The organism is Pseudomonadota bacterium, from assembly GCA_039196715.1.
Lineage (GTDB): Bacteria > Pseudomonadota > Gammaproteobacteria > CALCKW01 > CALCKW01 > CALCKW01.
This window is the reverse complement of the sequence record JBCCUP010000034.1, coordinates 1-44,007: the sequence shown is the minus strand read 5'-3', so window position 1 is coordinate 44,007 and position 44,007 is coordinate 1. Positions and strand designations below refer to the sequence as shown.

Below are 44,007 nucleotides of genomic sequence, written 5' to 3'. Positions count from 1 at the left end.
CGAACCTCCTCAGGTTCGATCAACTGGCAACGCCAGTTGAGACGGCCAAAGGCCGCCCGCAGGGTGAGCAAACGCCCTAGCGTTTGCAAATCTATTCTTCCGGGCAGAGGGTGCACCAGACAAGACGACCCGCCACCCAACGGGTGGCTTTTCCAATGGCACACCCGGTCGGTCCAGAACCTCCTCAGGTTCGATCAACTGGCAACGCCAGTTGAGACGGCCGCAGGCCGCCCGAAGGGTGAGCAAACGCCTTAGCGTTTGCGAATCCATCCTTCCGGGTCCTCACAATCTCGAAGTCCAATCAAGCTACCTCCAGAACCCCCCGGCTCCGATCAACCGGCAACGCAGGCTGACGCACCTGCAGGGGTGATCGCACGTCGGATCGGGGTTTCGGCCCAGCACCGCGAGGGAGGGGGGTTGTCGCCGCGTCAGCCTGCCAGGGGCGCCCGGCCAGGGGTGCTCGGCTCAGCTGAAACAGCCCGGACCGTTACCGGGGGGTGTCCTCAGCCACGGTGCGCGTTGACGCAATGCTGAACCCCACACCGGTGAAGATGATGCCGGCGCCGAGCCAGGTGAGCGGCGCGTAGCGTTCGCCGAGCACGAAGGTGCCGATCAGCAACGCGACCGCCGCGGCGACGTAGCCGATCTGGCTGAGGTAGGTTGGTCCGCCGGCGAGCTGCAGACGGAAAAAGGTTGTGAACATCGCCGTGGACGCGGCAACCTGGGCAAGTGCGAGCCAGGGCAGATCGAACACCCGTGTGAATGCGCCGAGACCGTCGACGGTCACTGCCGCGAGCACCAGCATCACGGCGGCCGCTGCGTTACTGCCGGCAGCGAGCTCGAGTGGCTCACCGCCGGCCGGCCAGGCGACGGTGCGGTAGACGTTGCCAACTGCTAGCGACACCGGGATGCACAGACCGGCAAACACCCACAGCCAGGCCGCGGGCTGCGCAGCTTCACCCCGCGTCCACGCCACCACGATGGCGCCGAGAAAGCCGGTGATCACACCGGCGATGCCCAGGGCATTGGGCACCCTGACCTGGACGATCGAGGACAGGATCAAGGTGAAAATCGGTGAGAGGGTGAAAAAGATGCTGGTGAAGCCTGCTCCCAGTTTGTCGACCACGATGAAGATCAGCGTGTTTGGCAGCACAAGTGACACAACCGCACTGAGCAGGTAATAGCGAGCGAACGGTGGCTGCACACGCACCCGCTTGCGCGCAAAACCGCGGATCGCGACAAGACACAGCGCGCTGCCGCCGGACAGCCAGCAGGCCCAGACAAGTGGGGGTACCGACGCCGCGGTCGCGAGCTTGCCGAGCGGAAACGTCAGGCCGAGAAAAAAGCCGGTGACAACAAGCAGCAGAGCAGGTGAGTGCATGGAGCCAGTGTAGCCGCTGTTGTGCAACCCAACTGCGCTTTGCGGCCCGGTGTTTGACCGGCAGGGTGTTGTGCTCGCACGAACTGTCGCCTAGGGTCTCAGGCTTCCATCGCACCGGTTGGCTCGCCGGGCGGATGCCCTCGGGTAACTTGCGTGATTGACCTTTTCCCACTGCTCCTCTTTGCCGTGAACATCACGGCGCCGATCCTGCTCATCATGCTGGTTGGCACCGGGCTGCGGCGGTTTGGCCGCATCGATGAGGCCTTTCTCGGCCAGGCAACCTGGGTGGTGTTCAACGTCGCCATGCCCGCCATGCTGTTCGTCAAGATGGTCAGCTCGCCGAGCGGCTCGGGCAGCAGCGTCAACATGCTCTGGGTCGGCGTGATCGGCACGACCCTGGTGTGCGGGTTGATGATCCTGATCGTGCGCGTGGTCGTCGAGGACGTGTCGGACCGCGGCGTGGTGGTGCAGGGCGCCTACCGCGCCAACATGGGCGTGGTCGGGCTCGCCTACTGTTTCAACGCCTTCGGTGATGCCGGCTTGGCAGCCGTGGTTGTCTACCTCGGTGTGGTGACGGTGCTGTATAACGTGATCGCCGTGGTGTTGTTGAACCACTACCTGCACGGCCGCAGTGACGTGCGCTCTGCGCTCTTCGGCGTGCTGAAGAACCCGTTGATACTCGCGATCGTCGCCGGCGGGGTGGTGCGGGTGACTGGCGCGCCTGTGCCGACGGCGGTGATCAGCACGCTCGACTACCTCGGCCAGATGGTGCTGCCGTTGGCGTTGCTCTGCACCGGGGCGGCGCTCAACTTCGGCGCACTGCACGCCGCACCGCGGAGCGCCGTGGTCGGGTCGCTCGGCAAGGGCATTCTGTCGCCGGCGTTGGTGGTGGGGCTGGCGGTGCTCGCCGACCTCGACGCGATGGAGACCGTGCTGGTCTTTCTCATGGCGTCGGCGCCCACGGCCAGCGCGAGCTACGTCATGGTGCGGAGTTTTGGCGGCAACGACGCGCTCGCGTCCAACATCATCGTGGTGACGACGGTCGCGTCGATCGTGTTTACAAGCCTCGGCCTGATGGCCTTCCGCCTCGCGGGCATGGTCTGAGCCCGCCAAGCCGACCTCAGCCGCCCGGCACGATCGCGACTTTGCCGCGCACCTGCCGGCCCATCACGTGCTCGAGTGCGGCCACTGTCTGATCGAGCGGGTACGTCTTCTCCACCTGCACCTTGACGGCGCCTTGGAGGTACCAACCGATCAGTTCGGCGAAGTTGTCGGCGGCGAGCGCAGGCTCGTGCCGCACGAAGCTGCCCCAGAACGCACCGACCACGCTGAACTCCTTGACCAGCGCGAGGTTCACCGGAAACTGCGGGATGCGCCCGCTGGCAAAGCCAATCACCAGCAACCGTCCACCGCGTGCCATGAGGCGGCAGCTGGTGTCGAAGGCGTCGCCACCCACCGGGTCGTACACCACATCCACACCGCGGTTGTCGGTGAGCGCGCGCACGGCCGTCTTGAGGTCGTCGGTTGCGTAGTTGACCGTGTGGTCGGCGCCGTTCTCGCGTGCCAGCGCGAGTTTGTCCTCGGTCGAGGCGGCTGCGATCACGGTCGCGCCCATCGCCTTGGCGACCTGCACAGCTGCAAGCCCGGTACCACCCGCCGCACCGAGCACCAGCACGTGTTCGCCCGACGCGAGCGCCGCACGCTGGTTCAGGGCGTGGTGCGCTGTGCCGTGGGCACACAGGAGGTTCGCGGCCTCGGCGTCGGGGATGGCCTCCGGCACCGGCACCAGCGCGCGCGCGTCGGCGCAGAGGCTCTCGGCGAAGGCGCCGAAGCCCGCGCTGCTGCCCATCACGCGCTGGCCGACCGAGACGGTTGACACACTGTCGCCAACGGCGACAACGTCGCCGCAGAACTCCATGCCCGGGATGAAGGGCAACGGCGGCTTGGCCTGGTACAGGCCCTGCACCAGCAAGCCGTCCGGAAAATTCACCCCGGCCGCCCGCACACGGATCAGCGCCTCGTGTTCGCCCGGTGTGGGTGTGTCGGCCTCACCGAGGCGCAGGGTGTCGATCGGGCCGTGTTGGTCGCAGAAGATGGCGTGCATGGCGTAAGGTTGGGGCGAGTGAACCGGCATGGTATCGCACCGTGCAAACCCGGGAGCAACCGTGCGCGAGCTGTGTACCGATTTCGAGGCCGAGTGCGATGACGTCGCGCGTCTGCTCGCCGAGTTGCCGAACGCGCGTTGGGCGGAGGCCACGCAGTTCGAGGGGTGGTCGGTTCGCGACACGGTCGCGCACCTGCATTTCTGGAACCGTATGGCCCTGTTGGCCGTGCGCGACCCGGCGGAGCTCGCGCGCTGTGTCGGCGCCGTGCAAGCGGGGTTGGCGCGCGGTGAGGCGTTCCGGGCGATCGAAAGCGGCCTCGACGAGCCGCCGGCCGACCGTCTGTTTTCTCTCTGGCGCAGCGGTTGCGCCGACATCGTCTCCACCTTTGGCGCGCTGGACCCTGCGCACCGGGTGCAGTGGGCCGGGCCCGACATGTCGGTGCGTTCGGCGGTCTCGGCACGGCTGATGGAAACCTGGGCGCACGCCCAGGCGGTCTACGACCTCTGCGGCCGTGAGCGGGTGCACACCGACCGCGTGCGCCACGTCGTCGTGCTGGGTGTGAACACCTTCGACTGGAGTTTTCGTGTGCGGGGCCGGACGGCGCCGGGCGCACTGCCGACGCTGCGGCTGCGCGCGCCCTCCGGGGGCACCTGGGCCTTTGGCGAGGGCCCGGACAGCATCACAGGCGATGCCGTGGGCTTTGCCCAGGTGGTGACCCAGACCCGGCACGTCGATGACACCGGCCTGGAGGTGCGGGGCCCGACGGCGACGGCGTGGATGGGTGCCGCGCAGTGTTTTGCCGGGCCACCGGTCGAGCCGCCGGCACCGGGATCGCGTTTTTGCGCGGCCCCCTAGGTGCCCGTCTTCGAGCGGCCGTTGGTGTTGTAGTGCCGGTAGGGCGACCGCGAGCGGATGCGCACGCCCTTGCTCGGTTTGTGGTGGCCGCCCTGACGTCCGGAGCTGTTCGCGAGTTCCCGCCAGGCGTCGACGGCCACAGGCTCGAGGCCAATGGGTTGGGCGATCAAGGACACCAGAGGCGATCCCAGCGTGACGCCCGGGTTGTCGCCATCGGCCGAGAGCCACGATTCGACGTAGCGCATGATCGGGTCTTCGCCGAACACGGCACTGAGGTGGGCAGCCACGGTGCGCGCGTCGCAGGTGGCGGCGTGCTTGCGTGCCGCACCGAAGGCGTCGCTGGCCTCGAGTCTGCGGTGCAGGGCCTGTGAATCGATGAACGACTGCGCGAGGTCGGGGCTGTTGAGCTGGGCGCGGCCGGTTGCCTGCAGTTGCACCAGCGCGGGCAGCAGGACCTGCAGGGTCGCCTGTTGCATCACGCGGTCGATCAGCGGTGGCACTGCAACGGCGGCCTGGTCGCGCGCGGTGAACTGCTGCGGTGCGGGCACCGTGTAGCGCAGGCCCTCAAGCGCTGCGAAGTGCTCGCGCAAGGTCGCAACCGGGTCGGGCAGGGGGTCTTCGGGCAAGGCCGGTGACAAGTCGCCCGCCCGTCCGAGCTGTTCCTGTTCGAACAGGCAGTGGTAGTAGGCCGTCAGCAGGTTCTTGTCGCCGACGATCTGGCGAATCGGGCTGGTGCTCTGCACTGTGTCGTCGCGCTCGGCCCAGTCCGCGCCAGGCGGGCCGAGCCGGAAGCGGCCCCAGCCCTGCGAGGTGCGTTGGCCGATGCCGGTGAACTGACCGAGGGCCAGCAACTGCCACCAGTCGGACGACAGCTGTTCGGTTTGCTTGAGCGTCAGTTGGCCGCACAGCCCGCCCATGCCGCGGTCGCGCGAGCCCGGGTCGCTGTAGATGCCGTCGAGCCAGAACACGTCGGTCTGGCCGTAGCCCACTTCCGGCGCAGCGGTGCGGGGCGGCAGGTAGCTCGCGCCGCGGCGGCGCAGCAAATCGGCGAAACTGTCGCGCACGCGGTTGATCAAGAGCGCCGGGTCGAGGTCTTCGGCGGTGTGGCAGTAGCGGGATTCGCCGCGCGCGTTCAGGCGCTTGCCCTTGTCCTTGAGCAAGCGCACCGGTGCGTCAAAGCGCACTTGCAGTGCGTCGGCGTTCTGTTCGGCGAGCTGCGCGGCCATCGCCGTCAGGCCGTCCGCGTCCAGCGTGGACAGAGCCTGCACCGAATCGACCGGCTGGCCCGTGAGTTCGTCACGCAACGCGACGAAGCGGAGGTTGTCGCGAAAGCAGATGCGGCGTTCGCGGCGAAGGGCCGAGTCGGGCAGCATTTGCAGGCTCTGCACGAGCTCGTCCAGCAACTGTTCGCCGCCGGCCAGGGAGATCACGGAGAAGCTGTAGTGGTCGCCCGGTGCAAAGTGTGTACGGCCGGTTTCGAGGCAGTGGATGCGAAGCAGCGTGTCGAACTCGGGCGGTTCGCGCAGCAGGTGGCGGACAAAGGCGGCGAGGCTCGCCTGGTGAAAGAACTTGGGTTGTGAAGCGCCTGTGAACTGCAGCGTGATCGTCACAGCACGCACGGGCAGGAGCTGCGCTATCGGCAACGCGGGTTCGTCGGTCCGGAAATCATCGTCCATGAGAGTCCCTTGTGTGTGGAGGCAACCGCGCCGCACCTGGGTCAATCCGGGCCCGTTGGTGGTGTGGTGGCTGCATGTGCCTACCTCGATCAGCTCGGGTCATTGTTAATTTTAGAATGACTGATCAAGAATGAAGCTATGTCAACGTCAGATCTTTGTCAAGTGCCTCTTTCCGCAGGAAAATTTGGTGTCATTCAACGGTGTCTTCTCGCTTTACCGGGCTGATCAAGCAAAACCCAAGCCGCGCCGCAGCGTCCTCGTCGAGCTGGGGGTGGGGCTCGGCGCAAAGCGTCTGGATCTGATGTGACTGTAGCAATGCGGTCAGGCGCTGCACGTTGTCGGTCGAGAAGCGCCCGGCCGCCCACGCGGTCAGTACCCCGCTGTGCAGACAGACGTCGTGGGGGCGCAGTGCACGCAGGTCGGTCAGGTCGCCGGCGTTCTGAAACGCGTCGGTCAGACACAGGCGCATGCCAACGGCTTCGAGCGTCAGGCGAAAGCGCGCCGTGTCCTCCGGTGCACGCCGTGCCGCCGGCAGTGGTAGCCAGATGGTATGACGCAGTCCCGGGTACTGACCCGAGAGCTGCTTGAGCCAATCGCCGAGCGTTTCGTCTTGCAGCGCGCTGTCGCACAGGGTGACGTGCAAACGGACCCGCGCGGCGCCGAGGCGCGGCGCTTTCCGTGCGGCGAGCCGGCTCGCGACGAACAAGTGCCAGCGGTCGAGGGCCGCTGCGAGTCCGACCCGCGTGGCGACACGACGCACGGCGTCACCGTCGGCGAGCGGGTGCAGCAGTTCGCCTGGCAGCAACGACACGTTCAGGTGGTGCTCGACCGAGCTGGCGCCCACGGTGTGCAGTGACGCGGTGCGCACCACCAGCGTGTTCTGCCGAATCGACTGGCGCAGCCGTTCACGCAGGGCACCCGCAGTCGCAACCGGGGCGTCTTTGCTGTCGGTGTCGGCGGCGCTCGGCGCGGGTGCCGCGGGCGTGTCGGTGGGCGGTGCGCTGGCCGTTGCCTCCGGCAGCTGCGTGTCGTCGAGCTCGGCGGCGAGTCCGCCGACGCTGCTCGGCACGCGCGATCGGGTCGGGCGGTCGGTTGCCGGCGCCGCCGGTTCGGTCGCCAGCCCGGCAGTGAGCCCGGCGGCGAGCCCGCCCGTCGCGTCGGGCTGAGACGGCACCTCGGCGGTGGGCTGAGGCTCGACCACCGGCATGAGGGTGTCGGTGTCCGCCGTTGCCGTCGCGCGTCCAGTGGCACCGGCTGCCGCAGCGCCGGCTGCCGCAGTATCGGCTGCCGCAGCACCGGCTGCCGCAACCGGTATCGGTCGCGGGGTGCCGGTTGTCTCGGGCCCCGTCGGCGCGCCCCGGGTCAGGGCATCGCCGCGCTGACGCACGGGTCGGACAAGGCTGACCAGCACGCCGCGCTCGCCGTCGCCGACCCAGGCGGCGTAACGCGTCTCGAGTGCGCGCGTCCGGCCGTCCGGCAGCACGAAGGTCTGAGCGCGTCGCGTGTCCTGGGCCTCGCCCCGGCCGAAGGCGCGCAACAGCGCGCGGGCGTCGTCACGTTCGGCCTCGACCACGCAGTCGAGGAACGGCGTGGCCGTCGCCCGGGCCGGGTCGAGCTGCAGTGCGCGCAAGTAGGGGTTGTTGGCGTTGGCGTGCACACCGTCGATCACCACCGCGTGGGCGTCGCGGGTGTTGTGCATGATGACTTCGAGGCGTCGCTCGCTGTCGATCAGCGCGTCGCGCAGTTGCCGTGTCTGCAGACGCGCGCTGGCGGCGTCGAGTTCGCGACGGGCGGCTTCACGCAGGTGCAGGGGGTCGTCGGTGCCGACCCAGTCGGCGAAACCGTGCGCGAGGATTGCGCCGAGCGCGCACTCGAAATCCGGCTGGCCGAGCGCGAGCACCGGCCCATGCTGTCCCTGCTCACGGAGCCCGGGCAGGTCGGCTGCGGCGAGGCTGGCACCGCCGTCAAGTGCAACGACACAGAGGTCGAAGACCGGGGCGTCGGTCGGCAGGGTGCCGACGTGGTCGATGCGGGTCGTGCGCACGGCGCTGCCGAGGTGGCGCAGGTGGCCCTCGACCTCGGCCGCGCGCTCGGTGTCGGTGTCGACGATCAACAGGTGCATCCGAATACCGGGCTTCATCTCAGTGTCTGTGCTGACCGGGGGTTCTCAACGCACCACATTATCCCGGTTTGTCGCGCCGGGTCGATAGCGGGTTGTGGTCGGCGGACCGCCGGACGAGAGTGGCGTATAATGCGCGGCTGCTCCCCACTCCCAGTAGAGGCATCGCGGTGGCCAACTACAGCACCAACGAATTTCGCAGCGGCTTGCGTATCATGCTCGACAACGACCCGCACGTCATCGTCGAGAATGAATTTGTCAAGCCCGGCAAGGGCCAGGCGTTCAACCGCGCGCGCGTGCGCAACCTCAAGACCGGACGGGTGGTCGAAAAGACCTTCAAGTCGGGCGAGTCGGTGGAGGCCGCCGACGTGGTCGATGTCGAATTGCAATACCTCTACACCGATGGCGAGTTCTGGCACTTCATGGACACCTCCAGCTACGAGCAGCTCGGCGCCGACGCCTCGGCCGTGGCCGACGCCAAACTGTGGCTCAAGGAAGAGGACATGTGCCAGGTCACGCTCTGGAACGGCTCGCCCCTGAACGTGCAGCCGCCGAACTTCGTCGAGCTGGAAATCGTCGAGACCGACCCGGGCGTGCGCGGCGACACCGCCAACGGCGGCACCAAGCCCGCACACCTCGAAACCGGTGCGACCGTGAAGGTGCCGCTGTTCATCGAGCAGGGTGAAAAAGTCCGCTGCGACACCCGAACGGGCGAGTACGTCTCACGCGTCAAGTGATCGGTCGGTGAGCGCGTGGCGACCCACTGCGGGCGAGGCGGCCCGCCGGGCGCGTTCGGCCATGCTCGCCCGCGTGCGTGCCCACTTCGCCGAGGCCGGGGTGCTCGAGGTCGAGACGCCCGCGCTCAGCTGCGCGGGCACCACCGACCCGAACATCGACAGCGCCGCGGTCGTCGGGGCACTGTCGGGCCATCTGCACACCTCGCCCGAATTCGCGATGAAACGGCTGCTTGCGGCCGGCTGCGGTGACTGTTTCCAAGTGGCGCGCGTGTTCCGCGTGGGTGAACAAGGCGCCCGCCACAACCCCGAGTTCACGCTGCTGGAGTGGTACCGCCTCGGCCACACGCTCGCCGACATCACCGCCGACACGCTCGCCGTGCTCGACGCGGCCTGGGGGCGGCCGCTCGAAGCCACGCAGATGAGCTTGCGCGAGGCCTGCACCACGCTCGGTGGCTTCGACCCGTTCGCGCCCGACCTGTCGCTGTTGCGGGGCCTGCTCGCGGCAGCCGGGCACGGCGCGCCCATCGGGCTCGCCGAGGACGCAGTCGACGCGTGGCTCGACTTCGCCTTCAGCACCCTGGTGGCACCGCGCTTCGAACCGGACCGCCTCACGGTTGTCAGCGGGTACCCAGCGAGTCAGGCGTCGCTGGCGCGGGTCGAGCAGTCGGCGTCCGGCCCGGTCGCTCTGCGCGTCGAGGTGTTCTTCGGCGATCTCGAACTCGGCAACGGGTTCGAGGAGTTGCTCGATGCGGACGAGCAGCGCACGCGGTTCGAGCGCGAGCGTGCGCAGCGGCTCGCCAGCGGCCGTGACTCGCCCGCGGTGGACGCGCACCTCATCGACGCGATGCGGCACGGCTTGCCCGCCTGCGCCGGCATGGCGATCGGCGTCGACCGCGTGCTCATGGCCGCCCTCGGCGCCGACCACATCCAGGACGTCCTGAATTTTCCGTGGGGTCGGGCATGACCGCGTCGGACAGCGTCCCGGGCGTGCTGCTGCTGCAGGAGATCGATGCCGACGCGCTCGAGGCCTGGTTTGCGTCGCACGGGCTGCGGGTCGTATGGCACCCGGTCGGCGCGCCGATCCCGGGCAGCTTCTGGGGCGAGCCTGAGGCCGGGCTGATCGCCGATGCGCTGCACGTCAGGCCCGACACGCCCGTCCAATCCGCGCTGCACGAGGGTTGTCACTGGGTGTGCCTGCCGCCAGCGCGGCGTGAACACGTGCACACCAATGTCGGCGGCAGCGCGCTGGAGGAGTGCGCCACCTGCTACCTGCAGATCACCGTCGCGGCGCAGCTCGAGGGGGTTGGCCAGGCGCGCATGCTCGCTGACATGGACCGATGGGGTTACAGCTTTCGGCTTGGCAGTGCGCGGGCGTGGTTCGAGTCGGACGCCGAGGATGCCCGTGCCTGGTTGCGCGAACGCGCGCTGCTCAGCGCGGAAAACGTCCCAGCCACTGGCCCATGCGAAGCGGTACGCGGGGCGCGAGGCCGGCGCGCCAGGTGAGACCCGGTGGCAACAGCAGGATCACGGTCGAGCCCATGTTGAAGCGGCCCATCTCGTCGCCGCGCTCGAAACGGTGCTCGCCAACCGCGTAGTCGGTCGTCGTAACCGTCTTGCCGGCCGGCGGGGTGACCAGCCCGGCCCAGGTCGTTTCGATCGCGGCGACGTTGATCGCGCCGACCAGCACCAGCGCGAGCGGCCCGTGCTCGGTGTCGAATTCGCAGACCACACGCTCGTTGCGGGCGAACAGGCCCGGCACGTGGTCGACGGTGTGGGGGGAGACGCTGAACAGCCGCCCGGGGATGTGGCGCATGCGCGCCAGGCTGCCCGCCATCGGCATGTGCACGCGGTGGTAGTCGCGTGGGCTGAGGTACACGGTGATGAAGGCGCCGTCGCGGTAGCGTGCTGCGCTCTCGGCGTCGCCGAGCAAGGCGGCTGCGCTGTAGGACTGGCCCTTGGCCTGGAACACCGTGTCGCCATCGAGGTGCCCGACTGCGGACACCCGGCCGTCTGCAGGGCAGTTCAGGCTGAGCGCGTCGCCTTCGATCGGGCGCGCGTGCTCGTGTAGCGCACGGGTGAAAAAGGCGTTGAAGCTCGCGTACTGATCGAGTGCGGGGTTGGCCGCATCGGCCAGCGCGACCTGGTAGGTGCGACAGAACCAGCGCATCACCGGCTGTGCCAGGCGGGTCTCCCGCCGCGTCAGCCAGAACACCAACCGCGACAGGGCGTGGTGCGGGAGGATCATCTGCAGTTGGGCAAACAGGCGTGGGCGCACAGCGGTTCCGTCGTGTGGGGGTTGGGTCAGTGTCGGCGAATCAGGCGCAGGTCGGCGACAAGGTCGTCCGCGCGCACCGGTGGGTCAAAGCGGGCACGCACCGCGCCGCCCGGCGCCAGCACGAAGACCTGGCCGGGCACCGGTGTCTGACCGGCTGTCAGGCCCGCGACGAGGTCGGTCATTGCACCGACGTCGCCGGTCAGGCCGGTCAACGCCTCGTTGAACCCGCCGAGGTAGTGTGCCCAGCGCGACGGGGTGTCGGCCTCCGGGTCGAGCGACGCGACCAGCCACTGGCCACTCGCGACGGCCGGGTCGATGTCGAGCAGTCTGGCGTGCGCGCTGCTGAGCGCCGCCAGGGTCTCCGGGCACGGCGCCTCGCACCCGCGGTAGGCCAGGGCAAGCACGGACCAGCCACGGTGCAAGTCGCGCTCATCGAATCGTGCACCGCGGTGGTCGAGCAGCGCGAAGGCGGGTGCCGCGGGCGTTTCGCTGTCGAGCAGCGCAGCGCTGCGGATGTGGGTCGGCACCGGGTGTTCCGGGCCGATCGGCGCGCGCACAAGCAGGTACCATGCGACGATGGCGCTGACGATCGCCAGGTACCGCACCGATTGGCAAAAGCGGCACGGCGGCCTGGTTGGCTTGTCTGCATCGGGTGTGGCCAAGGGGTGCTATCCTGCGCGCAACGGTTTCGAGTATAGCGGCGCGTGACTCAACGCCTGACACTGGAGAGCCTGATTCGTGCCAGCGCGAGGCGGCTCGACGACGCCGGCGTCTGGTGTGGCCACGGCACAGACAACGTGCTCGACGAGGCCACGTGGTTGGCTCTGCACGCACTCGGCTTGCCACCGGATCAACCGCCCGACTACGCCCGGGTGCGGTCTGAAGCCGACGCGGCGGCGGTGCGGTCGCTGGTGACCGCGCGCATCACGCGGCGCGTGCCGGCCGCCTACCTCACCGGGACCGCCTGGTTTGCCGGGCACGCGTTCAAGTCGGACGCCCGCGCCCTGGTGCCGCGTTCACCGATCGCCGAACTCATCCAGGCGCGCTACCGGCCCTGGATTGTGCCGGAGCGTGTCCACCGCGTGCTCGACCTCTGCACGGGTGGCGGCTGCATCGCCATCGCGACGGCGCACGCGCTGCCCGAGGCGACCGTGCACGGCACCGACCTCAGTGCGGACGCGCTCGCGCTCGCGGCCGAGAACGTCGCCCTGCACGGCCTGGATGCGCGGGTGCGCCTGTTCGAGGGCGACGTGTTCGCACCGGTTGCGGGCGAGCGCTACGACCTGATTGTCAGCAACCCGCCGTACGTCGACGCGCGGGAGATCGCCGAGATGCCCGCGGAGTACCACGCGGAACCGGCGCTCGGGCTTGCGTCCGGGGCCGACGGACTGGATCTCACGCGCCGCATCCTGCGCGAGGCCGGCGCGCACCTCAGCGATGCCGGGGTGCTGATTGTCGAGGTCGGGGCGAGCATGCCTGCGGCCACCGCGGCCTTCGCCCACCTGCCGCTGCAGTGGGTGGCCTTCGAGCACGGCGGCGACGGGGTCTTTGCCGTGACGGCCAGCGAATTGCGCGCCGCGTCAGGGGGCTGAGGTCAGTCCGCGCTGATCCGCGCGGTGCTCTCGCGCAAGCGCCAGATCAGACCGAGCCAGGTGTTGACGCTGCTGTCGGTTTCGAACAGCGGGCTGTCTTCGTTGGCGGCGTTGGCAAAGCTGTTCCACGACACGCCAGAGAAGAGCGCGAGGTCCTCGCGCAGGTAGTAGAACCCGCTGAGCGACAAATCGCTGCCGAGGTACCCCGACTCTGCGTCAAAGGCCGGTCGGGTCGCGGTGACGAACTGCGGGTCCACCTGGTAGAAGAGGTCGTGCAGTTTCTCGTCGGCAAACACGGCGTTGTACTCGACGCCGATGTCGAGACGGCCGTCCATCAGGCCTTCGCGCTCGTATGACAGGGCCAGGCTCGCCACCGGGCCGAGCGCATCGATTCCGCCGAAGTCGGTGGAAAAGGCGGCCCGCAGCTGCAGCGCCAGTTCGGTGGTCCCCTGGCTCTGGTCGGCGTAGCCGCGTTCGTCCAGCGTCACGATGAGCTGTGGGCCGATTTCGAACAGAAAATCGAGGTCCGGCATGCCCTCGCGCAGCGGGTTGCCCTCGGAGTTGGCGTCGAGCGAGCCCGCCACCGAGAGCGCCAGGCGGTACCGCGGGTTCTGGAACGCAAGCGCCTGCAGGCCGCCTTCGCCGAGCCGGAAGCGCTCGCCCCGGTAGACGGCGTAGGGTGCGGCCAGCACGCGGTCGTTCGCCTGGTCCGATGCGGGGGTAGTCCTGGCCCTGCAGGCCGACCGCGGCCACGCCGACTTCCCAGACCGGCAGGTCGTCGCGCGCGTGTGCTGCGAAGGCCGCGCACAGCACGGCCGCGAGGGGGAGGGCAATCAGCTTGCGCACGGGGGGTATCTCAGGCGGGGAGAGTTCGAATGATAGCGAAGTCTCGTGCGCTCGCGTGAGCTGCAACGCGCGGGGTTCCACGTATTGCGGGCCGGTGCGCGCCGCGATCAGGCGTCGAGAAACTGGCCGTTGTCGCCGTTCTCGGCCGACAGCAGGGCGAGGTAGGGCGCGGTCCGAGCCTCGGGCAAGGGGTTGGCTTCGGGCAACTCCCCGGGGAAGGCGAGTTGACGCAGCCGCGTGCGCATCGGACCCGGGCACACCCCGTTGACGGTGACGCGCGGGCGCCCGAACGTGAGCCGTTTGCCGTCACACTCGTCCGCCAGCATCGAGACCGTGGCCCGCACCGCCGCCTTGCTCAGGCCGTAGGCGCCCCAATAGGCCGAGAGGCGGTCGTCCAGGGTGAAGACCACGCTGGCCGGCGCACTCTCGCTCAGCAGTGGCATACACGCCTGGGTCAGCACCAGCGGCGCGTGCAGGTTTGTGGTGAACACCTCGCTCCAGGTTGTCTGCGGGTAGTGCTCCAGCGGCGTCAGTGCGCCGAGGGTCGCAGCGCAGTGCACCAGCCCGTGCAACGCGCCAAAGGTGTCAGCCACCTGAGCACAAAGTGACGAGTACTCCACGGTGGTTGCACAGAGCAAGTCGAGCGGTATGATTGCAGGCTGTGGCCCGCCGACGGCTTCTATGGCGTCGTACGTTGTTTCAAGTTCGGGCACTTTCCGACCGATGAGTATGACAGTAGCGCCGGACTTTCCGGCGTCGACGGCGAGTGCCCGGCCGAGGCCCGAGCCTGCGCCGGTGATCAGAATGGTGCGGTTTTGCAGGCGGTCGTCGGCGGCGGTCATGCAGGCGGGTCGGCGAAGGTTGAGGTGTCGAGTGTAGTGCGGTTCGCTGTCGCGGTGCCAGGCGACGCGCCGGCGAATGTCGGTGTCACCGGGCACACTCACGCACGGGGTTGCGTTTTGCCCGCGTGTGCAGAGACGGGGTTGAACTTCGGAGACGGAAGACGTGCAAGATCAACAGACGGGCAGCAACGCATCCGGGCCCACGCGGGTTCTGATCACCGGGGGCACCGGCTCGGTCGGCGTATCGTTCATGGAGACCTACCCCGACGATTTCGCCTACCACACGGTCAGCCGCAACGCGGAGGCCCCGCTGCCGTCCTGTCAGGCCTACGCGGCGGATATCCGTGACCGGGACGCCTTGACCCGGGTCTTTCTCGACGTGCGCCCGGACATCGTTGTTCACGCTGCCGCGATGAAACACGTCAATCAGGCCGAGCTGCAGCCGTCGCAAGCGGTCGAGATCAACATCCTCGGCACCCTCAACGTGATCAAGGCGTGCCTCGCGGCTCAGGTCCCGGTGGCGGTTGCCATCAGCACCGACAAGGCGTGCCAGCCAGAGAACATCTATGGCTATACCAAACGGATCACGGAGCAGATCTGGCTCGAGCACCACTGCGCGCAGACCCGTTTCGTCTGTGCCCGTTTCGCCAACGTTGCGGCCTCGGCCGGCTCGGTGATCCCGATCTGGTTGCGGGCAGCGTTGTCGGGTGACACCTTGAAACTGACGGATTCGCGTATGAACCGCTTGATGTTCAGCGCCGAGGAAGCCAGTGCCCTGGTGCGCACTGCGGCCGACCACGCGGCCGCCGTCGACGTGCCCTTCGTGCTTGTTCGCAAGATGAAATCGGTCAACATGCTGCAATTGGCCAACGCCATTTCCGCGGATTTCGGTGACGGCCGCGCGCCGGAGACGGTGGGCCTGCGTCCGGGCGAGCGCCTGAACGAAACGCTGGTCAGCGACGCCGAACTGGAATTCGCCTACGAGGCCGAGGACGGCGAGCACATCATGCTGCACAGCGACGCGCTCGGCAGCCAACGGCTCAAGCGCGAACTCTCGTCTCTGACGGCCGAGTACATGAGCGAGGACGAAATCCGCATGTTGTACCTCGCGTACGCCGAGTCGCTCAAAGCCAGGGACATCGTGTCCGTGCGGCGCGGTACCGGCTGACCATGGCACTCGCGGTTTTCCTGCTCTGCGCAGGCTTTGTGGTCTACGCCTACGCGCTGTTCCCGCTGTGGCTGCACTGGCGCGCACGGCACGTGCCGCCGTTGGTGGCGCCGGCACCCGAGCGCTGGCCGACGGTCAGCATCGTCATAGCGGCGCACAACGAAGCGAGGAACCTGCCCGGCAAATGCCGCTCGCTCGACGCGCTCGACTACCCGCCCGAGCTGGTGCAGTGGGTGATCGTGTCGGACGGCTCGACCGACAACTCCGAAGCTGCGGTGGCGCCGTGGTTCGACGGCCGAGACGACCGCATCTTCCACCAGTACGAGACGCCGAAAGGCAAATGCGGTGCGCTCAACGAGGGGGTGGCACGGGCCACCGGCGAGATCATTCTGTTCATGGATGCGCGCCAGCCGGTGTCCGAGAACGCGGCGCGCGTGCTCGTGCCCTTTCTCTGTGACCCGCAGTTCGGTGCGGCGACCGGCGAGCTGATCCTCTCGGACGACACCAGCCTGGAGGCCGCCAACTTCGGCCTCTACTGGCGCTATGAGAAGTGGATACGCGACAACGAGAGCAAACTCTTCTCGACCACCGGCGTGACCGGTGCGCTCTACGCCATTCGCCGGGCCGACTTCACACCGAACCCGGTCGGCACCTTGCTCGATGATTTCGATACCCCGATCGGCTTGTTGAAACAGGGCAAGCGCACGGTGTTCGTGCCCGGTGCCTACGCCTTCGATGCCGCGTCCGATGACATCCACCAGGAGTTTCGGCGCAAGGTGCGCAACCTCGGCGGCAACTGGCAGTCGTTCATGCGCCACAACTGGTTGTTCAGCCCCCGGAAGAACCCCGTGTGGTTGCAGTTCGTATCGCACAAGCTCGCACGCCTGATCGTGCCGTGGGCCCTGATCGGGGCGCTGCTGGCGGCGGCGGTCGGGTCGGGGTGGTTTCTGGACCTGGCGTTCTGGGTCCAGATGGCGTTCTATGCGCTGGCGGCCTGCAGTTACCTCGACCTCGGCTTTGCCCGGTCCGGGGTATTCAACATCGCGAAGGTCTTCGTGCAACTGAACGCCGCGGCGTTCGTCGCAACGCTGCGGTATTTCGGCAGCGCCAAGGCCATCAGCTGGCGCTGATGACGCGCCGCCACGCGCTGCGGCGCACCGGCACGGCACCCCGGTGACGCACCGCCACTGCCCGACGGCTTGCAGCTTGGACAGGAAGCCGGCGGCTGTGGGAGCGCTTGTGACCGCGTGGTAGCATGAATGCATCAAACGTTTGAGCGAGAAGGGTCACGTGAAAAGGCTGTGCTTTGGTCTGTTGCTGGGATTTGTGGTCGGGATGTGGTTCGGAATCAACATCGGGAAAGACCGCACCTTCTACAGCAACCCGCTCGAGGACAACACCCTGTCGCCCGGCGGTGAGGTGTCGACCAACTGAGTGTCGGCGCGGCCCGACGTCAGCCGCCCTGGCTGACCCTGAAGGTCATGAAGTGCACGCTGGCGGCGCCGAAGAAGGCGGCAAACGCGCCGTCGAACCACCGCTGACTGCGTCGGTACCGGGCCGCGACGGCGCGGTGCGAAAACGCCACGGCGTAGCCGAAGAACACACCGGCCGAGGCGACGATGAAGCAGGCGAACTGAAACCAGATGGCGCCGGTGTCGCTGCCCGGTGGCAGAACCACCGCAAACACGCTGCCCCAACCGAAAATGGCCTTGGGGTTGGTCAGGTGCAGTAGCAAGCCGCGCCGGTAGAGTTGGCGAAGTGGTACGGACACGTCCGACCGCACGGTGGTCGTCGGCCGCCACGCACGGCGTGCAGCGCGGACCGCCAGCCAGAGCAGGTAGGTCGCGCCCGCCCAGCGGACCGCTTCGAACAACCACACCTGACTCACCATGATGGCCGAGAGGCCAAGCGCGGCGGCGATGCCCCACGCGGCCGAACCGGTGGTGATGCCCGCAGCCAGCGCCACCGCGGCGGCACGACCGTGGGCCATCGCTGTCGCCGAGAGCGCGAGCGTGGCCGGTCCCGGGCTGGCCGCACCCAGACTCCAGCCGATCAGGACGGCGACGAAGCCGATGTCCATCAGCCCACCAGGTGATCGAGAATGTCGGCGGGGTGCGCCACGACGGCGTCGGGTTGCCAGTCGCTGAGTCGGGTGTCGGCGGGGAAGTAGCCCCACTCGACCGCCAGGGTGCGCATGCCGGCGGCGCGGCCGGCGACGATGTCACGCTCGGCGTCGCCGACATAGATGCAGGCGGCCGAGTCGACATCGGATTCGGCCGCTGCGTGCCAGATCGGATCGGGGTCGGGTTTGCGTTTTGGCAGTGTGTCGCTGCTGACCACACTGCTGAAGCGATGGCGCAAGCCGAGTTGCTGTAGCAGCGGTTCGGTGAACGCACCGGGCTTGTTGGTCACGATACCGACGGCGAGGCCGCGCGCATCCAGGGCGTCGAGCAACGCCGCAACACCCGGGAACAACACCGACGCGTCCGCCAGGCACTCGCGGTAGTGGCTGAGGAATTCCGCGACGCGCTCGGCCTGCTCCGCGTCGTCACGCGGCGCGCCGAAGCCGAGGCGGGTCAGGGCGCGTGACCCGTCCGAGACCAGATGGCGGTAGGCCTATGCCGCGATCGGCGCGCGACCGTGGGCCGCCAGCATGCGGTTGAGTGCGCCACCCATGTCCGGGGCCGTGTCGATCAGGGTGCCATCGAGGTCGAAAAACACCCCTTGGGTGCGCGGCGTGCCAGGCATCACGGTGCGCGGCGCGCGTGGGCGAGGTAATTGACGTCGATGTTGCGGCCCAGGTGGTAGCGTCGGGTCAGCGGGTTGTAGCTCATGCCGACAAGCTCCGACAAGCCAAGTCCGGCCTCTCGACACTGGCGGGCGAGTTCGGCTGGGGTGATGAACTTCGCGTGGTCGTGCGTGCCGGCCGGCACCAGGCGCAACACGCGCTCGGCGGCGAGGATGCCGAACAGATAGGATTTGGGGTTGCGGTTGAAGGTCGAGAGGAAGACATGCCCGCCCGGCGCGACCAGGCTGCCAAGGGCGCGCACCACGGCCGTGGGGTCCGGGACATGCTCGAGCATCTCGAGGCAACTGACCGCGTCGTATTGGCCGTGTGCCTCGTCGGCGTGCTGCTCGGCAGACACTGTGCGGTAGTCGATCTGCAGCCCGGAGTCCGCGGCGTGCTGGCGCGCGACCTCGAGCGCCTGGCTCGCCAGGTCGATGCCGGTGACCTCGGCGCCCGCGCGTGCCAGCGCTTCACTGAAGATGCCGCCACCGCAGCCGACGTCGAGCACCCGTTTGCCGCGCAGTGGACAGCGGTCGATCACGAACTGCAGGCGGAGCGGGTTGATGTCGTGCAGCGGTTTGAATTCGCCGTCGCGTGCCCACCAGTCGGTGGGCGCGTCGAATTTGGCGAGTTCGTCGGGGTCGGCGTTGGCGTGCATCACAGGGACCGGAAGCGCGGGTGTCGGGTGGACGGAGTGTGGCCTGCACGGCAGGGCAGGGCAAGCACTGTCCGAACCGCGCACGGCCGCACTGCAGTACACTGTGCGGTCACCCTACAGCCCGAGACACGGACAGCGAGAGCCCACATGGTCAAGGTGTTGATTCCGTCGGGCGCGCTCGGCATCGGCTGCGATCCGGCCGCGTTGGCGGCGGGCGTGGCGGCCGGGCCCGACATCATCGCGATCGACGGCGGTTCGACTGACAGTGGGCCGCACTACCTCGGCACCGGCACGAGCAAGTACGCGCGCTCCACGATCAAGGCCGAGTGGTCGGCGCTGATGGCGGCCCGCTCCGAGGCCGGCGTGCCGCTCGTCATCGGCACCGCCGGCACGTCTGGTGCCGACAGCGCGGTCGACTGGCTGGTCGACATCACGCGTGAGATTGCCGCGGAGCGGGGAACGCACGAGCGGGTCGCGGTGCTCAAGTGCGGGCAGGCCCCGAGAGACATCGCCGCCGCGATGCGTGACGGGCGTGTGACCGCGCTGCCCGGCGCGCCTGCGGTGACGCCCGAGACCGTTGAAAACTGCACGAACGTGGTGGCGCTGGCCGGTGCGGAAGCGGTGCAGGCGGCGATCGCAACCGGGGCCGACATCGTCATCGCAGGCCGCACGACCGACACGGCGCTGATCGCCGCGTTGCCGCTGGCGCGTGGCTGCCACGCCGGTGGTGCGTGGCACGGCGCGAAGATCGGCGAGTGCGGTGCGCTGGCGACCACCCACCCGGACACCGGCACGGTGATGATCCACTTCGACGACAGCGGCTTCACGCTCACGCCGATGGCCGCCGAGGCCGCAGCCACGCCGCACACGGTCTCGGCTCACATGCTCTACGAGAACAGCAACCCGCTCAGATTGTACGAACCGGGTGGCTACCTGGACGTGAGCCAGGCGCGGTATTCGACCGTCGATGCGCGCAGTGTGCGGGTCGAGGGCAGCGTGTGGGTGCCGACCGCGCCCTACACGGTGAAACTCGAAGGCGCCCGCGTGGCGGGCTTCCAGACCGCGTCGCTGGTGCTGGTGCGGGACGCGCGCTACGTGCAGCAGATCGACGACTGGACGGCGCGCATCGAGCGCACCGTGCAAGCGCGTTTGGCGGCGCGTGGCCTCACTGGTGTGGAGCTGCAACTGCGCGTCATCGGGCGTGACGCGACCCTCGGTGCGCTCGAGACCCGTCGCAGCGACGTGCACGAAATCGGCGTGCTGGCGATTGTCACGGCAGCTGATCAGGCGACCGCCACCGATGTCGCCAAGGCGGTGAACCCGCTGCTGTTGCACTGCCCGTTGACGGACGACGAGCCGATGCCCACCTTTGCCTTTCCCTTCTCGCCGCCCGAAATGGCGCGCGGTGCGGTCCACGAATTCTGTCTGCACCACGTGCTCGCGCTCGCCGACCCCATGGCGGCCTTCGACCTTGAGGTGATCGCATTGTGACCATGCCACTTCGTGTCGCCGATGTGGCGGCGTCCGTGCGCAGCAAGAACGCTGGCCCGTTCTGGCTCACCATCGATGTGTTCTTCGCCAGCCAGGACGCGTTTGAACAGGTGCGGGACGGGCTTGACACCGAAGCCGTTGCCGCACGCTACGGCACGGTTGCCGACCGCGTCGAGCGCTACGTGCTCGATGACCTGCGGGTGATCAAGTTCAGCCTGCCGCGGCCGGCGGTTCAGGGCACGCTTGGCGATCGCGACATGCACGGCGCCGGTTTCGCCAGTCTGCTCGCCGAGATGCAATTACAGCACGTGCTGTGACCCCCTTGCCGTGCGGCAAGGGAGCAGCCAGACAGCGTCATGCACACCGGTGTCAGTCGGATCGGTGTCATCGCCGCGAAACCGTGCCGTCGCCACGACGTGTTCTTCGGCAGCTACGCAAAAAGGCGCCACTGGCAGACCGCGGTGTGGCGATGTCCTGACAGCACGTCAAGCGCATTCGCGCTAAGTGTTCGAGCACCCGTTTCCGCACCGTCGGACCCGGGCATGGCGCACAGGTCGCTGGATGTTCTAGTGCGAATGAAATGGCCTGTTCGGCTTTGAAGCAGAGGCCCTGTCCCACTGGGGTGGACTGACGCTCGTCGGCCCGCCTGACGCCGGCATCCGCAGTGCGAGTGCGTCGGCCGGCGCGCGGAACGGCCGAGACAGGCATTGCAATGTGGTGCCCCGCTTGCGAAATTGTAGCAACGCGTGTAACCCGGCAGGTGCTTCATGGCCGAACTCACTGAAACGGTTTCCTTGTCGCCGGCCAAGGCGGAGTTTTCGGACGCGCTGTCTCAGGCTGCCGTTCTTGTCTTCGACGACGAACCCGGGATTCGAAATTTTCTGGCCAAGGTGTTGACCGGGAATTGTGGCCGCGTCGACGTCACCGAAGACACGCGAAGTGCGTCGCGGCTGCTCGATGAAAACGCCTATGACGTGATTGTCCTGGACAACATCATGCCGGACAAGACCGGTCTGGACTGGCTCGTGGAGCAGCGGCAGATCGGTTTGTTCAGCGATGCCATTCTGATCACGGCGCACGCTGACCTCGACACCGCGATTCAAGCGATTCGGGCCGGCGCGAGCGATTTTCTGCTCAAACCGTTTCGCAGCAACCAGGTCCTCAACGCCATTTCGCACAGCCTGGAGCGGGCGCGTCTGAGGCGTCAGAACTCGGTGTTGCGGCACGAGCTTGAATCGGGCAGGGATATCCTCAAGAACCGGGATGCCCTGCTCGGCACCTCGGCGGAGATTCAACAGGTCCGGCAGTCCATCCAGCGGGCGGCCAAAACCGCTGCCAATGTGGTCATTCGGGGCGAAGTCGGCTCCGGAAAGCAAGTGGCCGCACGGATGCTGCACGCGTCGTCGGCGAGGTCTGCACACCCTTTTGTGTGGCTGCATTGCTACGGCATGGAGGAAGACGCCTTCAAGGAGCGGCTGTTCGGGCGTCTTGAAACCCAACTCGATGGCTCGGTGGTGCGTCAGGATGGGATCTTGCAGAGCGCGGCAGGCGGCACCTTGTACCTCGAAGACGTCGACATGCTGTCGCTGAATTGCCAACACGTGCTCGCCGAACTGCTGGTTACCGGGCGGTTCAGCCCGATGGGCGCAAGTCGCAGCGTGGAGCTCGATGTGCGTATCGTGAGTTCCGTCACGCGACGCCTGTCCGACATGACCAAAGACAATGTCTTTCGGCTCGAGCTCTTCTACTTGTTGACCGTGGTGGAGATCGTTCAGCCGCCGTTGCGTGAGAGGCACGAAGATGTGCTCGAACTGATCACCTATTTTGCCGAGGCGCTCGCGGCACGAATGGGCGTGGTGTTACCCGAGTTTACGGCGTTGGCGCGGCGGCGTTTTCTGTCACACGACTGGCCCGGCAATGTCATGGAGCTGCGCAACGCGGTCGAGCGCGCGCTGATCCGCGGCAGTTTCGAAGACGCCCTTGAACCGGCAGCCGGTGAACTCGAGACCGAGCGTCTCGCCGCCGTTGAACAGCGTCACATTCTCGCCATGCTGGAGGCGTGTGACGGCAATCGGGCGGAAGCAGCAAGGCGGCTCGGCGTGGCGCGCAAGACCATCGACCGTAAATGCAAGTCGTGGGGCTTGTAGCGCATGCGGTCTGTCCGCTGGCGACTTCTGCTGATCGCACTGCTGCCGCTCGTTGTGCTGCTGCCGCTGTTGTTCGGTGTCACCATGTTGCGCTGGATCAACCGGTTCGACGATTTGCTGATTGCCAAGGTTGCGAGCGATCTGCGCGTGGCGGAGCAGTACTTCGACAGCATCGAAGCCACGCAAGCTGCAGCGGTGACAGCGGTTGCCCGATCCGTCGGTTTCAGCCGGGCAGTCGAGCAGGGTGACGCTGCACTGGACGCCTTTCTGGGCGCGGAGCGTGCGAGGCTCGGTTTGGATTTCCTTGTCTGGGCCTCGCTGACTGACGGCAGCTTGCCGGAGCCGCTGCGTGCGGTGGCCAGCGTGTCGGCAAGCGACGGACCAGCGGGCCAGCTTGTGCTGCTCGATGCCGATGACATTGCGACGGTGTCCGAGGCGTTGCTACCACAGGCGCGGATCGTCTTGGTGCCGACCGAGGCCGCTCGAACAATCACGCGGGACGTCGAGACTCGGGGGATGTTCGCCCTGGCGGCTCAGACAGCGAGTGATGGGCAGAGGGCGCTGATTGGTGGACGGTTGTTGAACCGCAACCTCGACTTCATCGACACCATGAACGCGCTGGTCTACCGTGACGCGACAGGTGAGATATCGCGCATCGGCACCACGACACTGTTCCTGGACGATGTGCGAATTTCGACCAATGTACGCTTGTTCGAAGGGTCCAGGGCGCTCGGCACACGGGTGTCCGAGGTCGTCTGGCAAAAGGTCATGGTGACCGGCGAGACGTGGCTCGATCGCGCTTTCGTGGTCAACAACTGGTACATCTCGGGATACCTGCCGTTGACCAATGTCTCGGGCCAGCGCATCGGCATGTTGTATACCGGCTTTCTCGAGACCCCCTTCACTGCGCAGCGCGATGCCACGGTGTTGACGCTGATCGCCGCATTCGTGGCGGTCGTCGGGCTGTCCGTGCCGCTGTTTCTCTGGCTCGCGCGAGGTGTATTCGCCCCGTTGGAACAGATGACGGCGACCATGGCGCGGGCCGAATCGGGCGATCTGAATGCCAGGATCGGCACCGTGTCGGAGAAGAACGAGATCGGTGCGGTCGCGCGTCACCTCGACCGCTTGCTCGATCAGGTCGAGGAGCGCGATGCAGCGTTGCGAGGCTACGCCGACAACCTGAATGTGCTCGTGGAGCAGCGGACGGAAGAACTCAAGGAGGCCAACAGCAAGTTGGAATCCACCTTTGCACAGTTGGTGATGTCGGAAAAGCTGGCCTCGATCGGTGAGATCACTGCAGGGGTCGCGCACGAAATCAACAACCCGGTCGCAGTGATACAGGGGAACCTCGAAGTGATCCGCATGGGCTTGAGCCAGTCTCAGTTGCAGGAACTGCAGACCGAACTGGACCTCGTCGATGCCCAAACCCACCGAATCAACATCATTGTCGGCAAGCTGCTCAATTTCACCCGCCCCGACGAGATGTCGGATCTGACAACCTTGGTCGATGCGTCGCAAGCCGTGGATGACGCGCTAATCCTGGTGGCCCCGGACCTGCGCAAGCACGCGATCGAAACCGAGGTGAGCCACGTGGCCAGCCCGCGTTTCAGAATCGTGGAGACCGAAGTTCAGCAGGTTATCGTCAACCTTGCCATCAACGCGGCCCAAGCCATGGGTACCGGGGGAAAGCTGTCCATCCGAACCGGACCAGCCGAACGTGACGGTGTACCCGGCACGGAGATTTGCGTCGAAGACAACGGTCCCGGTATTCCGGCCCACCTGATTGATCACGTTTTCGATCCGTTCATGACCAGCAAGCTCGGCAAGGGTACAGGTCTTGGCTTGTCTATCAGTCAGGCACTCGTCACGCGCGTGGGCGGGTTGATCAGTATCGACTCGCAGGCGGGCAGCGGTGCGGCGTTCAAGGTGTGGTTCCCCGGCGAGGACAACTCGTCCCAGTGAGCTGCACCGGAGGCTGCAAAAGTGGACATTTTGTCCGTCCGGCATCCTGAACTGCCACGCACTGTGGGACTTTGTGACCTTTACAAGCCTGTCTCAAATTTTATAAGCCATTGATATAAAAGAAATTATCTGTTGACAAGGCCGGTGCCAAGGCATTTAGATGCACGGGGCTAGTACAAGGCTGCGCACACCGGTTACCTCGGATGCGTGCGCTCTAGTCAGTGGGGCCTTGTTCGGCAGCAAGCGGGTGAATCGCGGCACACCTTCGACACGCGCAGTGCACGGCAGACGCAGGACAGGCTGACGGGTGCGATCCACGTTGCCGGGCGTGCACGGTGGACTCGGTTCTCGAGCCGACTCAGCTGTGGCGCCGTGCTCAGCGCTTCATCCGCGAACGAACCGAGTGAATCAAGGGAGAAATACACTGTGAAATTGAAACGTATCAGGCGCGCTCTGGCGGCGGCGGTGACGGTGGTGGCCACGTTCGCAACCGTGGTACCTGTGGCATCAGTCGCGGCCGAAACGCAGTACTTCCCGGTGGCGAGCAGCCGGGTCGGACCGTACTCTGCCATGGGTACCGGTTACTACGGTGCTCAAATCGACTACATGAACTACGTCAACCTGAACGGTGGCGTGAACGGCGTCATGTTGGATTGGCAGGAGTGCGAGACGGAGTACAACGCCGTCAAGACTGTCGAGTGTTATCAGCGTCTTCTGGAGAAGGACGGACAACGTATCGTCGTGTTCGACACGCTTGGTACGCCGGGCGCGTACGCGGTCATCAATCGCATGGCTGACGACAACGTGGTGCTGGCGCAATACGGCTACGGTCGAACCGATGCCGCCGACGGCCGCGTGTGGCCTTGGGTGTTCAACGCCGCTTCGCACTATTGGTCGCAGATCGCCGTGAAAATGAAGTTCATGGCAGAACAGGAAGGCGGCATCGACAACATGAACGGCAAGAAGATCGTGCACCTGCACATCGACAGTGCCTACGGTCGTGAGCCCTTGCCTGCGATGCGCGCGATTGCCGAGGATTGGGGCGTGGAGTTGGTGGAGATCTCCATTCCCCCGCCCGGTCTTGAACAACAGTCGCAGTGGTTGCAGATCCGCAAGGAACGGCCGGACTGGGTCACGTTCTGGGGCGCAGGTTCCGGCATGAACTCGACCGCCATGACCAATGCGGCGCGAGTCGGCTTTCCGCGCAACCGCATGATCTACGTGACGTTTGGCGCAGCGGAGGAGGACATGTTTCCCGCAGGTGCCGCCGCTGAAGGCACCTACGCCATGGCCAACGCACTGCCCGGCGATCAGTTTCCTCTGGTGAAAGCGATCAAGGAGCAGGTCTATGACGCGGGCAATGGCAACCTGGCTGAGGAAAGCCGGATCGGGACCGTGTACTGGAACCGCGGACTGGGTGCGGCTGTGACCTACATCGAGGCACTGCGTCTCGCCCAGGAGATGCACGGCAAAGTGGGTAAAGCCGTGACCGGCGCAGAGTTTCGCGACGGTTACGAGAGCCTGGTCATGGACGATGCCCGCCTTGAGGAAATCGGCATCAAGGGCATGATCGCACCGTTCTCGATCTCCTGTGAGAACCACGAAGGGGCGGGCAAGTTCGCCATGATGCAATGGGACGGTGACAAGTTCGAGCAAGTGACCGACTGGGAAGCACCGCTCGACCCGGCCTACATTCGCGGTCTCGTTGAAGCGTCGGCGGCGAAATTCGCGGGTGAGAACGGCATCACGCCGAAGGAGTGCTGAGCGCACTGTCGGCGTTCGGCGCCACCTGAGCAAGTCGGCACCCGACGAATGCGTCGGGTGCCGATTTCCTGCGAGAACATGGACACGGCAACCACCCCATGAATGACACCGACAACATCCTCGAGATCGACAAGATCGAGGTCATCTACGACAACGTCATTGCCGCCTTGCACGACGTCTCGCTGAGCGTGCCACGCGGTACGATCGTCGCCCTTTTGGGCGGCAATGGCGCGGGCAAGAGCACGACGCTCAAGGCGATTTCCACGATGCTGGCCGGTGAGCGCGGCAAGGTAACCAAAGGCGCAATCACCTACGACGGCGAGGCTGTCACCAACCAGGACCCGGCCGATATGGTCGGTCGGGGATTGGTACAGGTGCTCGAAGGAAGACGTTGCTTCGGCCACCTGACCGTCGAGGAGAACATCATCGCTGGCGCGTACTCCCGCAAATTGAGCAAGGCGGATATCCGCGATGAACTCGACAAGATCTACACCTACTTCAAGCGCCTGAAAGACCGGCGAAAGAGCCAGGCGGGCTTCACCTCGGGCGGTGAGCAGCAGATGGTTGCTGTCGCACGCGCCATGATGGCCAAACCCAAGATGTTGTTGCTCGATGAACCGTCGATGGGGTTGGCTCCGCAATTGGTCGCGGAGATTTTCAACATCGTCAACGAGCTCAACCAAAAAGAAGGGGTCAGCATATTGCTGGCCGAGCAAAATACCAATGTGGCACTTCGAAACGCCGACTACGGCTACATCATCGAAACCGGCCATGTGATGTTGCACGGTACCGCCGACAGTTTGTTGAATGACGAGAAGGTCAAGGAGCTTTATCTCGGTATTTCCAAGGAGGGACGAAAGAACTTTCGCGATGTGCTGCGTGAAGAGAGCGAGCAGCACGCCGGCATAAACAACTGAGGCGGACTGAGGGAAAACAGACCATGCTGGACACGAGATCATTCCCGATCGGCGCCCCGATTCTGGAAGTCGACAACGTTTCACTGAGTTTTGGTGGTGTCAAGGCGATTACAGACACCTCATTCAAGGTGCTTCAACACGAGATCAAGGCGATCATCGGGCCCAACGGTGCCGGCAAATCATCGCTCTTGAACTGCATCAACGGCATCTACAAGCCACAAGACGGCAGTATCTCCTTCAAGGGCGAACGGCTGGTCAGGATCAACCCGAACGCCATCGCCGAGAAAGGCATTTCACGAACGTTTCAGAACCTGGCGTTGTTCAAACGCATGTCGGTGCTCGACAACATCCTTGTCGGCAGAAAACTCCACATGCATTCGCATTTTCTCGCTGTCGCCCTCCAGCTGCCCTCGGCGCGTGAGGAGGAGAGAGTCAACGTGGCGCGTTGCGAGGAAATCATCGAGTTTCTCGAGATCACGGACATTCGTGACACCCCAGTCGGCAAATTGCCTTACGGCTTGCAAAAGAAAGTGGAGCTTGGGCGCGCATTGGCAACAGAAGCACAGGTCCTGCTGCTCGACGAGCCGATGGCGGGTATGAACGTCGAAGAGAAACGCGAGATGTGTCGCTTCATTCTCAAGGTCAATGACGAGTTGGGGACAACGATCGTGTTGATCGAACACGACATGGGCGTCGTCATGGACATATCCGACAATGTCGTCGTGCTCGACTACGGCAAGATCATCGGCGACGGTCCGCCGGACGAAATTCGGAACAACCAGGATGTGATCGACGCCTATCTGGGGGTGGCGCATGACTGACTTTCTGTTTTTCATCGAGGTCGTTGTAGCCGGTCTGCTGGCCGGAACGATGTACTCGCTCGTGGCCTTGGGTTTCGTGCTGATCTACAAGGCGTCTTCAACGTTCAACTTTGCGCAAGGCGCCATGGTGTTCTTCGCGGTGCTGTCTTTTGTCGGGTTCATGGAGCTGGGACTGCCGTTTGTGGTGGCCTTCTTCGTGACCATCGCGCTGATGGCGTTGGTCGGCTTGGCGACAGAGCGCTTCGTGTTGAAGCCATTGCGCAACGAGAGCGAGGACACCTTGCTGATGGCCACCATCGGGCTCGGCTTCGTTCTTGAGGGCCTTGCGCAGGCCGCCTGGGGTGTCGAAGTGCGGCGGCTGGATCTCGGCATTGGCGATTTTCCCATCCAGTGGATCATTGACACGACAGGACTGTTCATATCGGCGCTCGATCTCACTGCCGGCCTGGTTGCCGCGGTGTTGATCATCGCCCTCGCTCTGCTGTTCAAGTACACCAAGATGGGGCTCGGCTTACGTGCGGTTGCTGACGACCCGGGGGCCGCCAGTTCCATTGGTATCCCGCTGAGCAGCATCATGCTGCTGGTGTGGACGTCAGCGGGCATTGTCGCGCTGGTCGCCGGCATGATGTGGGGCGCGCGCGCAGGGGTTCAGTTCGCACTGGTCGATCTCGCGCTCAAGGCACTGCCCGTGCTGATCATCGGCGGCTTCTCGTCGATTCCCGGCGCGATCGTTGGCGGCCTCATCATTGGCGCGACCGAGAAGGTGCTCGAGGTCTACATCGGCCCGTACTTCGGTGGTGCGATAGAAGGCTGGGCGCCTTTTGTTCTCGCGATCTTCTTTCTGCTGTGGCGGCCCGAGGGACTGTTCGGCGAGAAGATCATCAGGCGCGTATAAGGAGAGTTGGACATGCGAGCTTCACCCGTTTTCATGAGCTACACGCGGGGCGATCTGTCAAACCTCGTGGTGTTGATGGTCCTGGGCTTTGCGGTCATACCGATGATCGTGCAGACCTACTACTGGTATTCGTCCATTCTGATTCCCTGGTTGTGCCTGTCGCTGGCCGCCATTGGACAGCAGATCGTCATGGGGTACGCGGGACAACTCGCCCTCGGTGCGGCGGGCTTCATGGCAGCTGGAGCGTTTGCGCTGTTCAACCTCGAGCTGCGGTTGCCGTTTCTCGGTTTTCCGATCAACCTGATGCTGTCGGGTCTGGTGGCGGCGGCGTTCGGCATCCTGTTCGGACTGCCGTCGCTGCGAGTGCGTGGCATCTACCTGATGGTGGCGACCCTGGCATCGCAGTTCTTCATCATCTGGATGATCGACAAGTTCGGTTGGTTCAAGAACTACGACACGTCCGGCATCATCACCGCGCAGGATATCGTGATCCTCGGCACGGAATTCACTTCTCCGCTCGAGATGTACCTGGTGGTCCTGGTCGTGGTGACGATCATGACATTCCTCGCAGTCAACATGACACGCGGCAGCACGGGTCGAAACTGGATGGCCGTTCGCGACATGGACATTGCTGCCGAGAGCATGGGGATCTCGCTGTTGAAGACGAAGTTGCAGGCCTTTGCGATCTCGGCGTTCTTCTGCGGCGTGGCCGGTGCGCTTTTCGCGTTCACCTATCTGAAGTCGATGGAGCCCGTGGCCTTCGACATCAAGCTCAGTTTCCGCATTCTGTTCATGGTGATCCTGGGTGGCCTGGGCACGATCAACGGGGCGTTTATCGGCGCGGCTTTCATTCTGCTGTTTCCGGTGGTTCTCAATACCCTGGGCAACGATATCTTCCACGGGATGATCGATGCCACCATCATCTCGTCGATCGAGCTTGTGGTATTCGGACTGCTGATCATTGTGTTCATGATCTACGAGCCGCTCGGCATGGCCAAGCTGTGGTCCAATCTCAAAGCCCGTTTCACCGCGCGACGGTCATCCGGGCACGGTGTTGCAAGGCCGCAAAAAAGCAGTTGAGGATCAGTGATGGACCGACGTATGAAACTGGTTTTGGCGTTGATTGCCGGCATTGTCATCGGGCTGTTTTTCGACAACGACTTCAGTGCGTTCCTCAGCGTCGAGTAGACCTGGCGAACAGGTACGGCTCGAGGTGGGGAGCCCGGGCACCTTGTGTGTGCCAGGGTCCCACGTCGACCATCAGGGGAGGGAGCTACGCGGTCGTCCCTGTGACGGACCACGTGAGACGTCGCAGAGGTGACGGACCACGGGTGATGGATTACATGTGACGGACCACGTGGTCCGTCACACGGGCGACTTCACGGTTACCGCCGCTTCTCACGCGGCACAGGGAGGCGCGGGTGCCTGTCAAGGCCCCGCTTCGCACCAAGTGCGGTTATCCGCGGGCGAGTCGTCGGTCAGCGCCCGACCGCTGCCAGAGACACGTCGGGCGCCTTCTCGACCCGCACCGCCGAGAACTTGAACTCCGGAATCTTGCCAAACGGGTCGAGTGCCGGATTGGTGAGAATATTGGCTGCCGCTTCGACGTAGGCGAAGGGCAGGAACACGTTGCCCTCCGCCACAGCGCGGTCAGCGCGCACCATGACACTGACGCTGCCACGCCGTGTTGTCAGTTGCGCGTAGTCGCCGGGCTCAAGCCCCAATTCGCGCAGGCTGCGTGGGTGCATCGAGCAGTTTGCCTCGGGTTCCACAGAGTCGAGCACCTTCGACCGGCGCGTCATCGAGCCGGTGTGCCAATGCTCGAGCTGACGACCGGTGATCAGCACGAACGGGTATTCGGTGTCCGGCTTCTCGTCCGGTGGGATCACGTTGGCTGGCGTGAACTTCGCGCGTCCATCCGGACGCGGGAAGCCTTCGACGAACACGATCGACTGGCCGGGGTCTTCGGGGCTGAGCGAGGGGTAGGTGACGGCGGTTTTCTCCAACCGCTCCCACGTGATGTTGTCGAGCGAAGACATGTTGAGCTTCATCTCGGCGAACACCTCGGACGGGTGCGTGTAGTGCCAGTTCAAGCCCAGCCGCTTGGCCAGCTCCACTTCGATCCACCAGTCCTCTTTCGCGTCACCCGGAGGCGGTGTAACAGGCCGACCCATCTGAACCTGCCGGTTGGTGTTGGTCACGGTGCCGGATTTTTCATACCAGGCCGAGGACGGCAGGATGACATCAGCGAAATTGGCCGTTTCGGTCAGGAAGATGTCCTGTACGACCAGGTGTTCCAACTTGGCGAGGGCGTCGCGTGCGTGGTCTGCATCCGGGTCCGACATGGCCGGGTTCTCGCCGAGGATGTACATGCTGCGGATGTCGCCTGCGTGTATCGCATCCATGATCTCGACCACGGTGAGGCCCTTCTGGTTCGAGAAATCCCCGGACTGCCAGACGTCGGTGAAAGCCGAGCGCACGCCGTCGTCCATCACGCTCTGGTAGTCCGGCAGGAACATCGGAATCAGTCCGGCATCGGAGGCGCCCTGGACGTTGTTCTGTCCGCGTAGCGGGTGCAGTCCGGCGCCCGGCCGACCCACTTGTCCGCACATCAGTGCCAGCGAAATCAGGCAGCGTGAATTGTCGGTGCCGTGAATGTGCTGGGAGACGCCCATGCCCCAGAAGATCATCGCCGCGTTGGCACCGGCAAATGTGCGCGCGACGTCGCGCAGAACGTGTGCCTCGATGCCGCAGATCGGCGCCATCTTCTCGGGTGAGAATCCCTTGAGATGCGTCTTCATTGCATCCCAGTTTTCGGTCATGGCCTGAATGTACTGACGATCGTAGAGTTTCTCCTCGACGATCGTGTGCATGATCGCGTTGAGCATCGAGACGTCGGCGCCAGGCTTGAATTGCAGCATGTGGCTGGCAAACCGCTTGAGCCCGTGCCCGCGCGGATCCATGACGATGAGTTTGCCGCCGCGCTTTGTGAACTGTTTGAAGTAGGTCGCCGCGACGGGGTGGTTTTCGAGCGGGTTGCAGCCGATCGCGATCGCGACGTCGGCATTCTCGATTTCGTTGAACGTGGCCGACACGGCACCGGACCCGACGTTTTCCAGCAACGCCGCTACCGAAGACGCGTGGCACAGGCGGGTGCAGTGGTCCACGTTGTTGTGGCCAAAGCCCTGGCGGATGAGTTTCTGGAAGAGGTAGGCCTCTTCGTTCGAGCACTTTGCCGAGCCGAAGCCGGCGATGTAGGTGGGTTTCTGCGCGCGCAGCTTCGCCATGCCGCCGGCGGCGAAATCGAGCGCCTCGTCCCAGCTCGCTTCACGAAAGTGCGTCTGCCAGTTGGCCGGGTCGACGTTCAACCCCTTGGCCGGCGCGTCGGTGCGGCGGATCAGCGGCTTGGTCAGGCGGTGCGGGTGGTGGATGTAGTCGAAGCCGAAGCGTCCCTTCACGCACAGGCGGTTTTCGTTGGCGGGGCCATCGATGCCCTCGACGTACTTGATCTTGTCGTCCTTGACCTTGAAGCTGATCTGGCAACCGACCCCGCAGTAGGGGCACACGCTCTTCACTTCGCGGTCGAAATCCTTGCTGTCGCCGGCCTGCTGCGCGTCCAACACTGTGGCGGGCATCAGGGCACCGGTCGGACAGGCTTGAACGCACTCGCCACACGCCACACACGAGGATGCACCCATCGGGTCGTCCTGATCGAAGACGACTTTCGATGTGGCTCCGCGGCCCGCCATGCCGATAACGTCGTTGACCTGAACGTCGCGGCAGGCGCGCACGCAGAGGTTGCAGTTGATGCAGGCGTCGAGGTTGACGCGCATGGCGACGTGGCTGGCATCGAGGAGGGGGACGTGCTCCGGTTGTTTCGACGGGAACCGACTCTCGCTGACGCCGTTGAGGGCAGCCATATCCCAAAAATGCGACGAGGCGTCGTGCTTGATCTCGGGTTGGTCTGCGACCAACAGCTCGAGCACCATTTCACGCGACTTTCTGGCGCGTTCAGATTCGGTTCGGACCACCATGCCTTCAGAAACCGTGCGGATGCACGACGCGACCAGGGTGCGTTCGCCCTCGACCTCTACCATGCACGCGCGGCAGTTGCCGTCGGGTGTGTAGCCCTTGGCGGGCTTGTGGCACAGGTGGGGGATTTTCTGACCGCGAGATCGAGCGGCTTCCCAGAGCGTGGTGCCCTGCGGCACGCTGACTTCTTCGCCGTCCAGCGTGATCGTGATCAAGTTGACCTGCGCATTCTGGAGCATGTCAGATCTCCTCCCCGAAGTGTTTCATCATCGAGCGGATGGGGTTCGACGCCGCTTGCCCCAAGCCGCAGATCGACGCGTCGCCCATGACCTGACACAGGTCGGTGAGCAGGTCCTGATCCCAGCTCGGTGCCTGCATCAGTTTAACGGCTTTCTCGCAGCCTGCCCGGCACGGCGTGCACTGTCCACAGCTCTCTTTCTCGAAGAATCGCAGCATGTTGAGCGCCGCAACCTTTGCGCTGTCCTGATCGGACAGGACCACCACCGCTGCCGAGCCGATAAACGTGCCCAGCGGTTGCAACGTGTCGAAATCGAGTGGGACGTCATCGATGGAAGCCGGCAGAAGACCCGAGGAGGGGCCGCCGGGTTGGTACGCCTTGAACGCGTGCCCGTCCAGCATGCCGCCGCAGGCGTCGATGATGTCGAGAATGGTCGACCCGGCGGGCAGAAGGTGCACGCCCGGGCGCTTCACGCGTCCGGAAACCGAATAGCTGCGCAAGCCCTTGCGGCCGTTTTTCTCGGTGCTGGACAGCACTTCGGGCCCCTCGCGGCAGACCCGCGCAACCCAGAGCAGCGTCTCGATGTTGTGCACCAGGGTCGGGCGTCCGAAGATGCCGACCTGCGCAACGAACGGCGGTCGGTGTCGCGGCAGGCCGCGTTTGCCTTCGATGCTCTCGATCATGGCACTCTCTTCGCCGCAGATGTACGCACCCGCGCCACGCCGCAGGTCGATGTATCCGGGTGCGACGATGCCGGCGTCCTCCAGCGCGTCGATTTCGCGCAACAAGATTTCGCGCACCACCGGGTATTCGTCGCGCAGGTAAATGAAGGCCTTGTCTGCCTCCACTGCCCAGGCGGCAATCAGCATGCCTTCAAGGAAGAGGTGCGGCGTGCGTTCGAGATAGTAGCGGTCCTTGAAGGTGCCAGGCTCGCCCTCATCCCCGTTCACCGCGAGGTAGCGCGGTCCCGGATTGGCCCTGACGAAACCCCACTTTTTGCCCGAGGGGAAACCCGCGCCGCCCAGTCCCCTGAGGCCGCTGTCGAGCACGGACGCCTGGACCGCCTCCCAATCGCCGTGGTCGCGCAGCGCTGCAAGCTGCGTGTAACCGCCGCTCGCGCAGTACGCCTCGAACGCCTCGTATTCGGGCACGTGCGGGTGGGTCTCGCCGGCCTCGATCGCTGCCGAGACTTTCTCGGGCGTGGCGTGGTCGATGTGGTTGTGGCCGAGCTCGAGTACGGGTGCGGTGTCGCAGCGCCCCATGCACGGCGCACGCAGCACCCGGATCTCGGCCGGGTCGAGGTTGTCTGCGAGCGCTTTGGCGAGCTGGTCGGCACCCGCCATCTCGCAGGAGAGCGAGTCGCAGACACGGATCGTCAGCGCCGGGGGCGGTGTGTCGTCCTCGCGCACCACGTCGAAGTGGGCGTAAAAGGTCGCGACCTCGTAGACCTCGGTCTGCGCGAGCCGCAGCTCACCGGCCAACGCAGCAATATGGTCAGCCGACAAATGCCCATAGGCGTCCTGGATCAGGTGCAGGAATTCGATCAACAGGTCGCGGTTTCGGGGGCGATCCGCCAGCAGCTCGGAGACCTCCTGCAAGGCCCGATCGCTGCTCTGGCGGCCTTTGGGCTGCTTGCGGGACTTGCCGGTGCCCTTTTTCTTCCAGATGCCGCCCTGGACGGGGTTGACCGCCATGTTGTCACCCGTGAGGTGCAGATGTGTCCCCGTATTTTACATCAGATAAATTGACTCTCAATCAGTTGAAATTGATGTAATCATCATTTTTCCTTATTGAATTTCCCCGCAACAGGCGCGCAGCGCGTCGACCGCTGGGGCGCCCAGCTCCCGTGCCCGGGTCATGAGGCAGACCGCCATGTCCAGCTCGGGTGCCACCAGCGCGCGCGCCGTGAGGCTGGTCATGCGCGCAAAGGTGCCGCCGAGGTGCTCTGGAACGATGGTCGCGTGCGCGCCCTCCCTTGCCAGTGCAACCGACGCAAAGAAGCCACTCGACTCGACCGTCACTTTCGGGCTCAATCCCTGATCGCGAAACACCTTGTCGATGATTTGCCGGTTCTGCATGCCGGGCGCCAGCAGGCAGAGCGGAATGGTCGCGGCCTCGGCCCACGTGACCGTGTCACTGGTGGCCTTGAGCAGGTCTTCGTGCGCGAGCAGGAGGTAGCGCTCCTGGTAGAGCGGGTCGATGCAGTGCAGCGTGTTGCTGAGCGCGTCACTGTAGATGAAGCCGGCGTCGAACTGGCCTGTGTCCACGCCGTGCTGTACACCCAACGCGGTCGCAGTGTGCAGTGTGACGGCGAGGTTGGGGTGTCGGGACTGAAGCGCCTTGATCGCTTTGACGGCGTACACCACGGCCGTGGGTATGGCTCCGATGGCGAGTGAACCGGCGATGTCGCCTTGCGCGGAGCGGATATCCTGCTCGATCGACTTGAGGTCATCCATGATCTTGTAGGCGCGTCGCAGCAGGGCTTCACCCTCGGCCGTGAAGCCCTGGAACCGGTTGCCGCGCTTCACCAGTGCGACACTGAGATTGTCCTCGATCTTTCGCAGCCGCATTGAAAAGGCCGGCTGGGACACCCCACAGTCCTCCGCTGCACGGGCGAAGTGCTTGCGCCGTGCAAGGGCGGTGAGAAACTCCAGGTCTCTGAGGTTGAGCATGTCCGGGTCCATGTCCGTGGGAGTGGCAGCATGCGGGTGCAGTCGACGCCGTGCAGGCCGATCTGCTGAGGTGCGGCGGGTCAAACCCGGGGTGCGCTCCAGCAGTCTCAGCGGTGTTGGCGGTGGGTGCTCGGGCACCGCGCACGCGCAGGGACGCCGCGACAGGATGCCTCATGGCAGGCTGCTGGTCGACGGCCGAACGGGCACGCCACCTGCCAACAGCGTGTCCCGCAGCGCGTGGTGTGGCACGGCACGGAACTGACGGAGGCTCCTGGCCTCGGCACGTCCGACACACGGCGCTGCGTGCGGGCACCCGATCCAGTGAGCGCGGCCCGCGCACCGGTTGTCGATGGTGTGATGGGGATGGCCCTCGCGGTGGTGCGGCCAGCGCGGTCGGCTTGCGCCCGATCCGACCCCGCCAACGGGTCGTGAACCGGGTTTCAACCAATGGCCACTTGGCGGTGCAGATGCGTGCGGACGGCAATTCCTGTCTCCACGAGAAACCCTTGAAAACGTGGTAGAATTAGCGGTTTGACGTCGCGTGCTGACGAGCCGCCCTAGCGGCGCGTCGACACGCCCCGCGGGCCGTACGGTCGCGCGCTGCCCTGACCCTGGAAAACAGCATCAGATGGTTGATTTTGCGAAGGAAGTTGTCCCGGTAAATCTCGAGGACGAGATGCGCACGTCCTACCTCGACTACGCCATGAGCGTGATCGTGGGGCGCGCGTTGCCCGACGTGCGCGACGGGCTCAAGCCGGTGCACCGGCGGGTGCTGTACTCGATGCACGAGCAGGGCAACGATTACAACAAGCCCTACCGCAAGTCGGCCCGCGTCGTCGGTGATGTCATGGGTAAGTACCACCCGCACGGCGACTCGGCAATCTACGACACCATGGTGCGCATGGCCCAGCCCTTTGCGATGCGGGCGCTGCTGATCGACGGGCAGGGCAATTTCGGCTCGGTCGACGGCGACAACCCGGCCGCGATGCGGTACACCGAAGTGCGCATGACGCGGATCGCGCACGAGATGCTGGCGGACATCGACAAGGAAACCGTCGACTTCGCGCCGAACTACGACGAGTCCGAGAGCGAGCCGACGGTGCTGCCGGCGCGGGTCCCGAACCTGCTGGTCAACGGCTCGGCCGGCATTGCCGTCGGCATGGCGACCAACATCCCACCGCACAACCTCGGCGAGGTGGTTGACGCCACCCTGGCAGTGCTGGACCGACCCGACATCGACGTCATCGAGCTCATGAAAGCGCACCTGCCGGGCCCGGATTTCCCGACCGCCGGCATCATCAACGGCGCCGCAGGCATCCGCCAGGCCTACCTGACAGGACGCGGCCGCATTTACATGCGCGGCACCACCGAGATCGAGGTCGACAAGAAGACCGGCCGCGAGTCGATCATCATCACCGAGTTGCCGTACCAGGTGAACAAGGCGCGGCTGATCGAGAAGATCGCCGAGCTGGTCAAGGAAAAGAAAATCGACGGCATCGCCTCGGACGGCTTGCGCGACGAGTCCGACAAGGACGGCATGCGGGTGGTGATCGACCTGCGTCGCGGCGAATCCGCTGACGTGATGATCAACAACCTCTACAAGCAGACGCAGCTCCAGTCGGTGTTCGGCATCAACATGGTGGCGCTCGAGGACGGCCAGCCGCGGCTGCTGAACCTCAAGCAGGTGCTCGAGGCCTTTGTCCGGCACCGCCGCGAGGTCGTGACCCGCCGCACCATCTACGAGCTGCGCAAGGCACGCGAGCGCGCCCACGTGCTCGAAGGGCTGACGGTCGCGCTTGAGAACATTGACGAGATCATCGAGTTGATCAAGGCTTCGGCCAATGCCGCCGAGGCGCGCGCGGCGCTGGTGGCACGTGCGTGGCGCCCGGGTGCCGTGGTTGGCATGCTCGAGCGCGCCGGTGCGGGTGCCTCCCGTCCGGATGGCCTGGGCGAGCAGTACGGGCTGATTGACGGTGCCTACCACCTGTCCGAGCCGCAGGCGCGCGCCATCCTCGACATGCAGTTGCACCGCCTGACCGGACTGGAGCAGGAAAAGATCGTCAGCGAGTACAGCGAGATCCTGGATCGGATCGCCGAGCTGATGCTGATTCTCACCAGCCCCGACCGCCTGCGCGAAGTCATCCGTGAAGAGCTCGAAGCGATCCGCGAGCAGTACGCCGATGCGCGTCGCACCGTGATCCAGACGAGCTACGAAGACCTCGGCGTCGAGGACCTGATCGACGAGGAAGACCTCGTGGTGACGCTCTCGCACGCGGGTTACGCGAAGTCGCAGCCGCTCTCCGACTACGCGACGCAACGCCGCGGCGGGCGTGGCAAATCCGCGACCCAGATGAAGGAAGAGGACTTCGTCGACAAACTGTTCGTGGCCAGCACCCACGACACGCTGCTGTGCTTCACCAGCCGCGGCAAAGTCTACTGGAAGAAGGTCTACGAGCTGCCGATGGCGAGCCGCGGTTCGCGTGGACGCCCGATCGTCAACCTGCTGCCGCTCGAAGCCGGCGAGCGGATCAACGCAGTGCTGGCGGTGCGCGAGTACAGCGAGGATCAGTACGTCTTCTTCTGCACGCGCAACGGTGTGGTCAAGAAGACCCGCCTCGATGCGTTCTCCCGGCCGCGCACCGCCGGGATCATCGCGATCGACCTGCGCCTGGACGACGAGCTCGTCGACGTCGCGCTGACCGACGGGCAGCGTGACGTGATGCTGATCGCCTCGGGCGGACGCGCGATGCGCTTCAACGAGAGCACGGTGCGCGAGATGGGCCGGACGGCCGCCGGGGTCCGCGGTATCCGCATCCCCGAGACGCAGCGCGTGGTCGCGCTGCTCGTGATGCAGGACGGCAAGACCGTGTTGACCGCAACCGACAACGGGTACGGCAAGCGCACGCCGGTCGAGGAGTACCCGGCCAAGGGCCGTGCGGGGCAGGGGGTCATCGACATCAAGACCTCCGAGCGCAACGGCGAAGTGATCGGGGCGCAGCTTGTCTCGGACGACGACGAAATCATGCTGATCTCGAACGGCGGCACCTTGGTGCGCACGTCGGTCGGCGAGGTCTCGACGCTTGGGCGCAACACCCAGGGCGTGCGGCTGATCCGCCTTGACGACGGCGACACCCTGGCCCAGGTTGAGCGCGTTGACGCGCTCGAGGACGACGCCGACGCCGACGCCGCGCTCGACGACGACAGCGACGCGGGCACTGAACCCGCGACTGACGCCAGCGGTGATGCGGCCGCTGGTGATGCTGACCAGGGTGACGCCGAGCCGCCCACCGACGCGAGCTGACCCGTGCGCCCGCACAATTTCAGCGCGGGCCCGGCCGGTTTGCCCGAGGCGGTGCTCGAGCGGGCACGCGCCGAGCTGCTCGACTTTCGCGGCAGCGGCGCGTCGGTCATGGAGCTCAGCCACCGTGGCCCGGTGTTCATGCAGCTGGTCGAGGAGATCGAGGCGCGCCTGCGCGCCCTGATGGCGGTGCCGGACGAGTACGCGGTGCTCTTCTTTCAGGGCGGTGCGACGCTGCAGTTCTCGACGCTGGTCTGGAATCTCATCGGCGATGCGGACGGGGGTGACTACGTGGTCACGGGCCTCTGGTCCGACAAGGCGCAGCGTGTCGCGTCGGCGCTCTGCGAAGCGCGCGTTGCCTGCTCGACCCAGCGACCGGACGGCGGCTTCGACCGCGTGCCGGCGCCCGCGGACATCGACATCGACCCGGACGCGGCCTGGCTGCACTACTGCCCGAACGAGACCGTGCACGGCATCGAGTTCCCCTACGTGCCGGACGCCGGCGCGGTGCCCTTGGTCGCCGACTACTCGTCGAGCATCCTGTCGCAACCGGTCGACGTGTCGCGCTTCGGGGTCCTCTACGCCGGTGCGCAGAAGAACCTCGGACCGGCCGGGATCACGTTGGTGATCGTGCGGCGTGACCTGATCCGGCCGCCCACGCCCGGGACCCCCGCGATACTGAGCTACGCGGGCCAAGCCGGGCGCGACTCGATGTTGAACACCCCGCCAACCTTTGCCTGGTATCTGCTGGGTCTGGTGTTGGAATGGGTGGAAGAGCAGGGCGGTGCCGAGGCGATGGCAACGCGCAGCCAACGCAAGGCCGACACCCTGTACAGCGCGATCGACGCGAGTAACTACTACACCAACGCGGTCGCGCTCGACAGCCGATCGCGCGTCAACGTCACCTTCGACCTCGCCGAACCCGAGCGCGTCGGGGCCTTCGTCGCGGCGGCCGAGTCGGCGGGCTTGCTGGCACTCAAGGGGCACAGCGCGGTCGGTGGCTTGCGCGCGTCGCTGTACAACGCGGTCAGCCAACAGGCGGTCGACGATCTGGTGGCTTTCATGACTGAATTCGAACGAACCCGGGGTTGAGCGATGGCAGAAGACACTCTCGCTGAGGTGCGCGTCGCGATCGACCGCATCGACAAGGCCATCCTGCAGTTGCTGCGTGAGCGCGCCCAGTGCGCCGAGCGCGTGGCCGAAATCAAACTGGCAAGCGACGCCGATGCGGTGTTCTACCGCCCGGAACGCGAGGCCCAGATCCTCGCGCGCATCGCGCGTGACAACCCCGGTCCCTTGCCGGACCGCTCGGTCCAGGCCATCTACAAGGAAATCATCTCCTCGTGCCTGGCGCTCGAGCAGGTGCTTCAGGTTGCGTGTCTCGGCCCGGCCGGCGGCTTCACCGACATCGCGGCACGCCGTCACTTCGGCCATGGGCCGGAGCTGCAGCCGCTCGCCTCGATCGAAGACGTGTTCCGCCAGGTCGAGAGTGGCCGGGCACGCTACGGCGTGGTGCCGCTCGAGGACTCGCGCGACGGCGGCAGCAGCCACGTCGTCGACTTCTTGTGCGACTCGCCGCTGTACCTGTGCGGCGAAATTGTTCAACCCCTGCAGCACAGCCTGATCGGTGCCGACCAGCCGCTCGACGCGGTGCAGAAGGTGGTTGGTCACCCGCAGTCCCTCGCGGCGTGCCGGCGCTTTCTCGACACCCACCTGCCGCAGGCCGAGCGCGAACAAACCGTGAGCACCGGGCTGGCGGTGCAGTGCGCGCAGCAGCAGCCCGACTGCGCGGCGGTGGCGCCCGAGGCGGCGGCCAAGGGGGCGGCCAAGGGGGCGGCAATGGCCACCCTTGCGCGCGACATCGACGATCAGGCGCCCGAGGCGGCACGCTACCTGGTGCTGGGCGACCGCGAGATCGAGCCCAGCGGCCACGACGTCACCAGCGTGATCCTCTCCTTCGACAACCGGCCGGGCGCGCTGCACCGGGTGCTGACCCCGCTGGCCGAGAGTGGACTCGACATGATCAACATCAGCTCCCGCCGGGTTGCCTCCAGCGCCTGGCGTGACGTGTTCTTCCTCGACATCGGCGGCCACGCCCAGGAACCGGCCGTGGCGGCCGTGCTCGATGAGCTGCGCCGCAACGTGCTCAATTTTCGCGTCGCCGGTGCCTACCCCAAGGCGATGCACCCATGAACCGCGTGCCGGACCTGAACGATCGCTCGCTGGTGATCGTCGGCGTCGGGCTGATTGGCGCGTCCCTCGGGCTCGCGTTGAAAGCGGCCGGCCACCGTGGCGAGATCGTCGGCACGTCGCGCAGCTCGGAGACGCTCGAGACGGCACTGACACTCGGTGTGGTCGACCGCGTCGAGGCCGAGCTGACCGACGCGGTGCGCGACGCGGCGATGGTCGTGCTGACGACGCCCATGCTGGCCATGCCCCCGCTGCTGCAGGCCCTGGCAACGGCGGCGCCGGCCGACGCGGTGATCACCGACGGCGGCAGCGTGAAATCCAGTTTCGTCGACGCGGCGCGCGACGCCTTCGCCGACAGCCTGTGGCGCGTCGTGCCGGGCCACCCGATCGCGGGCCGTGAACACAGCGGCGTCGAGGCCGGCGAGGCCGACCTCTACGCCGGGCGCCGCGTGATCCTGACGCCCCTGGCCGAGAGTGACGACCGCGCCGTTGCCGCCGTGCAACGCGTCTGGCAGGCCTGCGGTGCCGAGGTGGTGTCGCTGCCGGTCGAGCGCCATGACGGCTTGCTTGCGGCCACCAGCCACCTGCCGCACTACGCCGCCTTCGCGCTGGTGGACATGCTCGCTGCGCGTGCCGACCGGGATGACATTTTCCGCTTTGCCGCGGGTGGATTCCGCGACTTCACCCGCGTGGCGTCCTCCGACCCGACCATGTGGCGGGACATCGCGTTGTGCAACCGCGATGCGATCGTCGGCGAGCTCGATGCCTACGTCGACGCGCTCTCACAGCTGCGCGACCGCGTGGCCGCGGGCGACGGCGATGCCCTGTCCGGGCTCTTCACCCGGGCGCGTGACGCACGCAACGCCTGGTTGAACGAGCTTGACGACACCCAGGAGCCATCCGAATGAGCGGCTACCCCGCGACCCTGACGCTCGCGCCCGTACAGCGCCTGACCGGCACCGTGCGGGTGCCGGGTTCCAAGAGCCTGTCCAACCGGGCGCTGCTGCTCGCCGCGCTGGCAGCGGGTGAGACGACCCTGACCGGGCTGCTCGACTCCGACGACGTGCGCCACATGCTGGCGGCGCTGCGTGCCCTCGGGGTCAACTGGACCGCGGGCGACGACTGCACGGTCACCGTCGAGGGCACCGGCGGGCGCCTGCCTCACGTGCAGGGCGAGCTCTTTCTCGGCAACGCCGGCACCGCGGTGCGCACCCTGGTGGCGGCACTCGCCCTGCAAGGAGCGGACCCGGGCCAGAGTGTGGCGATCCGCGGCATTGAACGGATGCACGAGCGGCCGATCGGCGACCTCGTCGACGCCGTGCGCGCGCTCGGCGCCGACGTGCGCTACCTCGGTGCCGAGGGTTACCCACCGCTCGCGATCGGGCCGCGCGGTGACACCGAGGCGGCGCGGGTGACCGTGCGTGGCTCGGTGTCGAGCCAGTTTACCACCGGCCTGCTGCAAGCGGCGCCGCTGTTGCCGAACGGGCTCACGATCGACATCGACGGCGAGCTGATCTCCAAGCCCTACGTCGACATGACCGTCGCGCTGATGCGCCGCTTCGGCGTGACCGTCGCGCCAACGGCCAACGGCTTTCAGGTCGCCGCCGGGCAGCGCTACGCCGCGCCCGGCCGGTGCGCGGTGGAGGGTGATGCCTCCTCGGCAAGTTACTTCCTCGCGGCGGGCCTGCTCGGACAGGGCCCCGTGACGGTGCAGGGTGTCGGCAACGCCTCGCTTCAGGGCGACGTGGCCTTTGCCCGTCACCTGGCGGAGTTCGGCGCCGACGTGCGCATCGACGCCGATGAGATCCATGTTCAGCGCAACGGGTCTATTCCCGCTTTTGATGGGGATTTCAACGACATACCCGACGCCGCGATGACTTTTGCGGTGGTTGCAATGTTCGCCGACGGCCCGTGCACGCTGCGCAACATCGCCAGCTGGCGGGTCAAGGAGACCGACCGCATCCACGCCATGGCAACCGAGCTCGCCAAGTTCGGCACCCGGGTCGAGCAGGGCGAGGACTGGTTGCGGGTCTGGCCGTGTCCGTCGCCAGCACCCGGGGTGGCAGTCGACACCTACGATGACCACCGCATCGCGATGTGTTTCTCGCTGGTCGCCTGTGCCGGCGTGTCGGTCACAATCAACGACCCGGGCTGCGTGGCCAAGACCTTCCCGGGCTACTTCACGGCCTTCGATCGCTTGCGGGAGGCGGCTGCGTGACTGACACCGCACCGACCATCACGATCGACGGGCCGGGTGGCTCGGGCAAGGGGACGGTGTCGCGCATTGTTGCGGGCAGGCTCGGCTTTCACCTGCTCGACAGCGGCGCGTTGTACCGCGTCACCGCGCTGGCGTGCGAAAAACACGGGGTTTCGGTCGAAAACGCTGACGCCGCCGCGGCGGTGGCGTCAACCATGCAAGTGAGTTTCGAGGTGCTCGGGGACCGCACCGGGGTGGCTTTGGACGGCGTCGACGTCAGCGATGACATCCCCTTGGAGCGCACTGGTGGGCTGGCCTCGCAGGTGGCGGCGCACCCCGGT

39 protein-coding genes are annotated in these 44,007 nt (G+C 65.9%); 24 read left to right on the top strand and 15 right to left on the bottom strand.

Translation table 11 applies throughout. The annotated features are described in order from the left end of the window. Positions 1-487: 487 nt before the first annotated feature. Positions 488-1,381, bottom strand: a complete 894-nt coding sequence (locus AAGA11_12915; protein ID MEM9603760.1) for a DMT family transporter — start codon at positions 1,379-1,381, stop codon at positions 488-490. 153 nt (positions 1,382-1,534) lie between these two features. Here AAGA11_12915 and AAGA11_12910 point away from each other — a divergent pair, with 153 nt between their 5' ends. Further along, positions 1,535-2,485, top strand: coding sequence for an AEC family transporter (locus tag AAGA11_12910; GenBank protein ID MEM9603759.1), 951 nt, complete (start codon positions 1,535-1,537; stop codon positions 2,483-2,485). Positions 2,486-2,501: 16 nt separating this feature from the next. On the opposite strand, the gene AAGA11_12905 is transcribed toward AAGA11_12910, so the two are convergent. Continuing rightward, the gene (locus tag AAGA11_12905; protein ID MEM9603758.1) at positions 2,502-3,515 is read right to left on the bottom strand and encodes an NADPH:quinone oxidoreductase family protein; all 1,014 of its coding nucleotides are present in this window, start codon (positions 3,513-3,515) and stop codon (positions 2,502-2,504) included. Positions 3,516-3,546: 31 nt separating this feature from the next. On the opposite strand from AAGA11_12905, the gene AAGA11_12900 reads away from it, so the two are divergent. Further along, on the top strand, positions 3,547-4,341 hold the full coding sequence (locus AAGA11_12900; GenBank protein ID MEM9603757.1) for a TIGR03084 family metal-binding protein: 795 nt from the start codon (positions 3,547-3,549) through the stop codon (positions 4,339-4,341). Here the strand turns inward: AAGA11_12900 and cas6 are convergent. Together cas6 and AAGA11_12890 are read right to left on the bottom strand one after the other, a co-directional pair. After that, positions 4,338-6,017, bottom strand: coding sequence for a CRISPR system precrRNA processing endoribonuclease RAMP protein Cas6 (gene cas6, locus AAGA11_12895; GenBank protein MEM9603756.1), 1,680 nt, complete (start codon positions 6,015-6,017; stop codon positions 4,338-4,340). The genes AAGA11_12900 and cas6 overlap by 4 nt on opposite strands. A gap of 190 nt (positions 6,018-6,207) precedes the next feature. Next, on the bottom strand, positions 6,208-8,157 hold the full coding sequence (locus tag AAGA11_12890) for a hypothetical protein (GenBank protein ID MEM9603755.1): 1,950 nt from the start codon (positions 8,155-8,157) through the stop codon (positions 6,208-6,210). 149 nt (positions 8,158-8,306) lie between these two features. On the opposite strand from AAGA11_12890, the gene efp reads away from it, so the two are divergent. From efp to AAGA11_12875, 3 genes are read left to right on the top strand one after another with little or no spacing between them, the layout of a single operon-like run. Next, positions 8,307-8,873, top strand: coding sequence for an elongation factor P (gene efp, locus AAGA11_12885; protein MEM9603754.1), 567 nt, complete (start codon positions 8,307-8,309; stop codon positions 8,871-8,873). A 7-nt stretch (positions 8,874-8,880) separates the two neighbouring features. Next, a complete protein-coding gene (gene epmA / locus AAGA11_12880; GenBank protein MEM9603753.1) occupies positions 8,881-9,837 on the top strand; it encodes an EF-P lysine aminoacylase EpmA in 957 nt (318 codons plus the stop codon). Continuing rightward, complete coding sequence (locus AAGA11_12875; GenBank protein ID MEM9603752.1) at positions 9,834-10,376, top strand: hypothetical protein; 543 nt, start codon at positions 9,834-9,836, stop codon at positions 10,374-10,376. Before epmA ends, AAGA11_12875 begins: the two co-directional genes overlap by 4 nt. On the opposite strand, the gene asd is transcribed toward AAGA11_12875, so the two are convergent. Together asd and AAGA11_12865 are read right to left on the bottom strand one after the other, a co-directional pair. Further along, entirely contained in the window at positions 10,303-11,148 is an 846-nt protein-coding gene (asd, locus tag AAGA11_12870) for an archaetidylserine decarboxylase (protein ID MEM9603751.1), read from the bottom strand. The genes AAGA11_12875 and asd overlap by 74 nt on opposite strands. A 26-nt stretch (positions 11,149-11,174) precedes the next feature. Beyond that, positions 11,175-11,810, bottom strand: coding sequence for an SCO family protein (locus tag AAGA11_12865; protein MEM9603750.1), 636 nt, complete (start codon positions 11,808-11,810; stop codon positions 11,175-11,177). A gap of 42 nt (positions 11,811-11,852) precedes the next feature. On the opposite strand from AAGA11_12865, the gene prmB reads away from it, so the two are divergent. Next, entirely contained in the window at positions 11,853-12,740 is an 888-nt protein-coding gene (prmB, locus tag AAGA11_12860; protein MEM9603749.1) for a 50S ribosomal protein L3 N(5)-glutamine methyltransferase, read from the top strand. A 2-nt stretch (positions 12,741-12,742) separates the two neighbouring features. On the opposite strand, the gene AAGA11_12855 is transcribed toward prmB, so the two are convergent. Beyond that, on the bottom strand, positions 12,743-13,573 hold the full coding sequence (locus AAGA11_12855; protein MEM9603748.1) for a MipA/OmpV family protein: 831 nt from the start codon (positions 13,571-13,573) through the stop codon (positions 12,743-12,745). Between the two features lie 120 nt (positions 13,574-13,693). After that, on the bottom strand, positions 13,694-14,530 hold the full coding sequence (locus AAGA11_12850) for an SDR family NAD(P)-dependent oxidoreductase (GenBank protein ID MEM9603747.1): 837 nt from the start codon (positions 14,528-14,530) through the stop codon (positions 13,694-13,696). A 61-nt stretch (positions 14,531-14,591) separates the two neighbouring features. On the opposite strand from AAGA11_12850, the gene AAGA11_12845 reads away from it, so the two are divergent. The 3 genes from AAGA11_12845 (at position 14,592) to AAGA11_12835 (ending at position 17,030) form a co-directional block, all read left to right on the top strand. Next, a complete protein-coding gene (locus AAGA11_12845) occupies positions 14,592-15,596 on the top strand; it encodes a polysaccharide biosynthesis protein (protein MEM9603746.1) in 1,005 nt (334 codons plus the stop codon). Positions 15,597-15,598: 2 nt separating this feature from the next. Further along, a complete protein-coding gene (locus AAGA11_12840; protein ID MEM9603745.1) occupies positions 15,599-16,726 on the top strand; it encodes a glycosyltransferase in 1,128 nt (375 codons plus the stop codon). Between the two features lie 160 nt (positions 16,727-16,886). Beyond that, a complete protein-coding gene (locus tag AAGA11_12835) occupies positions 16,887-17,030 on the top strand; it encodes a hypothetical protein (protein MEM9603744.1) in 144 nt (47 codons plus the stop codon). A 19-nt stretch (positions 17,031-17,049) separates the two neighbouring features. Here the strand turns inward: AAGA11_12835 and AAGA11_12830 are convergent, their stop codons facing one another. Genes AAGA11_12830 through ubiG form a run of 4 tightly spaced genes read right to left on the bottom strand, consistent with a single transcriptional unit; the run spans position 17,050 to position 19,042 of the window. Further along, positions 17,050-17,676, bottom strand: coding sequence for a LysE family transporter (locus AAGA11_12830; protein ID MEM9603743.1), 627 nt, complete (start codon positions 17,674-17,676; stop codon positions 17,050-17,052). After that, positions 17,676-18,176: an HAD-IA family hydrolase gene (locus AAGA11_12825; protein ID MEM9603742.1), complete on the bottom strand. Its 501-nt coding sequence runs from the start codon at positions 18,174-18,176 to the stop codon at positions 17,676-17,678. The genes AAGA11_12830 and AAGA11_12825 overlap by 1 nt, the downstream gene beginning before the upstream one ends. 36 nt (positions 18,177-18,212) lie before the next feature. Continuing rightward, positions 18,213-18,344, bottom strand: coding sequence for a hypothetical protein (locus AAGA11_12820; GenBank protein MEM9603741.1), 132 nt, complete (start codon positions 18,342-18,344; stop codon positions 18,213-18,215). Beyond that, on the bottom strand, positions 18,344-19,042 hold the full coding sequence (gene ubiG, locus AAGA11_12815; GenBank protein ID MEM9603740.1) for a bifunctional 2-polyprenyl-6-hydroxyphenol methylase/3-demethylubiquinol 3-O-methyltransferase UbiG: 699 nt from the start codon (positions 19,040-19,042) through the stop codon (positions 18,344-18,346). The genes AAGA11_12820 and ubiG overlap by 1 nt, the downstream gene beginning before the upstream one ends. Before the next feature lie 147 nt (positions 19,043-19,189). Between ubiG and AAGA11_12810 the strand changes: the two genes are divergently transcribed. The 9 genes from AAGA11_12810 (at position 19,190) to AAGA11_12770 (ending at position 30,119) form a co-directional block, all read left to right on the top strand. After that, a complete protein-coding gene (locus AAGA11_12810; protein ID MEM9603739.1) occupies positions 19,190-20,533 on the top strand; it encodes an acyclic terpene utilization AtuA family protein in 1,344 nt (447 codons plus the stop codon). 2 nt (positions 20,534-20,535) lie between these two features. Next, on the top strand, positions 20,536-20,850 hold the full coding sequence (locus AAGA11_12805) for a DUF4387 family protein (GenBank protein ID MEM9603738.1): 315 nt from the start codon (positions 20,536-20,538) through the stop codon (positions 20,848-20,850). 450 nt (positions 20,851-21,300) lie between these two features. After that, positions 21,301-22,680, top strand: coding sequence for a sigma-54 dependent transcriptional regulator (locus AAGA11_12800; GenBank protein ID MEM9603737.1), 1,380 nt, complete (start codon positions 21,301-21,303; stop codon positions 22,678-22,680). Positions 22,681-22,683: 3 nt separating this feature from the next. Further along, complete coding sequence (locus AAGA11_12795) at positions 22,684-24,642, top strand: cache domain-containing protein (protein MEM9603736.1); 1,959 nt, start codon at positions 22,684-22,686, stop codon at positions 24,640-24,642. Between the two features lie 426 nt (positions 24,643-25,068). After that, a complete protein-coding gene (locus AAGA11_12790) occupies positions 25,069-26,406 on the top strand; it encodes an ABC transporter substrate-binding protein (protein ID MEM9603735.1) in 1,338 nt (445 codons plus the stop codon). A 98-nt stretch (positions 26,407-26,504) separates the two neighbouring features. After that, positions 26,505-27,323, top strand: a complete 819-nt coding sequence (locus AAGA11_12785) for an ABC transporter ATP-binding protein (GenBank protein MEM9603734.1) — start codon at positions 26,505-26,507, stop codon at positions 27,321-27,323. A gap of 23 nt (positions 27,324-27,346) precedes the next feature. Next, entirely contained in the window at positions 27,347-28,144 is a 798-nt protein-coding gene (locus AAGA11_12780; GenBank protein ID MEM9603733.1) for an ABC transporter ATP-binding protein, read from the top strand. Further along, entirely contained in the window at positions 28,137-29,039 is a 903-nt protein-coding gene (locus AAGA11_12775; protein ID MEM9603732.1) for a branched-chain amino acid ABC transporter permease, read from the top strand. The genes AAGA11_12780 and AAGA11_12775 overlap by 8 nt, the downstream gene beginning before the upstream one ends. Positions 29,040-29,051: 12 nt before the next feature. Then, the gene (locus AAGA11_12770) at positions 29,052-30,119 is read left to right on the top strand and encodes a branched-chain amino acid ABC transporter permease (protein ID MEM9603731.1); all 1,068 of its coding nucleotides are present in this window, start codon (positions 29,052-29,054) and stop codon (positions 30,117-30,119) included. A gap of 398 nt (positions 30,120-30,517) precedes the next feature. On the opposite strand, the gene fdhF is transcribed toward AAGA11_12770, so the two are convergent. The 3 genes from fdhF to AAGA11_12755 all read right to left on the bottom strand — a co-directional run bounded on the left by fdhF (position 30,518) and on the right by AAGA11_12755 (position 35,981). Further along, positions 30,518-33,310, bottom strand: a complete 2,793-nt coding sequence (gene fdhF / locus AAGA11_12765) for a formate dehydrogenase subunit alpha (protein ID MEM9603730.1) — start codon at positions 33,308-33,310, stop codon at positions 30,518-30,520. A gap of 1 nt (position 33,311) precedes the next feature. After that, a complete protein-coding gene (locus AAGA11_12760) occupies positions 33,312-35,003 on the bottom strand; it encodes an NAD(P)H-dependent oxidoreductase subunit E (protein MEM9603729.1) in 1,692 nt (563 codons plus the stop codon). A gap of 93 nt (positions 35,004-35,096) precedes the next feature. Then, positions 35,097-35,981, bottom strand: coding sequence for a LysR family transcriptional regulator (locus AAGA11_12755; GenBank protein MEM9603728.1), 885 nt, complete (start codon positions 35,979-35,981; stop codon positions 35,097-35,099). Positions 35,982-36,609: 628 nt separating this feature from the next. On the opposite strand from AAGA11_12755, the gene gyrA reads away from it, so the two are divergent. The 6 genes from gyrA to AAGA11_12725 form a co-directional block, all read left to right on the top strand. Continuing rightward, positions 36,610-39,282, top strand: a complete 2,673-nt coding sequence (gyrA, locus tag AAGA11_12750; GenBank protein ID MEM9603727.1) for a DNA gyrase subunit A — start codon at positions 36,610-36,612, stop codon at positions 39,280-39,282. Between the two features lie 3 nt (positions 39,283-39,285). Further along, on the top strand, positions 39,286-40,371 hold the full coding sequence (serC, locus tag AAGA11_12745) for a 3-phosphoserine/phosphohydroxythreonine transaminase (protein ID MEM9603726.1): 1,086 nt from the start codon (positions 39,286-39,288) through the stop codon (positions 40,369-40,371). A 3-nt stretch (positions 40,372-40,374) separates the two neighbouring features. After that, a complete protein-coding gene (gene pheA / locus AAGA11_12740) occupies positions 40,375-41,472 on the top strand; it encodes a chorismate mutase (protein ID MEM9603725.1) in 1,098 nt (365 codons plus the stop codon). Continuing rightward, positions 41,469-42,377 carry a prephenate dehydrogenase/arogenate dehydrogenase family protein gene (locus AAGA11_12735; protein ID MEM9603724.1) on the top strand — a complete coding sequence of 303 codons (909 nt, stop codon included), beginning with the start codon at positions 41,469-41,471 and terminating at the stop codon, positions 42,375-42,377. Before pheA ends, AAGA11_12735 begins: the two co-directional genes overlap by 4 nt. Further along, a complete protein-coding gene (aroA, locus tag AAGA11_12730; protein MEM9603723.1) occupies positions 42,374-43,687 on the top strand; it encodes a 3-phosphoshikimate 1-carboxyvinyltransferase in 1,314 nt (437 codons plus the stop codon). Before AAGA11_12735 ends, aroA begins: the two co-directional genes overlap by 4 nt. Then, positions 43,684-44,007, top strand: a 324-nt coding sequence (locus AAGA11_12725) for a (d)CMP kinase (GenBank protein MEM9603722.1), incomplete at its 3' end; no start/stop codon positions are given. The genes aroA and AAGA11_12725, both read left to right, overlap by 4 nt.

Excerpts from the sequence above, each read along its gene's own strand:
- ubiG (MEM9603740.1), bottom strand. The coding sequence starts at position 19,042 with ATGCACGCCAACGCCGACCCCGACGAACTCGCCAAATTCGACGCGCCC.
- AAGA11_12875 (MEM9603752.1), top strand. The coding sequence starts at position 9,834 with ATGACCGCGTCGGACAGCGTCCCGGGCGTGCTGCTGCTGCAGGAGATC.
- AAGA11_12890 (MEM9603755.1), bottom strand. The coding sequence starts at position 8,157 with ATGAAGCCCGGTATTCGGATGCACCTGTTGATCGTCGACACCGACACC.
- aroA (MEM9603723.1), top strand. The coding sequence starts at position 42,374 with ATGAGCGGCTACCCCGCGACCCTGACGCTCGCGCCCGTACAGCGCCTG.
- AAGA11_12915 (MEM9603760.1), bottom strand. The coding sequence starts at position 1,381 with ATGCACTCACCTGCTCTGCTGCTTGTTGTCACCGGCTTTTTTCTCGGC.
- gyrA (MEM9603727.1), top strand. The coding sequence starts at position 36,610 with ATGGTTGATTTTGCGAAGGAAGTTGTCCCGGTAAATCTCGAGGACGAG.
- AAGA11_12735 (MEM9603724.1), top strand. The coding sequence starts at position 41,469 with ATGAACCGCGTGCCGGACCTGAACGATCGCTCGCTGGTGATCGTCGGC.
- AAGA11_12820 (MEM9603741.1), bottom strand. The coding sequence starts at position 18,344 with ATGCCTGGCACGCCGCGCACCCAAGGGGTGTTTTTCGACCTCGATGGC.
- AAGA11_12770 (MEM9603731.1), top strand. The coding sequence starts at position 29,052 with ATGCGAGCTTCACCCGTTTTCATGAGCTACACGCGGGGCGATCTGTCA.
- AAGA11_12810 (MEM9603739.1), top strand. The coding sequence starts at position 19,190 with ATGGTCAAGGTGTTGATTCCGTCGGGCGCGCTCGGCATCGGCTGCGAT.
- AAGA11_12840 (MEM9603745.1), top strand. The coding sequence starts at position 15,599 with ATGGCACTCGCGGTTTTCCTGCTCTGCGCAGGCTTTGTGGTCTACGCC.
- AAGA11_12830 (MEM9603743.1), bottom strand. The coding sequence starts at position 17,676 with ATGGACATCGGCTTCGTCGCCGTCCTGATCGGCTGGAGTCTGGGTGCG.
- fdhF (MEM9603730.1), bottom strand. The coding sequence starts at position 33,310 with ATGCTCCAGAATGCGCAGGTCAACTTGATCACGATCACGCTGGACGGC.
- AAGA11_12785 (MEM9603734.1), top strand. The coding sequence starts at position 26,505 with ATGAATGACACCGACAACATCCTCGAGATCGACAAGATCGAGGTCATC.
- AAGA11_12760 (MEM9603729.1), bottom strand. The coding sequence starts at position 35,003 with ATGGCGGTCAACCCCGTCCAGGGCGGCATCTGGAAGAAAAAGGGCACC.
- AAGA11_12795 (MEM9603736.1), top strand. The coding sequence starts at position 22,684 with ATGCGGTCTGTCCGCTGGCGACTTCTGCTGATCGCACTGCTGCCGCTC.
- AAGA11_12775 (MEM9603732.1), top strand. The coding sequence starts at position 28,137 with ATGACTGACTTTCTGTTTTTCATCGAGGTCGTTGTAGCCGGTCTGCTG.
- cas6 (MEM9603756.1), bottom strand. The coding sequence starts at position 6,017 with ATGGACGATGATTTCCGGACCGACGAACCCGCGTTGCCGATAGCGCAG.
- AAGA11_12905 (MEM9603758.1), bottom strand. The coding sequence starts at position 3,515 with ATGCCGGTTCACTCGCCCCAACCTTACGCCATGCACGCCATCTTCTGC.
- AAGA11_12800 (MEM9603737.1), top strand. The coding sequence starts at position 21,301 with ATGGCCGAACTCACTGAAACGGTTTCCTTGTCGCCGGCCAAGGCGGAG.
- AAGA11_12780 (MEM9603733.1), top strand. The coding sequence starts at position 27,347 with ATGCTGGACACGAGATCATTCCCGATCGGCGCCCCGATTCTGGAAGTC.
- pheA (MEM9603725.1), top strand. The coding sequence starts at position 40,375 with ATGGCAGAAGACACTCTCGCTGAGGTGCGCGTCGCGATCGACCGCATC.
- AAGA11_12755 (MEM9603728.1), bottom strand. The coding sequence starts at position 35,981 with ATGCTCAACCTCAGAGACCTGGAGTTTCTCACCGCCCTTGCACGGCGC.
- AAGA11_12805 (MEM9603738.1), top strand. The coding sequence starts at position 20,536 with ATGCCACTTCGTGTCGCCGATGTGGCGGCGTCCGTGCGCAGCAAGAAC.